The sequence below is a fragment of the Turicibacter sp. GALT-G1 genome (assembly GCF_025594995.1).
In the GTDB taxonomy this organism is placed as follows: domain Bacteria; phylum Bacillota_I; class Bacilli_A; order MOL361; family Turicibacteraceae; genus Turicibacter; species Turicibacter bilis.
In genome coordinates this window covers 1-57,671 of record NZ_JAMQUS010000030.1, presented here as the reverse complement: position 1 = coordinate 57,671, position 57,671 = coordinate 1, and the positions used below count along the sequence as shown (strand labels likewise).

The window sequence follows — 57,671 nt, the reverse complement described above, 5'->3', positions numbered from 1 at the left end:
CCGGTTGCATTTGACAAATTGGCTTAATTTGCAATAAGCTTCCTAAAGCAGCTTCCACATTTGATAAACGTCCACCTTTACGTAAATTCGTTAAATCATTGATGGCAGCATAGAATTGATTATTTTCACGCATCATTTCTAAATAATCAAGAATTTCTTGTACTGAAGCACCTTCTTGTGCTTTTTTAGCCGCATAGACAGCAAACATCCCTTGTGTATAAGTAACTGTGCGTGAATCAAACACATGAATATGTTCTGGATTAACCATTTCTGCGCATGTTTTAGCTGTTTGATGACTTCCACTTAATTGGCTTGAAATATTGATATGAATAATATCCTCATATCCTTGTGCAAATAATGATTCATATAATTCCATCGTTGACCCTGGTGACGGTTGTGATGTCGTTGGTAATCCACTATAGTTTTCACAACGCTCCATAAATTCTTCTGGTGTCATATCAATAAATTCACGGTAAGACTCTGTTCCAAATACAATTGAAATATAGTTTACATGAATATCTAACGCTTTTAATTCTTCAGCAGGAATACATCCTGTGCTATCAGATACGATCGCTATTTTTGCCATATCCTTTTACCTCCCAAATGATGACTATTAAATGTTATATTGATCCGGCATCCAGCAAGCTCCAACTCCACCACGTCCAAAGTGAATCGCCATAACTGGTCCGATTTCATTTCCTACATGTACCTCAACTTGATCTTTACATGCCTCTTCCATTAACGCTTTTAATTCATTTGCACCTTCAACGGCATTCACATGTGTAATACGAACAATTTGCTTTCCTGATTTTGAAACATCTTCACGTAAACGTTCAACAATCCATTTAAAGACACGCTTTTTTGTACGAACTTTATCAAAGACATCTAATTTACCATCTGATAATCCGATAATCGGCTTAATATTTAATAAATTTCCGATACTTGCTGCTGCTTTTGATAAACGCCCTGTACGTACTAATGTATTTAAATCGTCTACATATAAATACATTGGTCCATGAGTTTTATAGAATTCAACTACTTTAATAAGCTCTTCAACGTCTTTCCCTTCTTCTAAAAGTTGGCATACACGTAAAAGAACATTTTCTACTCCTATCGATGCTGTATTCGTATCAATCACTGTAATACGTCCTTCAGCACCTTCTACCATCGTACTAGCAATACGTGCTGAATTAACTGTACCACTCACATGATTTGTACAGAATAACCCTAAAATATAATCATAGTCTTGAAGTAATTTTGTATATAATTGAACAAATTCTTCTGGTGCAGGTTGCGATGTTGAATAGGTAGCTCCTTCATCAATCATACGAAATAATTCTTTATTATTAATTTCCTTTTGTTCAGCATATGCTTTATCATTTACGATAACATTTAGATACCCGTAATAAACATCTGGATAACGGTCTAAATCAGCTGCTGTTAAATTTGTAAGACTGTCTGTTACAATAGCGACTTTCATAATCCACCTCATTATTTTATCTATCAATATTATAGCACATCTTTAATTCACCAAAATGCATGACTTATAAATATCTATCAAAATTAGTTTCAATTTCAAACCTTCTTTATATTTTAATGGAAAAAAGAAAAATGTCAACTTGTTCACCTAGATTCTCTTGATTATAAGTGGTAGGATTCTTTTACATCAAACACCTTTACCTCTTCGTCAATCTGAATATCATTTTAAGAGTTAAATTCAATCATAATCATCTCTACCTCTTTAGACATGAAGTTTTAGAAAAGATGCTTAATTTTTATGTTATAATTAATTCAAACTAGTTGAGGTGATACATTTGGAACGTTATTTAATGGTTGCACAAGATGGTGAACATGAAATCGTTGTTGATAAGTCACGTTTTATTTGTCATGTCAAACGTGTTTATAACGATCAAGACGCTATGGAATTTATTAAAGAAATTAAAAAAATTCATTGGAATGCTACACATAACTGTTCAGCTTATCAAGTCGGAGATTTCAATGAAATTCAAAAAGCCAATGATGACGGTGAGCCAAGTGGAACAGCCGGTGTCCCGATGCTTGAAGTATTAAGAAAACAAGGCATTAAAAACTGTGTGGTAGTTGTAACGCGCTACTTTGGTGGCATTAAATTAGGTGCTGGTGGTTTAATCCGTACTTATGGAAAAGCCGTCTCTGAAGCGATTAAAGAACTTGGAGTCATTGAACGAAAAACAATGAAAACCATGTTTGTCAATGCAGACTACAACTTACTAGGAACAATACAAAGTCGTTTAGAAGGAACGGACTATTTAATCAGTCAAGTCCACTACACGGATAAAGTGTCAGTTGAAGTCTTAATCGATGTTGATTCAGAAGAGACATTTACCTCTTGGATTATTGATATGACAAATGGTAAAGTCGATGTTGTCCCTGGAGAAACATCATTTAAAGAAGTCCCTTATCATCGTGAAGCATAAGAAAAACCATTATCCACAAAAAAGATGGATAATGGTTTTTTATTGACTATTATTTTTAATGAAGTTTTGATACGCAACAAATCCTTGTTCAATTTTATTAGGAACAGGTTTATAATAAGTTTTATTTTTTAAACGATTCGGTAAATACTGTTGTTTAACATAATGATTAGGATAATCATGTGGAAACTTATATTCGATGCCATGACCTAATTTCTTTGCTCCTCCATAATGCGCATCCTTTAAGTGCTTTGGTATTTCACCAACGTTACCTACCTTTAAGTCGGCTAAGGCTTCATCAATGGCCGAAATTGCTGAATTTGATTTTGGACTATTCGCAAGTAAAATAACGGCTTGCGCAAGTGGAATACGAGCTTCAGGAAAACCGAGTTGCATCGCTGCATCTGTACAACTTTTAACGATAGAAATCGCTTGTGGATAGGCAAGTCCAATATCCTCAGCTGCAATCACTAACAGACGACGACAAATAGAGGTTAAGTCACCGGCTTGAATTAAACGTGCTAAATAATGAATGGCTGCATCTGGATCACTTCCGCGGATTGATTTTTGAAACGCACTTAAAGTGTCATAATGCTGGTCACCAAATCGATCATAAGAAAAGCCCGCTGTCACCGTACATTCACGGGCAACCTCCATGGTTAAAACGAATCCTTCTGTACGACAGTTTGGATAAAGTGCAATTTCTAATGCATTAAGCGCACGACGCAAATCTCCGTTAGCGACATTAGCAATATAATGTAATGCTTCTTCCTCATAAGTCAGTGGATAGAGATAAAACTCTGACTCTACAAGCTCGACTGCACGTTTGAGTCCCTCTACAATCTCTTCTGGTGTCAAAGGCTTAAATTCTAAAATAGTAGACCGACTTAAAATGGCGCTAAAGATAGTAAAATAAGGATTTTCTGTTGTACTCGTAATCAGGGTAATCTGCCCAGTTTCAATATATTTAAGCAACGTCTGCTGTTGCTTCTTATTAAAGTTCTGAATCTCATCTAAATACAAGAAAATACCATTCATTCCTTCTAGCGTATTTAAACTTTGAATAATCTGCTTAATATCTTCCGTCTTTGCATCGGTTGCATTCAACTTATAGATTTTCTTATTTGAAAGACTCGCAATAATATTCGCAATCGTTGTCTTCCCTGTCCCACTCGGTCCATAAAAAATAAGATTGGGGATATGATTAACTTCAATTAATTTTCTTAAAATTTGATTTTCACCAATTAAATGTTGTTGCCCAACAACCTCATCTAACGTTCTCGGACGAATTAAATCAGCTAATGGCTTCATGCATTCTCACCCCTTTATAAATAGCATCGGATATTTATTGTATCACTTAGTTTCATGAAATAAAACTAAACACTTGAATACACATTAGCTCATGTATTCATCACTTCTTGCTTACTCATCATTTCTTTGAAACTATTTTTTAATGTTGGTAAAATCTAATATTTTGTTGATAACCGACGCACTAACTTTCAAAGTTATTAAAAAAGCTTCAGACAAATGTCTGAAGCTTTTTATCTGTCTTAACGACGGCGGATTTTATCGATATGATCAAGCATGATTCCTGTTCCGATAACAACACAATGTAATGGATTGTCTGCTACAAAGACAGGAACATGTAATTCGTCTGCTAATAAACGGTCTAATCCGTGTAATAATGCTCCCCCACCAGTTAACACGATACCTTTGTTCATGATATCAGCTGATAATTCTGGAGGAGTTTGTTCAAGTACATTTTTAGCTGCATGAACAATGATGCGTACTGATTCACGTAATGACTCTTCAACTTCTGTTGATGAAATTGTAATTGTGCGTGGTAACCCTGATACTAAGTCACGTCCACGAACTTGTAATTCTTCTTCGCGACCTTCTGGATAAACAGTTGCAACACTAATTTTAATTTCTTCTGCTGTACGATCCCCAATTAATAATTTATAATTTGTTTTGATATAATCTACAATATCTTGGTCAAAACGGTTACCGGCAATTTTAATTGATGCTGATGTAACAATATCTCCTAATGATAAAACGGCGATATCTGCTGTTCCACCACCAACATCGATAACCATGTTTCCTGATGGTTTAGAAATATCCATTCCAGCCCCTAATGCTGCAATTTTTGGTTCTTCTTCAATGAAAACTTCACGCGCTCCACATTTTTCCGCTGCTTCACGAATTGCATTTTTTTCAACTAATGTAATATTAGTTGGACAGCAAATCATGATACGTGGCTGTGAAAGCATTCCTTTAATATTTAATGAGTTGATAAAATGTTTTAACATCATTTCAGTTGCTGCGATATCAGCAATAACCCCATCTTTCATTGGGCGTACAACTTCAATCTTTCCAGGTGTACGTCCAAGCATTTGACGAGCTTCTTCACCAGCAGCGATCATTCGTCCTGTTTGTGCATCCATTGAAACGACAGATGGTTCCTCTAGAACAATTCCTTTACCTTTTTCATATATTAATACGTTAGCAGTACCTAAGTCAATTCCAATATCTTTAGAAAATAGCATACTTTCCTTCCTCCAAACTAATTTTTCAGTATTAGTATGTCTAAATAATTCATCACTATTTTATATTTTATCACAATTATATAGGTACGACTATATCTTTTCAAAGCGAAAAAATATTTTTCAACAAAAAAAGGCACTAATTTACATTAGTGCTTTTTTATTATTATAAATCACCTAATTTTTTATCAATGACAGTTTCAGGATTTACTTTAACATTATCTTTTAACACTTCAAAGTGGACAACGTTTCCTGAATCCGGTTCAAGTTGTGAAAGTCCTGTTTTACCGATTACATCACCTTGTTCGATTTCAGCTCCCGCTTCAACAGCTACATCATAAACACCTGTATAGACTGTTTTAACACCATTTTGATGTTCGATTGTCACAACTGTTCCTTTTAGAACTTCATCTTTAACAGTAAGAACTTTTCCTGATAAAGCGGCTACAACGCTAACTTCTTCATTATTAGAGTTTTTTAAGCTCACACCTTTAGATTCACGAGTATATACTGTTTCTCCTACTTTGTAGTTGAATAAACTTTTTACTTGGATCGATGTGTCAGCTGTTTGGTCATAATACGATTTAGCTACTACAACATCCTCACCTTCAAGTGGCGATTTAATAACTTCTTGTAATAGAGCAACTGTTTTAGCATCTGTTGTTTTATTGACAGTTGTTGTTCCATCACCATTTGTATAAACAACATCATTATCACCATTTGCTGGATTAGATACTGTTTGATTTCCGTTCATTCCAGTTAACCATAATTGAACGCCTGCAAATGTAGCAGATGCTCCTAGAAGTACAACTAATGCGAAGCTAATTGGATCGATTTTTTTGAATAATTTTTTGTTTTTTAGATTTGACATTCTTTCTTTGAATTTCATATGATCATCACCTCACCGTTATGATGACCACATTTTTCCTATCTTATTCAAAATTAGTAATTTTTTTCAATTATATTAACATTTTGGTAATAATGATTGATGATATCTCGATAGTTTTTCCCCTGTTTCGCTAATTCATTAGCTCCATATTGGCTCATTCCGACTCCATGTCCATACCCATATGTCGTAATAATCACCTTATTGTCATTAAATGTTAGTGAAAAATCCGCTGATCTTAAACCGAGAATTTCTCGAAATTCACGTCCTGAGTAAACTTTATCACCGACTAAAATTTCATTCACATTCTTTCCTTCTGTTTTATTTAAGATCACAAAGCTATCTTTTGTTAAACTTTTATTATTAAATTTATTTCTTAACTCATCTAATGTAAATTCTGTTTGAACTTCATAGTTAGGTGCAGTTTTATCCCATTCACTATTGACGCTTTTTAAATAGGGATACGATGTTGACCAGTAATCTTCTGAATTTTCTGTATAGCCATTACTAATCGAGAAATAAAATGGCTTAATTAATTCATCTTGATATGTAATAATCTCTCCTGCTGTCTCCTGAACAGCTTGTGAAACTTTTCCATAATACTCATCAAATTTATCCTGCCACTTCTCTTTGAGTTGTTCATTGTCTAAGTAAACTTGATGCTTGACCGTATCATGAATAGCATCTTGTGATTCTAATAATTGAATCGTATAAGTTCTAGCCGCTACGGCCTGCGCCTTAAGTGCCTCAAGATCATATAAAGCTGGCATTTCACCTGAAACAACTCCAATTAAATATGTTTCTAAAGGAAGTTCAATGGATTCATTTTTTGCTTCCCTAAAAACAGTCACTATCTGTTCATTCGTCCCCTCTTCTTCTTGATTTTCTTCTTCGTTTTGTTCTTTTGTAATAGCCAAAGATTGAGGGGGATTAAAATCCGTTTCTGGACTTTGTGCTTGGTAAATGACTTGAAATGAAAGTGGAATACAAATCAAAGTTACGATAAAGATTACAAATCCTACTGCAATTTTTTTCACGATATCACCTATCTTTTCTAAAAATACATCCTATTCAAAGGTATGCACAAGATAAAGTGATATGACTATTAACTAAAAGATTTGTTTAATTAAAGAAAAGATATCGGTAAAATATCCTAAAAACAGCTTACTAATACTAACTGTTAAAATCATATATAAAAGAATGATTTCCTGACGACCTGTTCCTTTTTTAAAAAGTTGTTCTAATCTTAACGACATTAAAACTTTAAACACAATAGGTAACATTAAAATATACCAAATAATCATGAAATACGCTTGAATATTCATTGTCATCCCTCCTAAAAAATAAAACCTATAAATCATTCATAGGTTTTATTTTACACGGATTTATTTATTATTTGAATAAGTTAAGTAGATTTTCTGAAGCAACTTCTGGTTCTGATCTCCAAGAATATCATTTTCAACAGCTACTCCAATTTCCGTACGAACTTGACTCATAGAGTATTTATCTGTAAAGAAAGCTGGCGTATAGTAATAAGCACCTTCTTGTGCTGGTCATGAAATCTTTGTTGTATCTTTGTTAGATAAAAATAAGAAATAGGTAACATTATAAAATAAGAGGTATTTTTGTTTTTGATACAATAGGTGACAAGACACCTTTGATAACAAATAAGAAAATAATAAGAATTCCTATAAAAAAAGAGGCCATATCGGCCTCTTTTTATTCAGAGATTCTTTTTTCACCAACTCGTATTTGGTTGAGAAGTTTCGCAATTTCCATTTCAGATTTAATTAAATCTTCACGGGTTTTAGCGTTTTGTTTTTGACGTTCACTACGCTCAAGCTCCATTTTAGCACGTGCAACATCAATGTCTTCAGCCATCATTGCATCATTTGATAAAACGTTAATGTGGTTATTTGAAACCTCAAAAATTCCATTATCAACAGCAATGTATGAGCTTTCCCCATTCATATCGATACGTAACTCTCCAACACCTAATGGTGTCATCATTGGAATATGATTGTGTAAAACAGCAAAATCTCCGTCAATCCCACGAGCGAAGACGCGTTCTGCTTCTCCATCGAATACAAGTTTATCTGGTGTTACTACGCGAATAGTCATCACTGACACGGTACCACCTCACACTATTTCATCTTATTAGCTTTTTCGATAGCTTGTTCGATTGTTCCAACTAAGCGGAATGCTTCTTCTGGTAAATCATCATGTTTTCCATCAAGGATTTCTTTGAATGCACGAACTGTTTCAGCAACTGGTACGTAAGCACCTTTTAATCCTGTGAACTGTTCTGCAACGTGGAAACTTTGTGATAAGAATAATTGGATACGACGAGCACGGTGTACTACTTTTTTATCTTCGTCACTTAACTCATCCATACCTAAGATAGCGATGATATCTTGTAATTCACGGTAACGTTGTAACATCATTTGGACACGACGAGCTACATCGTAGTGTTCTTGTCCAACGATATCTGGTGATAACGCACGTGATGTTGATGCTAATGGGTCTACTGCTGGATAGATACCCATTGCCGCAATACGACGCTCTAAGTTTGTTGTTGCATCTAAGTGGGCGAATGTTGTAGCTGGTGCAGGGTCAGTATAGTCATCTGCAGGTACGTATACAGCTTGGATTGATGTGATTGATCCTTGCTTAGTCGAAGTAATACGTTCCTGTAACTGTCCCATCTCAGTTGCTAATGTTGGTTGGTACCCTACCGCTGATGGCATACGTCCTAATAAGGCAGAAACCTCAGAACCTGCTTGAGTGAAACGGAAAATATTATCAATAAATAATAATACGTCTTGTTTCATTTCATCACGGAAGTATTCAGCCATCGTTAAACCTGTTAAGGCAACACGTAAACGTGCACCAGGTGGCTCGTTCATTTGTCCGAATACCATGGCAGTTTTGTTAATTACTCCTGATTCAGTCATTTCATGGTATAAGTCGTTCCCTTCACGAGTACGTTCCCCTACACCGGCGAATACCGAAATCCCACCATGCTCTTGAGCGATGTTGTTGATTAACTCTTGGATTAATACAGTTTTACCTACTCCGGCACCACCGAATAAACCGATCTTACCACCTTTGATATAAGGTGCTAATAAGTCTACGACTTTGATTCCTGTTTCAAGAATTTCAACTGTGGTAGATAATTCATCGAACTTAGGAGCTTCTTTATGAATTCCTTCATGAGGAGCGTCAGCTGATACTGCTCCTTTGTTATCTACTGGTTGACCTAATACGTTAAAAATACGTCCTAAAGTTACCTCTCCTACTGGAACGCTAATTGCGCTTCCTGTATCGACAACTTCTAATCCGCGGACTAACCCATCTGTTGCATCCATTGCGACAGTACGTACAACACCATCACCAAGTTGCACTGCAACTTCAAGTGTTAATGATTTACGTTCCCCACCAACTTCATAATCAACAGTTAAGGCATTGTAAATAGCAGGAAGATGATCTAAGTCAAACTTCACGTCTACTACTGGTCCGATTACGGCTACAATATGACCTGTTGCCATTTATGATGACCTCCTTTTATTCTAAGGCTGAAGCTCCACCAACAATCTCTGTGATTTCTTGCGTAATTGCTGCTTGCCTTGCTCTATTGTAAACTAACTGTAAGTCTTGAATAATTTCTAATGCATTATCTGTTGCATTTTGCATCGCATTCATACGAGATGCATGTTCTGAAAGCTTAGCTGTAATTGCTACCCCATAAATTGTACCTTCTAAGTATTTAGGTAAAATAGCATTAATTACATCTTCCTCTTTAGGTTCAAATGAATACTGAGCCGTTGCCTTTTCAGCTTTCTTTGGTACTAAAGGTAAAATTTGTTTTGTAGTCGGTTCTTGAGCGATTTTAGAGATATAGTTATTATAAATAATAACTACTTCACTTAAAGCACCATCCATATAATCACCGATTACTTTATCAACAACAGGTTTAATGTCTTGATATATGATGTCATCTGGAACAAAAACAAATTCATTTTCAATCGTTAAATCAGCACGTTTTGCATAATCAAATCCTTTACTACCGATCATATAAATTTTATATTGATCTTTCGTTAGAGAGTTAACTTCATGCTGTAATAACTTTAAAACATTTCCGTTATAGCCACCTGCTAAACCACGATCAGATGTGATAACTAAGTATCCTGTACATTTTGATTCGCGTTTTGATTTGAAGAATGGATGGTGTCCCATACTAGATGTACTAGAAATGTTACGAACCATATCTTCAAGTGTTTGCATATAATGGTGATAGTTTTTAGTTTTAGCTTCAGATTTTGTTAATTTTGCAGCTGAAACCATTTGCATGGCTTTTGTAATTTGACTCGTACTTTGAGTCGAAGTAATTTTATCTTTAATGTCGCGCATTGACTGAGCCATACTTGTTCACCGCCCTTCTATTAGTTAAAAACGGCTTTAAAGCTCTCAAGTGCTTCGTTTAATAAGTCAGTGTCTGGTAAATCTTTTGTATCACGAATGTGAGATAAGATTTGTGGACGTTCATTTTCTAAGAATGTATATAATTCTTTTTCAAAACGACTAATATCAGATAATTCAATACTATCTAAGAATCCGTTAACTAAAGCATAAAGGATACATACTTGTTTCTCAACAGCGATTGGTTGATGAACACCTTGTTTTAATACTTCAATTGTACGTTCCCCACGAGCAAGTTTAGCACGAGTTGCTTCATCTAAATCAGATCCGAATTGAGCGAATGCTTGTAACTCGTAGTAAGAAGCTAAATCAAGACGTAATGTCCCCGCAACTTTTTTCATTGCTTTGATTTGAGCAGATCCCCCTACACGTGATACTGATAATCCGGCGTCAACTGCTGGACGGATACCAGAGTGGAAGTAATCTGATTTTAAGAAGATTTGTCCATCTGTGATTGAAATTACGTTTGTTGCAACGTATGCAGATAAGTCACCTGCTTGAGTTTCAATGAATGGTAACGCAGTAATTGATCCTGCTCCTAATTCATCGTTTAACTTCGCTGCACGCTCTAATAAGCGTGAATGTAAGTAGAATACATCCCCTGGATATGCTTCACGACCTGGTGGGCGGCGTAATAATAATGATAATTCACGGTAAGCAGCTGCTTGTTTTGATAAATCATCATAGACAATTAATACGTGTTTTCCTTGGTACATGAATTCCTCTGCCATTGTTACACCTGAATATGGGGCAATATATAACATTGGAGATGGAGAAGATGCTGCTGCAGATACAACGATTGTATAATCCATCGCATCATGTTTCTTTAACGTTTCAACTACTGAGTTAACAGTAGATTCTTTTTGTCCAATTGCAACGTAAATACAGATAACATCTTTACCTTTTTGGTTTAAGATTGTATCAACGGCGATTGCAGTTTTACCTGTTTGACGGTCACCGATAATTAACTCACGTTGACCACGTCCGATTGGTACTAAAGCATCAATCGCTTTGATACCTGTTTGTAATGGTTCATGTACAGATTTACGAGCCATTACGCCTGTTGCTTTTACTTCTGTTGGACGGAATTTATCTGTTTCGATTGGTCCTAAACCATCGATTGGATTTCCTAAGGCATCAACAACACGTCCAATTAAAGCGTCCCCAACTGGAACTGACATGATGCGTCCTGTACGTTTAACTTCGTCACCTTCACTGATTGAACGGTACTCACCTAAGATGATAACCCCAACGTTATCTTCTTCAAGGTTTTGTGCCATCCCTACAGCACCTGAGGCGAATTCAATAATTTCACCAGACATAACATTTTGAAGTCCGTGAACACGAGCGATTCCGTCCCCAACTGTTAAAACTGTCCCAGTTTCAGTTACATCTAATACTTGCTCATAGTTTTTAATTTGATCGCGCAAAATTGCACTAATTTCTTCTGGTCTGATGGCCACCAATGCTCACCTCTATTCTATTTTAACTCAACATTTAATAAGTTATTTTTTAAGTTCTTTAATTGTAATTTGATTGAGTTATCATATACAACATTACCTAAATTAACTTTATATCCACCTAATAATGATGGATCAATTTCAACATTAAGTTTAACTTTTTGATTTAACTTTTTCGTGAATGCATACGTTAACTCTGTTAACTGACCTTCACTTAAAGCAACTGCGCTATATACAGTTCCTTCAAGAATGCCAAAATGTTGATTCACTAATTCGTTATAAGCAATCATAATTTCAGTTAATAAATTAATACGATCTTTATCAATTAAAACCATTAAAAAATTAACTAAAATTTGTGATGCATCTTTAGAGAAAATTGTTTTAATTAACTCTTTTTTATCATTTTTATCTAATTTAGGAAGCGTTAAAATCTCCATAAATTGTGGCTGCTCTTTCATAACAGAGCGAATAACATTGAAATCATTTTTAATGTCTTCTAAAACATTTGACTCAAGCGCTGCATCAAATAATGCTTGAGCATAAGTAGAAGCGATTTTACTCATGGCTTCCACCTACTTTAGCAATGAATTGATCAAATAATTCGTTATGAACATTAGCATCGATTTCTTTTTCAATCATTTTCTCAGCTGAAGATACAGCTAATTCTACGATATCTGAACGAATTTGAGCATAAACTGCTTTGCGTTCTTGCTCAATATCTGCTGCTGCTTTAGATAATTTTTGTTGAGCTTCTTTACGAGCATTAGACACGATTTCATCATGCATATGTTGTGCTTGTTTTTTAGAGTTTTCAACAATCTCACGTGCTTCGTCGCGTGCAACTTGCACTTGTGCTTCAGCAGACTGTTTTAAAGCCATCGCATCAGCTTTTAACATTTCTGCATGGTTAATCTCTTGAGAAACTAATTCTTGACGCTTACGTAAGAATTCTTTCATAGGAGCCCATGCAAAACGTTTAATCACTAAGAATAAGACTAAAGTCGATAAAATTTGTAACGTAAAATTGACTAAGTCTGGCATGATATAGATTTGCAAGTAGGTTGCCCCCTTTCTTATCTGTCTTTAATATAACTACGTATAATAACTGCTTACAGTACTACGAATTATAATGAGCTAACAAGTGGGTTGATGAATAATAAGATGATGGCAACTACGAATCCGTAGATCGCTGATGTTTCGGCGATCGCTTGCCCTAAGATCATCATTTGCATTACGTCACCTTTTGCTTCTGGTTGACGACCTACTGCTGCTGCAGCTTGACCAGCCGCGTTACCTTGCCCGATCCCTGTACCGATACCTGAACATACCGCTAATCCAGCACCAACTGCTGACATACCTAATACGAATGCTTCACTTGAAATTGAAGATGCAACTGTTTGTAAAAACATAATTTAATTCCTCCTGATTTAACATTTATTTTCCTTAGTTTTTTGTTGTTAACTACTCCATTGCTCCTTGAGACCAAATCATAGTTAACATGATGAAGATTAATGTTTGGATAACACCAGAGAAGATATCGAAATATCCATGTAAAGCCGGTGCGATCAATGGCGAGAACCATCCAAGCGCTTGATAAATAAGCGACATAATGATACCACCACTTAAAATATTACCGAATAAACGGAAAGATAACGAGATTGGTTTCGCAAGCTCTCCGGTAATATTTAAAGGTAATAAGAATGGGAAGTCTCCAAGGTACGTATCGTATAAGTACCCTCCGATTCCTTTTGCTTTAATCCCTGATCCGATCATGACAACAATCGTAATAACCGCTAAGGCTAATGTAACGTTGTAATCAGATGTTGGTGCACTTAATCCTAGTAACCCTAATAAGTTAGCACAGATTAAATATGCTGTTAATGTCCCAATGAATGGTGCAAAATTTAAGTGCTTAACACCCATTGTTTGCTCAACTAATCCTTCAATACCTGTCACTAAAATCTCTAGGAACAAGACAATACCTTTTGATGGTTTAGATGGATCAGCCTTTTTAACGGCATTCCCACAAATAATAAAGAACACACATAGCACAAGAACTAAAACAACCGAGTTAAACACCGTTGGATTAACAATTGTGTTTCCCTCTTTATCTCCTATGAAGATATTCATCAGTAGTGGACTCATTCTTAACCTCCTTTCTTAGAGATTCCTTTGCTGAAGGTGACTCCATATTTTCTTGTTAATCCGATTATGATAATCGGTGGCTAAAATAGATCGAATCATACGTTCTAATTAGCTATATATATTCAACGACGATTACTTTTTGTTTTTTCCATAACCAAACGTAAAGAAACCATCAGTTTGAATCGCAAATCTTACCATCGAAATACCGATGAAGGCTGCAACGAATGCTGGTGTTCCTAATAAAAGAACTGTTGCAACAAGAGCTCCGGCATAAATCACTAAACGAAGCAATAAGTTTGTCTTCATCGTTGATTTAGCACCTTTTTCTTGTTGTTCAAGAGCATTCTTTGTTCCGATAACAATAAGTCGGAAGTTAATTAAATTTACTACAACTCCTAACCAATATCCAATTAAAACATTAACTATTGGTAATTTGAATACCATTGTAATCACGGCAATAAAAAACGTAAATACTAATGCTAACTGAATTACTCGTTTAGGAATGACACGAATTGGATCATTTTGTAATTGACTCAAGACTTATCCCTCTTATCTATTTTAATTATTAACAGATAGACACTTTTAATGCCACTAAAAACTCCGATAAATACAAATAACAGTAAAAATAACGGAGATGTGTTTAACCATTGATCGAGATACTTTCCAATAAATAATCCAACAAATATATTGGCAATCATGGTGATCCCTATTTGAGAAAGAAGTGACATCCACTTCATGGCTTTAACAACTTTATGTGGCTGACTCATTATTTTGTTCCAAAGATACGGTCACCAGCATCTCCTAAACCTGGAACGATATAACCTTTTTCATTTAATTTTTCATCTAATGATGCTAAGTAAACTGTTACATCGGGATGAGCTTCATTAATTGCTTTAACTCCTTCAGGAGCTCCTACTAAGCAAACTAGCTTAATATTTTTAGCGCCACGTTGTTTAATTGAATTGATAGCAGCAATAGCAGATCCCCCTGTTGCTAACATCGGGTCAACGATAAAAATATCACGTTGATCTAATTCTTCTGGGAACTTAGCAAAGTATTCAACAGGTTGTAATGTTTCCTCATCACGGAAGATTCCAATGTGTCCAATACGAGCTGAAGGAATCATTTGTAAGATACCATCAACCATTCCTAATCCTGCACGTAAAATTGGAACAACAACCATTTTCTTACCTGCAATTACATTTGCTTTTGTTTTAGCAACTGGTGTTTCAATTTCGATTTGTTCTAATGGTAAATCGCGTGTAATTTCATACACCATTAATCCACCAATCTCATTAATCATTTGACGAAATTGCGTCGTAGATGTATCTTTCTGACGAATTTGTGTCAACTTATGCTGAATTAATGGATGATCTAAAATATTAACTTTAACCACATCGGTCACCTCATACACCTTATATTTTTATATAATTCAATTAGTAATTCTACAACTTTTTTACTTTCATTTCAATGTATACTCCGCAGAAAAAATACCAAGAACTTCAAGAGTCTAAAAATAAAAACATCACTTTTATTTTCACACACTTTAATTATTTACTTTTTTCAAGTATCTATGAAATAAAAAAGAAATCCTAAGCACAGGATCCATTAAGCGTTTTCATACTTCGAGATTTTTTCGATACGAGCAGTGTGGTGTGCCCCCATAAACTCAGTCGTTAACCAAACTGATACAATCTCACGTGCTAATCCTGGACCAATGACACGTCCACCCATAGCTAAAACATTTGAATCATTATGCTCTCTTGTTGCTTTTGCAGAGAATAAGTCATGAACTAATGCACAACGAATCCCTTTTACTTTGTTGGCAGCAATACTAATTCCAATTCCAGTTCCGCAGATTAAAATACCGCGATCAAATTGCCCCGCGGCTACAGACTCTGATACTTTAAATGCATAATCTGGATAATCAACTGCACAACTATCATAACTTCCGAAATCTTCGAATTCAACATTCATGTCTTTGAGTAAACCTAAGATTTCTTGTTTTAATTCAAATCCACCATGGTCACATGCAATAGCTACTTTCATGAATAACGCTCCTTTTATTCTGTAAAATAATTCTATCTTTTTTATTATAACATATTTTTTTCTAAACTTTTGCATTAAAGGTGTAAAAAAATCCCATGTAATTTCTCATCTATTAACTTTACTCCAAATTTTAAATAAAAAAAGAACTAATTATCGGTAATTAAAACCAATTTTAGTTCTTCCTTATATAAAACAATCTATATTTTACCAAAATTTATTATCTACTATTAAAATTTGATACTCATCAGTTGAACATCCTCTAATTTTAATAACTCTGGAATATTTAGATTGGATGTTTTCTTCATTTCCACAAATCCTAGTAATCCAAATAATTGACGCGCATATGGATGAGAAGTGATAGCGACTAATTGATTAATCTCTTTTTCTTTAGCTGATCGATACAATTCAAAAAACATATTCACTAATAAATCTGGAACAATGTTTTGGTCATAAATAAAATAACGAATAATCCCAACTTGATCAAAAGCCTCAAATGAGACCATTCCTGATACTTTATCAAACTGTTTAATGAGGATGGATTGCTCAATAATCTGTGGATTAACTGTTTCAAGTGTCGTCACTTTCTTCATAAATTCTAGAACAAGGTCATAATCAATTGCTTCATAACGTTTTACTTCTTTATCAGTCATCATAAAAATCCCCCTTCAACGTCATGTATATGTTAAAGGGGAATAAAATATGATTATAAGATTTTAAAATAAAAGGACGGAAAGGAGGATGGTGATGACTAATTAATACTCATCCTCATATAAATACCAATTTGATTTTGCTAAATCATCTGATATTACATAAGCTTCTGTTTCTTTTGTACCAAACAAAGTATCTACAACTTCACCAATATACGATTTGAATTTTTTTTCTTGGAACGCTTCTTGTGTACTTTCCATTGCATTATATTGTGCGTTCCACTCACTTGAATCTTCTGATTCATTAGATGTTGCACTTGGTCCTAAACAAAGATCTGGATTCATAAAGCACCACCAGTTATTCCCCATTCCTTCACCAATTGTGATAACTAAGCTCTCATAATATCCCGCTTCATATGTTTCACCATTGTATTGTTTTTCTGGGAATAAATGCGCCCCATAGCTCACTTCAAAACCTGTCTCATAATTAATCGTATCTAAGACATGTGCGACTGTATCTTCAATTTCACCGATATTTTGCATAATAAATTCACGAGTTGAATTAATCGTTTCAAAAGCAGATTTATTAGCTGCTAAATATTCATCGATTGCATAACGAACCATTTTCTTAGCTTGTTGATCTTCATATTTATTTGAATTTGGAATAATACGAATACGAATGGCTGTATCATTCACAACGACTTGTGCCTGATCTGATTGAGGTTCTGCTTTCCCGATTTGATAAACTGTTACCATCATAATTAATGTTAATACTACGATAATTGTTGATTTCTGATTCATTCTAAACACCATCCCTTTCACCTGATACCTCATTATGGACAGTTTCCAAAAAATTATACGTAGTATTTCACAAAAATTATTTTTTATGTAAAACTTTTTGAATTTCTTCTAATGAAATAGCTCCTTCTCGTAAAATTTTAAATTCACTCGTCGTGCAATCTAAAATAGTTGAGGGAATTTGTGCTTTCGTTTCTCCATCATCAAAGACATAATCCACACGATGAATAACTGGATTATCCACATCTACCCTTGTTGGGCTTACTTCACCTGAAACATTGGCACTTGTTGTTGCCAATGGACCTAATTCACTTAATAACTTTAAAGCTAATGGATGATCAGGAATTCTAACTCCAATTGTCTGTTTTCCACGCGTAATCTCATTAGATAAAGGCATATAACAATTTAAGATTAACGTTAATCCTCCAGGTAAAAACGCATCAATCAACTTTTTAACTTCTACTGATAACGGACCTACAATTTTCTCTAACTGTTCTTCATTTGCGCATAAAACAATTAAAGACTTTTCTGTTGGGCGATTTTTAATTTCAAAAATTTTATCTAAAGCATTTGGTGAATGAATACTAGCTCCTATTCCATAGACTGTATCCGTTGGAAAAACAATCACATCTTCTTGGGTAATCATCGCTAATGCTTCACTTAATTGATGACTTTGATAAATCATGCATTTACAAATCCTTTCTATAAAAAGAAGGATGTCATAGGACATCCCCTTTCTCTTATCCTTCCCTAAAAGGAAATTAATTTTCTATATAGAAACCCAAATGTATTTCACATTTCTAGGCTAAATCTTAGTTATTAATGATAATAGTCATACGATCTTTTCCATTTAAGTCTTTTAATGTTTCAAACTTAGAGTTAGGGAAATGTTGCTTCACTAATTCCGCCATTGCTTCTTTATGGTTATATGCATGTTCAAATGCAATAATATTTTTCTCATTTACAACTTTATGAGCATCTTTTAAAATTTGACGATAGAATTTTAATCCATCTTCTCCACCAAATAACGCTAAGTGTGGTTCATTATCTTTAACAAGTGGATCGACATTTTCAGTTAATGGAATGTATGGAGGATTTGATACTAGGATATCAAACTTTAATCCGCGTTCAATTAATGGTTGTAACATATCTCCTTGATAGAATGTTACATTTGCTCCTAAATTAGAAGCATTTTGTTTCGCAACTTCTAAAGCGGCCTCTGATAATTCAGTCACCGTTACTTCCATATTCGATTCTTCAACTGCTAAAGTAACACCAATCGCTCCACTTCCTGTTCCTACATCGACGACCTTAACAGGGGCACCATCAAATACATCATCATAAGTTGATAAGACATTAGCCACTAATTCTTCTGTTTCAAAGCGTGGGATTAAGACATCATCATTGACAATAAATTTATGTCCAAAGAATGTTTCGTATCCCATAATGTGTTGAACAGGAATATTTTGTTCAACGTATGTTTTAACACAGCGCTCAAATTCTTCAACTTGTTCCGCTGGTACTTGCATATTCATATCGGCTAAAATTTCATAACTTTCTTTCCCAGTTACATGCATTAATAATAATTTAACAGCCGAATCTTCTTTTCCATTTTCAAGGGCGTAATCTTCAGCCCATTTTAACAATTCACGCATTGTTTTCATCTTTATCACCGTCTTCTTAAAATCAACCATCATTTTACTCTAAAATGCTAAAACATGCAAATAAAATTTTTTACAACTTATCTTGGATTATTAGATATGAAAGCATACACTCACTCTGAAGAATATGAATCCTAATGATATAACTCTCTCCTATAATAAAGATGCACCTTCATTCTATTATGGAAGATATCCAATCTTTCATGGAACCATTTAGGATATGATACATATATTAGAATTAGATGTAGCAAGGAAATCAGTAGTTAAGTGTAAAACTCACACCACAATTTAGTTCATACGACTTTTATAATAAATAATCTTAACTTTTTTACATAAATTACGTTTAAAATTCATAGTACTGGTTCATAATATAATTGTCCGTAAGACGAGAACTTACGGGCATACTCTTCCCCCCCATATAAAACTTTATTTCATTACTCATTTCTCTCCCCAATTTTTAAAGTTTTATTTTTCATACTCTCTCCTTATAATTCTCTCCCAAAGTATTTAATACTTTAATCCCTCGATTATGGCAAAGACTTTTTCTGAGCCTACTCTCATCCCCCCAAAAAGAGAGACTCGAGGGAAGATGACAGTTCAATCCCCCCATTGAATTGTCATCACAATTAAGGCTGTAAAGGTTCCCCCCCTTTACAGTTTCTCCTAATTTTTAAAAAAGCGCCCCTCCCCCCGGGCGCTTTTTTCTATTTCTAGACTTATATAAATGAATTTTAGGATAACCATAAAGTAGAGAATAAATAAAAAATCTAACTTCAAAATGAAGTTAGATTTTTTATTTAATGTCATTAATCTTGAGCAGCTAATTTACGTTTTTGTTCTTCTGTAATTAAAGCTTCAACAACTGGCTCTAATTTACCTTCCATAACGCGGTCTAACTGTTGGATAGTGAATCCAATACGGTGGTCAGTGACACGGTTTTGTGGATAGTTGTAAGTACGGATTTTTTCTGAACGTTCACCTGTTCCGATTTTAGAACGACGTTCTTCACCTTCAGCCTCTAAACGCTCTTGTAAGATTGAATCATAGATACGAGCTTTTAATACTTTTAAGGCATTGGCTTTATTTTCGTGTTGTGATTTTCCGTCCTGACATGATACAACGATTCCAGTTGGAACGTGAGTTAAACGTACCGCTGATTTAGTTGTATTTACTGACTGTCCTCCAGGTCCTGATGAACAGAAAGTATCAACACGGATATCATTCATACTTACTTCGATATCTACATCTTCAGCCTCTGGCATAACTAAAACAGTTGCTGTTGATGTGTGGATACGTCCTTGAGATTCAGTGGCAGGGACACGCTGTACACGGTGTGCTCCTGATTCATATTTCATGTGAGAGTATACACTTTCACCTGAGATCATGAACTCAACTTGTGACATCCCTCCAGATTCAGAGTAGTCAACGTTCATGACTTGGATTTTCCATCCTTTTAACTCAGCATATTTTGTATACATACGGTATAAGTCTGATGCGAAGATATTTGCTTCATCTCCACCCGCAGCTCCACGGATCTCAACGATTACGTTTTTCTCATCGTTTGGATCTTTAGGAATTAATAAGATTTCTAAACGCTCTTCTAATTCTGGAAGGCGTGGTTTTAACTCTTCTAATTCCATTTCAGCCATTTCACTAATTTCTGGATCAGAGTCTTTTGCCATTTCTTTTAAATCTTCAATTGAAGCTGCAATTTCTTTATATTCAGTATACACATTAACTGTCTCTTCAAGACCACGTTGTTCTTTTGATAATTCAGTTAATTTTTTAATATCAGTAACGATTGCAGGATCAGCCATCATTTCGTTAATTTTTTCATAACGCTCTAAGATTGCCTCTAAACGTTCAAACATAGTCGAATCCTCCTCTAATTGTTCATTCCTAATTATAATATAAGTCAAACGTATCGTCAAAATGTGTTTTATGTAAAACGCATCTTAAACTTAGATGTTTTTTACTAGACGTCTGGGATGTGAGCTGACTCTGGAACATTAACCAGATTTTCGAATCGGCTGATTTCTTTTCTAAAGGCTAACTTAACTGTCCCGACAGCCCCACTACGGTGCTTCGCGAAAATAACTTCAACGATATTATCGTTTAATTCCGGATCCTTTTTATAGTAATCTTCACGATATAAGAAAGTAACGATATCGGCATCCTGCTCGATACTTCCTGATTCACGTAAGTCTGACATCATTGGTCGCTTATCTTCACGATTTTCCACCTGACGTGATAACTGCGATAAAGCAATAACCGGGATTTTCAACTCACGTGCCATCTCTTTTAACATACGTGAAATTTCAGAGACTTCTTGTTGACGATTCCCACCGTTAGCCTTGCTACCAGAAAGTAACTGTAAGTAGTCGATCATTACTAATCCAAGACCTTTTTGTTGATGAAGTTGTCGACATTTTGCTCGCAATTCTCCAACACGAATACCAGGTGTATCATCGATATAAATGCCTAAATTACTTAATACATCGGTGGCAATTTTCAATGAACGCCAATCCGCCCCTTCTAAATTCCCAGTTTTTAAACGATGCGCTTCAATTCGTCCTTCGGCACTAACTAAACGGGATACGAGCTGATCGGCCCCCATCTCTAAGCTGAAAATGGCAACATTCACATGATTTAGCTTGGCCACGTTTTGCGCAATATTTAAGGCAAATGCGGTTTTCCCCATCGCAGGACGGGCAGCAACGATAATTAAGTCGTTATTTTGAAGACCCGAAGTCATATTATCAAGTGCGGTAAATCCAGTTGTTAATCCAGTTACTTCACCTGTTGATTGAGATAAACGCTCAACGTTTTTAATAAAGTCAATGATGACATTATCGATTTGTTTAAAATCAGACCCTTGATTTAATCGAGCTAAGCCTGAGAATTGTTGCTCAGCCGTATCAATTAAATCTTGAGTTGATGTCTCTGGATCATATCCTTGCTCAATTAGACTTTGAGCACGATTAATGATTAAACGTGAAATTGATTTTTCTAAAACAATCTCGACATAATGCTCTGTATGTGCTGTCGTTGCGACACTTTCGTAAATCGTTAAGATGTACTCCACACCACCAATTTCAGCAATACGTTTATGATCTTGAAGATACGCTGTAACTGTTGTCACATCGACCCCAATATTTTGGTCCAATAGGATCAGCATCGTTTCATAAATAATGCGATGACGATGATGATAAAAATCATCTGGCTGTAATTTGAGTTTGACATCCTCACACACCTTTTCATCGAGCAACATGGCCCCAAGAATAGCTTGTTCAGCATCGGTGCTATGAGGCATCTGACGATTTGGCGATTCTAACATGGGATACCCAACTTTCTAACGTTAATCTATCATAACCTCTTATTTTTCTTTGATTTGAACTGAAATAGTTGCGACTACTTCTGGATGTAAATGAATTGGAACACGTGCCATTCCTAATCCACGGATTGGTTCTTCTAAATCCATTTTACGTTTATCTAATTTGATTCCGAATTGTTTTTGGAACTCTTCAGCAATTGCTTTTGTGCTAACTGAACCAAACACACGCCCGTTATCTCCTGATTTTACTTTAACAATCACTGTTTTTTGTTCTAAATCAGCTTTTAACTTTTTGGCTTCTTCTAAGCGTAACTCGGCTTGTTTTTCTTCTTCCGCTTGTTGAGCTTTTAATTTATTCATATTTCCTGGCGTTGCATCCATCGCTTTATTTTGTTTAATTAAGAAGTTCGCAAAACCATTTGGAAAATCTTTAACTTCACCTTTTTTACCTTTACCTTTAACATCTTCTAACATAATTACTTTCATTTAGACTCACCACTTTCTTCTAACTCTTTAACAATAACTTCTTTTAATTGTAAAACAGCATCTTGTGTACTGCTACTACGCATTTGTGTTGCTGCATTATTTAAATGCCCACCACCACCCAGTTGTTCCATTAACACTTGAACATTCACATCACCTAGTGAACGAGCACTAATTCCAATGTACTGCTCATCAATACGTGAGATTACGAATGAAGCCTTAATATTTTGAACATTTAACAACTCGTCGGCTGTTTGAGCAATTTGAACTTTTTCAAGCACCATCTCATCATCTGCACAAGCAATAATAAACTCATCTTTAAAGATTTCTGCTCGTTCAATGAGATGTGCCTTACTATAATAATTCTCAAGCGGCGTTCGGAGCAATTGCTGAACTAACTTCTCTTCCGCTCCTTTTTGTTTTAAAATAGCGGCCGTTTCATACGTTCGTCGTCCCGTATGATACGAGAATCGACGCGTATCAACAATAATTCCCGCTAACATAATCGAAGCTTCTAATGGCGTCATTTTAATTTTCTGTGAATAGTAATCGAACATATCCACAACTAATTCGACCGTTGATGAGGCATAAGGCTCCGCAAACGAAAGCACCGAATCAATCACATCAACGCCTCGTCGATGATGATCAAAGACAGCGACTTTCTTAGCACGCGGTAAAAGTGCTGGCTCTATCACCATTTTTGGATCCTGCGTATCCGCAACTACTAGTAACGTATTTTTGGTCATTAATTCAATCGCTGTTTCACTTGAAATGAAATACTTTTTCAACTTTTCATCTTTTAAAATTTCATCAACAAAATTTTTAGCTGTTTTATCTAGCTCCTCCTGCTTTAAAACAATGTAAGCTTCTTTCTTTGAAGCAATTCCCATTCGTAATAATCCGATACTGGCTCCAATCGCATCCACATCCGGATAACGATGTCCCATAATAATGACACGTTCACTATCACGAACTAAACGCTCATAAGCTTGTGCATTCACACGCGCACGAACACGATTACGTTTCTCAACTGGATTTGTTTTTCCACCGTAGAATAAAAACTTATCATCACTTGCGATTTTAATCGCTACTTGATCCCCCCCACGGCTTAGTGCTAAATCTAACATATAATTCGCACGTTGTCCAAGTTCAGAAAAACTATCGTATCCAGTTGCTAACCCGATACTAATCGTTAACATAATATCTTTTTCTTTAGCTGCTTCGCGAACCTTATCAATAATCGTAAATTTCGTCTCGCGAAGTTGCTGTAACACCTCGTACGGCATCATTAAAACAAAACGGTCACTAGCTGTCGTCCGAATATAGATTTTATGCTGATCGGCCCACTGCATAATAATCGAAATGATTTTTCCATAGAATTCACTTTTTTCTTGTTCATTTAAATTATGAAAGACCTCGTCATAATTATCCATCACAAGAACTCCAACAACCGGCTGTTCATTGACATATTTTCGTGATAACTCTGTATACTCTGTATAATCTGTAAAATACATCAATCGTTCATCTTTCATATGTAACACTTGATACGTCTGTTGATTAACAGTTATCTTAAATGATTCCTCACCACCAAGCGATCGATTATAGAGTTGTTCACTTAAATCCTTTAACACTTTATCATGTAAATCTTGATTAAAAACCCGCTTTAAATACGCATTAAACCAAACAATTTCATAAGCTTCATCATAAAGTAAAATCCCCATCGGTAATTGATTAAACGCCGTTTCCCCTGCATGCTTGACACGATATGAAATGGATTCAATCTTCTTTAGCGTATCGGCTTTATAGTGAAAATAAGCATTCACACGATAGATAGCATCTCCTACAAAATATAAGAAGATGATTAGAGAGATCACATCAGATTGATAATAAGCATAAATTCCAGTCACTACTAAAGAAACAATAGAAATCACCAGATATCCAAGATGATCTTGATATTCTTCTAACCATTTCCTAATCTTTTTCACCATTACCACCTACCTTTCATTATGATTTTTTAACAGCAAATCGCTCACGGTAATCGAACAACGCATCCATCACCCCGAGCACTGAAATAAACATTGAGAAGCTAGACATTAACGCAAAAATAATAATAAAAGTTCCAAATCCTCTCTTATTACGAGATCTAAAATAAGACATTGCCACCACAATCCCCTGTAATAAGAATAACGTGTTTAAAAGCATAATGACATTCATTAATACAACATTTAATGCATGATTTGGAATAAATACAATCGCCACTTGACTAATTAACAAAGTCACTGCTAATTTCGCACCTAATTGGAAACGGTGAATACTTCCACGTCTAGTAACTTCATAATTCATACGTTTAAGAACGCTAGTTGCAACCGTATCACTTAAAAACGCTGAAGCTAATCCCATTAAAATAAGAATCGTTGGTAATAACGTCGTCATCATTGTACTAACCATATTTTGAACTGGCAACAGCATCTCAGCGCTATTCGCTGGTAAAAAAGCTGACATAGATTCAAGCATCCCATTCATTTCATCCGCCATTTGTGCCATGGATTCTTGGAGATTTAATCCTGTAACCACATAAGTTAAAATCGGAAACGAAATGACTGATACAATTGCTGCATTTAAAAGACGTTGCCAATACGGCCATTTCTTTATAATCCCAATACCAATCAGAGCACCCATCAACCCATAATTCAAGGTTGTAACTAGTCCATAAACTGAGCCAAATAAAAATGTTCCAATAAAGCACCCAATCAATAACCATAACACATCTCGAACTCGATTTGTCGTGACTGAATAAACAATGAGTGGAATAGGTAATAAAATCGACATGATTGTCGGCAAAACTCCAATATTATATAAAACAAAAAAGACCATATAAATGGCTAGCATAATTGCCGCGTTAACAAGCGACTTCGTCTTCATCTAAAAGACCCCCTTCATAAATGCCAATTAACGTCTCTATTATACCACAATTTGAGCTGAATATATATTCACTTATATAGGGGCACAGCCACATTTTCATTTTAAATGGACGTCTATAAAAATTTTTATCTTTTTCTAGCAACTATTCCTTTTGCTCATTCAAAAAAGATTCATCTGAATAAACTATTATTGAAATGAGGGTTCAATAAACAAATCTTCATTTCACCTGTTAGATTCTAAACTAAAAATCAAATCCTTCATCACCATATAAATCCAAACTAAAATACACAATCAAATCTAACAGTTTCTTGATCAGACCATTAACTAATCCCACAATAATATAACAAATCCTCCATCTTATTGTTTTCTGTCATCATTCCTTTATCACATAACTTATTTCATAAAACATCATCAAATTAACATTCCTCCATTCATAACTTCATCATCACTCATTTATCTCATCTATCACCTTTAACATTCATACGTTTGATCAAGACATCTGAATATTTGAAACTTAATACACTCTTCTTATTATAGCCCATTCACTGCTACACTAAACAACACACCTTCCGAGCAAAATGAACTTCACTCATCATTATAACACCACACTACTTGTTTACGTCAGCTTTTAACCACTACTCATTCACACAATCCAGCCACACCTATACTAATACATCAACCTTTAAACTAATACCACCATCCACTATCACAATACATTTATACTCATCCTTCCCCCACACTCCATACATTCAAACGACAATCCCTACTAACTAGCCAATTTTATATCCACCACATCTTATACTAAAAAATAAACTTATCTCTAATAGTACATTTAGCTACATCCTTACTTCAAACTTGTAAATTCAAACCATATTTCATGCCAATTAACTAGTTTTACATCCACCACAATTATCCCAAAACAAAATCCCTTTCTAACCATATACTCATACACATACCTACTACATCATCCGTATATTCAAACCACATTTTGTACTAACCCACCAGTTTTACATACAGCACACTTACACTAAAAAACATATTCATTTTTACCTCAAAATTCACACATTCAAACTAAATATCCTCCTAATCACTCAGTTTTAAACGCATCACATCTAAAACAAAATCCCCAAAAGCATTCAGTACATTTAAAGCATAGGATTTCTAATATAATCATGACTCACTCCAACCAAAAACACAGTCCTTATCATAACAGTATAAAACCACACTTGTACTCACTCTTACCATTCACTATGAAACATGATAAAACTATAGCCTAGTATATAAAGCAAAAACACATTAAGGATCGAACTAATAATTGTACATTTAATCTATTAAAAACTCTTCTAACATTTATCATACACTCACTCTCCTCATCCAACTAATCCGCAGAATCTTCATTCCTTAAACTCATCTATCTGTTGAAACACTGTATCCTCATTATCATTACAATCACTCTATTAACATTGCAAATCTCTATCATCATCTTAGCAACCATTACATCTACACACTTACTTATCACTCATCCTCACCATTTAATTACTAGCATTCAAATTAATTAATATAGCTCTGTATTCGGTACAATCTCATCACAATCTAACTTCAAATATTCAGATTTATTAAATTATTTATCTCTGAATTCTTCATTTAACCTCAACCTCCAATACCATTTAAAAAGATAAAATTCTCCTATTTATCTTCTAACCTCAACTAGTGATCATCATCTCATCCTTAATACCGAGATAAATAACGATTCATTTAAATTATACGATCCACTTTTATAACAAAAGAGGACCTCTTTCAGGTCCTCTTTCCTATTTTAACGTTAAAATTAACTTCACTTCTTGTTCTTCCTCACCTGTCGATAAATATTTAAATCCTATACTCTCATATAAATACTCCGCTACCGTAAGTCGTCACTAAAGAAGTTACATTCTACTGCTTTTTTTACCCATAAAATAAAACTTCCTTACCCTATCTATTTCCTTGATAGGCCTCATTGATGATAATTTCCCCAAATTTTAAATTTCCTTATAAAAAACACTTAATTTTTTTAGGTATAGGTATATAATTAGAAGTGTAGTTATTTCATTATAATGTTTTATGAGGAGTGAAGAAGATGGAAAAAAACAATTCTTATAACCCATTTCGTTTATTAAGTGATGCCCACTTAACAGAAGACATGAGTTGCTGTACAGATACTTACTTATTAGATCGCTCAACAATGAAAGTTGAACCATGTGAAGTAATTGCTAATGCTGAGCAAGCAAAAGAAGAAGAAAAATAATTAACAAGAACAGGACACTCATCCTGTTCTTTTTTATCCACCTTATAGAATTGTAGAAAGAATCATAAACACCTAGCGTAAGCTTTATAGCAAGCTTTCTCAGCATTGAAATGTACACCCCAATGAATAGCTGACTGTCAAAATCAAGACATTTATATCGTATGTACATCCTAATTTACAGCTGACTGTCTTTTCGCTCCTAACAAAAAGGAATATTTTCGAGCTCTCTCAATTACTAAGCATATAACATCTTTTTTCATCATAAATTACAATATGAATCATTATCATAAGAGTAGTAATAGTTAAATCCTAACTACCAAACTATAAATAGTGTCACTTTTATCATCACCTACAGTATCCACATTAACTTATTGGGCCAAAGGAGTAAAAGAACTATTACGCATATCTTTAAATTTAGTTTATTCCTAAAATATCGCTTCGACTCTCACCTCAGATAAAAAAGATAGCTCATCAAAGCCATTAAAGATGGCTAGATGAGCGACAAAAAAACCACCTTCTATTGAAGGTGGCGTTAAAACTTGAATATTTTTAATAATTGGGCCCTGATGCAAATATCTCTGTTGCGAGATTCGCCAGAAGAAACGAATGTTTCTTTTACATCGTCTGACGAATAATAAAGGTTAGCTTATGTTTTATAAAAAAATGGCGCGAAAGTCCGCGCCACTCTGTAAACAATGTGTTATTACTATTCAGCAGAGAATGGTAATAATGCCATGTGACGAGCACGTTTAATAGCAACTGTTAATTCACGTTGGTATTTAGCGCTTGTTCCTGTTACACGACGAGGTAAGATTTTTCCACGATCAGATACGAAACGTTTTAATAAATCTACATCTTTGTAGTCGATTTTCGTAATTTTGTTTGTAGTGAAATAGCAAACTTTACGACGACGACGTCCTCCACGACGGAATTGAGCCATGATAGTTCCTCCTAACATCTTTTAAAATTATTTTTTATATGTTATTTAAAAATTAAAATGGTAAATCATCATCAGAAATATTAATAGTTGAGCTGAAATCTGGCTCATTATTAAATGATTGCGATGGATTTCCGAAGCCTTGATCCATACTTGGTGCTCCCCCGAAAGGATTTCCACCAAAGCCATTTGATGCTGGCGCTTGTTGTTGGAATGATGGCGTACCACCGTATCCACCTCCAAAGCCTCCACCAAAGTCTTGTGATGGTTGAGCTCCAAAGTTTCCTCGATCAGCAGATGCAGAGCGTGGTTCTAAGAACTGTACGCTATCGCACACAACATCTGTTGTATAACGCATTGATCCATCCTGAGCCTGATAGCTACCTGTTTCAATACGTCCTTCCACTCCAATAAGAGATCCTTTACGTAAAAACTTCGCCATATTCTCAGCTTGGCCGCGCCATGCAACACAGTTAATGAAATCTGCTTGGCGTTCTCCATTTTGACTAGTGAAAGTGCGATTAACCGCAATACTGAATCGCAAGTTTGCGATCCCATTAGTTGTATACTTTAGTTCTGGATCACGAGTTAATCGCCCTACTAAAACAACGCGATTAATCATTTATACCACCCTCACTTAGTACATTAAAATCTTATTCTTCTTCTTTGATAGCGATGTAACGGATAACATCTTCGCTGATTCCAGCTAAACGATCGAATTCGTTTTTAGCTTCGATTGAAGAGTTAACTGTCATTACTACGTAGTAACCTTTTGTGAAATCTTCGATAGCATATGCTAAATCACGCATACCCCACTCTTTAGTTTCAACGATTTCCGCACCCATGTTAGTGAACATGTTTTGGAAGTTAGCGATTACTGCTTTGCGTCCTTCTTCTTCTAAGTTAGGACGAACGATGTACATAATTTCGTATTTTCTCATTATATTGCACCTCCTCTTGGTCTAGACGGCCCATATGCGGGCAAGGAGTAATAGTCTTATTACTCACAGTCATATATTATAGCACAGGTATATCTACTATAGCAAGTTAAAAAAAGATGTTATAATTTAATAATACATCCACTTTTTAAAATTAAATCGGCACGCCAAGTAGCGTGCCGATTTTTTGATTCACCACTAGAATCTAGTTGTAGGTATCATGACAAGTTTTAGTAGCTACCTAATGACGAATCATGTATAGTATGATTCAATTAATCAAAATTTATTCAATTTAAATGAATTTTTTTATACATTGAAACGGAATAACATAACATCTCCATCTTGAACGATGTATTGTTTTCCTTCTAAACGATAACGTCCCGCTTCACGAGCTGCTTGCTCTGAACCGTATTTAACTAAATCATCGTAAGAAACAGTTTCCGCGCGGATAAATCCACGTTCGAAATCACTATGAATGATTCCTGCACATTGAGGAGCTGTCATTCCTTTAATGAATGTCCATGCGCGAACTTCTTGCACACCAGCTGTGAAGTAAGTTGCTAATCCTAATAAATCATAAGCTTCGCGAATTAATTGATCTAATCCACTTTCTTTGATTCCTAATTCTTCTAAGAATGCCGCTTTTTCTTCATCTTCTAATTGAGAGATTTCTTCTTCGATACGTGCACATACTTTAATGACTTTTGCACCTTCACGATCAGCATACTCTTGTAATGCTTTCACGTATTCATTATCTTCTCCAGCCATTAAGTCATCTTCACCAACGTTAGCCACATATAAAATTGGTTTTAACGTTAATAATTGTAAATGTTTAATGGCTTGGATATCATCTTCATCTAATTCTAAAGCACGAGCAGGTAATTCTTGATCGAATCCAGCTTTTACTTTTTCTAAAACAGCTTGCTCAGCTTTAGCAGCTTTATCTCCTGATTTTGCTTGTTTTGCTAAACGTCCTAAACGACGATCGACTTGCTCCATATCCGCTAAAATTAACTCTAAGTTAATAACTTCAACGTCACGAATTGGATCAACTGAACCTTCAACGTGAATGATGTTTCCATCTTCGAAACAACGAACCACTTGAGTGATCGCATCTACTTCACGAATGTTAGCTAAGAATTTGTTTCCTAACCCTTCTCCATTACTTGCCCCACGCACTAATCCAGCGATATCTGTAAATTCAAAAGTTGTTGGAACAGTCTTTTTAGGACTAACTAATTCTGTTAATTTATTTAAACGCTCATCCGGAACTTCAACCACACCTACGTTTGGGTCGATTGTCGCGAATGGATAATTAGCTGCTTCAATTCCAGCTTGAGTAATTGCATTGAATAAAGTTGATTTCCCGACGTTTGGTAAACCAACGATTCCAGCTGTTAATGCCAATGTCTTCACGTCCTTTTTATCGTATAATATCGTTACTATTTTACACTATTTTTATCACTTTAGCAAAACGAACTCACATTCTGACATCTTTTTCTCTTAAACTTCATATAATGATTATAAATCAAGTGAAAGGATGTGGACACATGACACAAATTAATTTCTCAGTCAAAGGCTTAATTGTACGGAATCATGAATTTTTAGCCCTCCATAAAGTCAGTTCGCGCTGTGAATACTTTGATCTTCCAGGAGGAAAAATGAAACAAAATGAAAGTGCCGAAGAAACGTTGCGTCGAGAAATATTAGAAGAAACCTCCCTCTTAGTCAGACCCATCCGATTACTACATCAATGGGACTTTATAAACGATGATTACCTTATTATGGGCGTCATTTACTTATGTGAAATTCTCGAAGGTGAGATTAAGCTATCTAACGAGCACGACTACTATGAATGGTTACCCTTAAATGAAGATTCTATTCCATTATTAACGCCATCATTAGCACAGTCCATCTCTCATTTAAATTTTGAAAAAATCTAAAAACTCCCAAACGATGTCGGGAGTTTTTTTAGATAGCGCCTTTAATTAAAATAAATTAAAATACCAATTTAACAACGATGAACCATAAAATAAACAAAGATAAGACGCAATCGCAATAAAAGGTCCGAAGCCCAGTGGCTTCGTCTTATCTTCCATAAACATTAACATATAAATTAAAGCAAAAACTGCTGCTAAAAATAATGATAGGAATGTGCTAGAAATCCCTAAGACAAATCCAATAACAGCGTATAACTTAATATCTCCACCACCAAGCGCCTCTTTCCTAAACAGAAATTGTCCCAATAAACCAACAGCATATAACGTCAGAAAACCAACGCCCCCTCCTATTAAACCTGATACTAAATCATACTGTGGATAAATAATATAAAGGATAAGAAGCACCGCACTGAAAAATAGAAGCACTTTGTCTAAAATCAACTGATAATAAATGTCCGATACGGTGATGATGATGAGCATCGATAAAAACGCCCACGCCACATAACTTTCACCCGTAGTGAATCCTTCAAAACCATAGAACCAAACAGGAAACACAAATAAAAGTCCAGCAAAAATCTCCGATAATAAATAAATCGGCTTAATCTTCATGCCACAGGAACGACATTTCCCACCTTGTAACACATAAGAAAGCACTGGCATTAATTCATAAAATGTGAGTTCATGACAACACCCTGGGCAGCGGGAGCGATCACTCACCCAATTCTCTCCAATCGGCATCCGATATCCAACCACGTGATAAAAAGAACCTAAAGTAGATCCGAGAAAAAAAATTAATATATATATTATTAACATTTGACACTCTCCTCTCTGTATATCTTCATATACGCTATCTAACATTAATTTCATTTTTAATTGATTCCTATATTTAATTTTTTTACCTCTTTTTGTAAATATTATTTAAATTTGTGGATAAACTAAATCTCGAGGTGAAGTTATGAGATTATGTGAGATGTTATCCACTTTTTTTAGATCTAAATATACGCGTGTGACCACGATTATTTGTGTTGAACTGGTCGCAATTCTTTGTTTAACAGTTTATCAATATTTCAAGTATTTGCCTGCTCCAGACATTAATGTAAATACAGCGATTACGTTTTATGATGCGGATGGTGAAGTCTTTTTAGAGAAGACGTATCCGAAAGATCAACACTGGGTTAGCCTAAATGAGATTTCTCCGTATGTGATTAATGGTTTCATTGCAACTGAGGATCGGAACTTTTATGACCATTTCGGATTCGACCCGCTTCGAATAGCCAAAGCTTTGGTAACCAATATCACGTCAGGAACCCGTTCACAAGGTGCATCAACGATTACTCAACAATACGCTCGTAACCTTTATTTAAGCTTTGAAAAAACATGGTCTCGTAAAATTAAGGAAGCTTTTTATACGCTTCGGCTTGAGTTAAGTTACGATAAAGACACGATTTTAGAAGGTTATTTAAACACCATTAACTTTGGCCACGGGAATTATGGCATTGAAGATGCTTCACTTTATTACTTTGGAAAGCATGCCAGTGAGCTCACATTGGCTGAAGCCTCCGTTTTAGTTGGAATTCCAAAAGGACCTAGCTACTACTCCCCAATTAGTCATCCTGAAAATTCAGCCAAACGTCAAAAAATCGTCTTAAATTCGATGCTGGCCGAAAATTATATTAATCAAGAAGAATATGATGAGGCCATGAATACTGAAACAGTCGTCATCGGTGAATACCCAGAAGACATTGATTACGATGCGCCATACTACGTAGATGCGGTGTTAACCGAAGTGGACAAACTCTTAGTTGGTCAAACAAGCTCTTACCGTAACTTAAATATTTACACCACATTAGACCGTGATATTCAAACCTATGTGAACGAAGCCATTCAAGAGAATGTGACAGATCAAGAGGTTCAAACTGCCGTTATTGTCATCGAACCTTCCACCGGGTACGTTAAAGCTCTGAGTGGAGGTAATGATTATGAGACCTCTCAGTATAATCGAGCCCTTTATAGTGAACGTCAGATTGGTTCCTTAATGAAACCTTTCCTTTACTATGAGGCTTTAGAATATGGATTCAATCCATCCACCACCTTTATGAATGAGCCGACTACCTTCCCTTATAATGATGGAAAAGATACTTATACCCCAAATAATTATTCCAATGCTTATGCGTATTCTAACATTCCGATGGCCAATGCACTTGCCGTTTCAGATAATATTTATGCGGTTAAAACTCATACCTTTTTAGGGCTCAATGTTCTTCCCGAAACAACGAAACGTTTTGGAATTACAGCTGATATTCCTGAACTTCCATCGGCTGCACTTGGAGTCGAGCCGGTCAACATTATGGAAATGGCAGAGGCTTACAGTGTTTTTGCTAATAATGGGAAGTCTGTTGAACGAAAATTTATTACACAAATTACAGATGATCGTGGATTTTTAGTTTATTCCGATAAACCAACGGAAGGTGAGCAAATCTTAGATCCAACCAAGACCTATGTGATGAATGAAATGATGACAGGAATGTTTAATATGCAACAAAATAATCACCTTTCAGTCACAGGACTCTCCATTATTCCAAATTTAACCCATCAATACGCTGGAAAAAGTGGATCAACTAACACTGATTCATGGATGATTGGTTATACCCCAGAAATTGTAACAACGGTTTGGACCGGTTACGATCAAGGCCGGACACTAGATGGTGTTGAGGTCAATCGTTATGCTAAAAATATATGGTCACAAGTCATGGAAAACTCACTCAAAGAATCAGGGTCACAGTGGTTTGAAACTCCTAAAGATGTCGTTGCGGTTAAAGTTGATCCAACGACCGGTTATTTAGCTTCAGAGAACTGTCAGAAAAAGGTCACACTCTATTATGAAACAACTAATGTTCCAAGCACCGCTTGTATCGGACACCACCATGAAAGTGCCCTTGTGGATCATGAAGAATTGAGTAATGACTAATAGATATAAATCTTCAAGATAGACAAAAAGAAGCACCTTGAACAAGGATGCCTCTAACCTTCTAGATATCTTTCACATTTTAGAATCAAGCTTAGTTATTAAAAGAATTCAATACGACGACATCCTATAGTCCAGATAAAATTTTTTACAATGTAAAAAATTTATCTGGACTTATATATTTTGAAGATTTTTTATTCTTCTGAACTACTTTTATTAGTAGTTCCCTCTTAAATAAACACCTTTTTCTAATTGCTTTAATGCGTCTTCGATTCCCCCTTTATCTGATTTTGAAACCTCACTTAAGTGAAATAACTTCTCCGTTACGTTCTAAGATTAATGGGTTCACCATTCGTGATTTCAGTTTTCTTTTAATCGTGTAGTTAGTTTCATCTTCGATTAGCTTGGCATTAGGGTGAAGCTTTTCTAATTGTTTGATAATACCTTCTTCTAATGCTCGTTTTAATAATTACAATAAATTGGAATTCTAATTACTGTGATTAATACCAACAATAATCCCTCTACGTTGACAATTCCGTATAATAACTTTTGATTTTTATCATTTTAATGTCATTCACTAACAATCTATGAATGATACTTCATATTAAATGAATCCTAACTATAGTTTAAATACCAACTGAAATCAGAAAAGCCAGAGGAGTTGTCCTCTGGCTTTTAAATGTTATTCAATACATTCCTTATTCATTAAAGGCTATTTCCGTCTGCGGGTTGAATAGTTTCTGATAGTGTTTTGGTTTGACCATCTTGAATAACTGTTAATTCAAGCTTATCTCCCTCGCGCATTAAATATAATTTCTTTCTAAATGCCATTGTATCTTCAACTTCTTCGCCATTAATAGCTGTGATAATATCTCCAGCTTTAAGCCCCATTTTTTCAGCAAGTCCACCTTCAAAGACTTCATAGATAAACACACCTGTTTTTTGGTCAGTTGGAATCTTTAACATTTCTTTTAAACGATCTGGAATCATACTCATTTCTTGAATATAAACCCCTAATTGTGGACGACGAACTTCACCGTATGTTTCTAAATCTGTAATAATCGGAATTGCTACATAGGTTGGAATTGAGAATGACATTCCTTCAACTGAGCTTGTCGCAATTTTCATTGAGTTAATTCCAACGACTTTTCCATCTAAGTTAATTAAAGCTCCACCACTATTCCCTGGGTTAATCGCTGTATCAGTTTGTAAAACTGTCATTTCCCAATCGTCACGGTTATCCCCATTTAAATCAACGGCAATGACACGATCTTGCCCTGAAACAATTCCTGATGTGGCAGATCCAGCGAAATCTAATCCTAACGGGTTCCCGATAGCAATAACAGTTTGTCCAACTTTTAAATCTTCAGTGTTTCCGAATTCAGCTACTGCCTCAACCTCAACACCACTTACTTTTAAAACAGCTAAATCTGTATAAATATCGCTACCAACTAAAGTGGCCTCAGCACGTTCTCCATTTGAGAAAACAACTTCAAAATAATCACCACTGTCAATAACATGTTGATTAGTTACGATATAAGCATCATTACCATCTGTTTTATAAATAATTCCTGATCCTTCACCTTGAGTCGTATTACGAGCAAAGTTAACAACCCCAACAATCGCTGGTGATACTTTATTAATTGCATCGATTCGTGCCTCTTCTTGTGTTACGACTTCACGCTCAACGACATTTTGCACAATTTGAGTATTCCCCTGTGAATCAGTAGTTTGAGTAAATCCAGAGTTTACATTTTGATTATCACTCTTATCATGATAATAATTAGCAATAAAGAAGACACTCCAAGCTGTGACTAATACAACTAGTAATGTATAAATCACTTTACCCATATTAAAGTTTTTCATTTCATCATCAACCTTTCAAAATTTTATGTCATCTTAAATAAGGTACAAGCATTTGCTGTCGTCTGTTCACAGACCCTTTCATATGGTAAATCCTTTAGTTCTGCAATTTTCTTTGCCACTAATGAGACATAAAACGGCTCATTACGTGTTCCACGATGCGGATGCGGTGTTAAATATGGAGCATCGGTTTCCACTAATAAATGTTCTAATGGAATTTCAGTTGCAACTGCCTGTGGACGACGACCATTCGTAAATGTGACAGGCCCCCCAAGTGAAATCTTGAAATTTAAGTCAATAAATTGACGTGCCATTTCTACACTTCCACTATAACAGTGCATCACCCCACCTACCGTGTGAGCATCATGAGCTTTTAAAATTTCTAACGTATCTGCAATAGATTCACGCGTATGAATAACCAATGGCTTATTCACTTCTTGAGCTAATTTAATTTGTCGAATGAATACTTCTTTTTGTAAATCAACCGGCGACGTATCCCAATGATAATCAAGTCCGCATTCACCAACAGCCACGACTTTCGGATGTTTGACCTGTTCAACTAACTCCGCAAACAATTCTTCCGTTAAATAGATGGAATCGACTGGATGCCATCCAACGGCGGCGTAAATGAAGTCATATTGTTCCGCTAATTCAATAGCGCGTCGATTAGAACGCTGATCATATCCAACAACGAGCATGCATGTCACGCCCTCATTCTTCGCGCGTTCCATGACTTCTAGCAAGTCATCCGCATATTTCTTATCATTTAAATGTACATGAGTATCAAAAAGCACGTTATCACCTATCTTTAAAAGTAATCACTCATTATATTTTCCGCCGTTTCCAATTTTATCATACATCAAAATATCGGACATTTTATGATATTGATTTAGAAATCTTGTGGAAAAATAAGTGTTATTTTCATTATAGCAAAATCAACCTAAAATCAGGATAGATTAGCAAGAAAAGTATTTAAATCTCCAAAAATAGACATGTCCTCCTATCTACTAGTTAAACACCTCTTACTTAAATTAACCTTAAATCAAATAACCTGAACAACTAAAATAAAAAAGCTCGGATTGAGGTTTTCATTTTAATTGTTTTCCACAATACGGACAAACCTTAACCCCTAACGACCCTTGTAAAGGTAAAAATTTTCGACAACTCGGGCAGCGACAAAAAATAAATAAAATAACCATCGCGGTAAAAAAGACCGCCATGCCTATCCATGAACAAACTTGAATATATTTCTGCACTGACAATCTCAATAAAAATAACACAATAGCAATAATAAGGAACACATAACCAACTACTCTCGCTTTCAACGGTGACACTAAAATCCCCCTCTTCTTATTTCCATTATATGAATGAAAAAAAGACATTATCCACAAGGATAATATCTTTTCTCTGTTTCAAATATGTTACCTTTCTTATCTCAAGATTAACATATTTAATCTTCAATCCAACATGCTAATTCTTCAGGTGTCGCTAAAACTGAGTGGGTCTCACTGAGTTGATGGCGCACCCCTTTTGAATAATCCACATCCGATGAATCATAGATTAAAATTTCTCGAGATTTTTCATAAATCGGATCAGGATTTGGAATCGCTGATAATAAAGATTTTGTATACGGATGGACTGGGTTATTGAAAATTTCATCACGTGTTCCCACTTCAACTAAGTACCCTAAATGCATGACTCCAATACGATTGGAGATATATTTAACCATCGATAAATCATGCGCAATAAATAAATAGGCAATCCCTGTTTCCTTTTGAATTCGTTTCATTAAATTCACAACTTGTGCTTGAATCGAAACATCAAGTGCACTAATGGCTTCATCCGCGATGATTAGTTTGGGATTCATAATTAACGCACGGGCAATTCCAATCCGTTGACGTTGTCCTCCAGAAAATTGGTGCGGATAACGGTACGCATGGTCACGAGATAACCCAACACGTTCTAACATTTTAAACACCATTTCATCACGTTCTTCTTTAGATTGATACAGCTTGTGGACATCTAATCCTTGTGCAATTAAATCTAATACTTTTTTACGCGGATTGAGTGATGCCATCGGATCTTGAAAAATCATTTGCATATTTGTTCGTAAGTGACGCTCTGTTTCTTTATTTAATTTTCCTGAGATATCCACATCATCAAATAAAATAGTTCCATCTGTTGGTTCATATAAACGAATAATCGAACGTCCTGTTGTGGATTTTCCAGACCCACTTTCCCCAACTAACCCAAACGTTTCCCCAGGATAAATCTCAAAATCTAAACCATTGACAGCTTTTACGGTGTAATTTTTATTTATTTTAAAATGTTGTGTTAAATTCTTAACCTTTAATAATGGCTCCATTAGAAACAACCTCCTTTCTTCATCTTCTCAATTCGACGTTTCAAGGCTTCCGGCATTTCCACCTTTGGCGCTCTCGCATCAGCCAACCAAGTGGATACCCGATGTTTTCCCCCAACATTATACATGGGTGGGTCTAAGCGATAATCAATATTTAAAGCAAACTCATTACGGGGTGCAAAAGCATCCCCTTCGACTTGATACAATAAATTCGGTGGTGTTCCCGGAATGGTGTATAAATATTCATCATCAGATTCTAAATCTGGAATTGAGGATAACAATCCCCACGTATATGGGTGCCTAGGATCATAAAAAATCTCTTCTACCGATCCTTTTTCGATAATTTTACCTGCATACATCACGGCTACATAATCCGCAATATTAGCAACGACACCTAAGTCATGCGTAATAAAGATAATTGCTACATTTGTTTTTTGTTGAATCTCTTTTAATAAACGTAAAATTTTTGCTTGAATCGTCACATCAAGTGCCGTCGTTGGTTCATCACAGATTAAAACTTCGGGTTCACACGCTAACGCAATCGCAATCACGACACGTTGACGCATCCCCCCTGAAAGTTGGTGTGGATATTGTTTAAATCGTTTCTCAGGATCGGTAATTTCAACAAGCTCTAACAATTCAATCGCCTTTTCCTTCGCTTCATGAAATGACGTATGATAATGCTCCTGCATCCCTTCAATAATTTGACGCCCAATCGTCATTGTTGGATCAAGTGACGTCATTGGGTCTTGAAATACCATCGCAATCCGTTTTCCACGAATATGACGTTGCATCTCTTGGTCACTTAACTTCGTTAAATCACGCGTCACTTCTTCTCCATCACGTTCATAAGTAAACTGAATACTGCCTTTTTCAATCTTCCCATTCTCACTTAAAATCCCTAAAATAGCTTTCGTCGTCACAGACTTACCAGAACCACTTTCCCCAACAATCGCAAGTGTCTCTCCTTCATATAAATCTAGTCGAACTCCACGAATGGCACTAACACTACCTGAGGATGTCGCAAATGAAATCTCTAAATCACGAACTGATAAAACTTTTCTTCGTCCCATATCCATCACCTCCTACATCTCTTTCATCTTCGGATCAAACGCATCGCGAAGTCCATCGGCTAACAAGTTAAAACTCAACATCAAAATCGCTAAAACCACAACTGGGAATAATAACATATGTGGATAAGCAAGTAACGACTTAAACCCATCACTAATCAAGACTCCTAAAGATGCCATCGGTGGTTGTAATCCAAGTCCAATAAATGCTAAAAATGACTCATAAAAAATTGCATTTGGAATTGAAAACATCGACATAATAATCACTTGTCCAAAAATATTCGGTAAAATATCCTGCTTAATAATTCCTACAGTTTTTACCCCTAACGTTCTTGAAGCTAAAATGTAATCAAGTTCCTTTAACTTCAAGACTTGTGACCTTACGACGCGACTCATCCCAATCCAACCTGTAATTAATAAGGCGATTGTGATGGATAAAATTCCGGGCTTCATCACAATAACCAGTAGCGTGACAATGACTAAACTAGGAATTCCACTTAGGATTTCAATAAATCGTTGCATATAAATATCAACCTGACCTCCAAGATAACCAGAAATCATTCCATAGGTCATTCCAAATACCATATCGATCAACACTGCTAACGCTGCAATATATAATGACACACGTGTTCCAATCCAAACACGAGTCCAAATATCTCTTCCTAGCGTATCTGTCCCGAAAAAGTAATACACATCCTCAAGTCCACGTTGTTCATATACATTGACTCCATTATGAGTTCCATCAAAAATTCCTAACTTTTCAAGTCCCGGAATTCGAGGTGGTAAATTAACATGATCCATCATAACTGAATCATATCCATGAGAACTTAACATTGGAGCAAAAATTGCTATTAACACTAGAAAAGCTATCATAATAAATCCAAATAAAGCCCCTTTATTTTGAATGAATCGATGCCAAACATCTTTCCAAAAGGATTGCCCTTGATAAATAACATCAGTTTTTAACCTTTCATCTTGAAATACACGCTCAAAATCATTTTGTAAAAAATCTTGATTAAGACTCATGATTTCCACCCTCTTTCGCTAAACGGATTCGAGGATCAATCACTCCATATAAAATATCCACAAGTAACATAACCCCGATAAATAACACACTATAGATAAAGGAAAGCGCAATAATCACATTATAATCATTAACTTGAATCGCTGTAACCAGTAAACTACCCATACCAGGAATTGCGAAGATTTTCTCTACCACTAAACTTCCCGTCATTAAACTTACCATTAGTGGAGCAACAACTGTAATAACTGGAATCAATGCATTTCGCATCGCATGTTTTAAAATTAAATTTTTCTTCCTAACCCCTTTTGCTTTTACTAGTAACATAAAATCAGACTGTAACACTTCTATCATTTCTGACCTTAAAAAACGTGCGACATTTGCAATAACAAACATCGAAAGTGCAACGGTTGGTAAGATTGTGGATAAAATTGGTTTATCTAAACTGTACGTAATGGGAAACCATTTAAACTTATACCCAAGGAAGAAGCATAACCCCAAAGCGAATACATAAGAAGGGACACTTACCCCAATAACTGAAATCACAGTTGCCCCTGTATCTAACCATGTATTTCGACGAAGAGCAGCGACTAATCCTAGTAATAATCCAATGATTGTTCCTAGTACAACGGCCTGTAATCCAATCCGAATTGTTATCCACACCCGTCCACTAATTAATGTACTAACTGGCATATCCTTTTGGATGGCATATGATACCCCAAAGTCACCATCAAAAATAGCTAATTTTAAATAATTAAAAAATCGAGTAAGCGGCGATGCATCTAATCCATACTTGGCATCTAATAATGCACGTTGTGCCTCAGTTAATTTTTCATCATTAAACGGTGTCCCTGGCATTAATTCAAGCATTAAAAATAAGAAAAATAAAATTAAAAAGATGGTAACGACTGAAATCATAACCCGCTTCATAACATATTTCCACATACCCCCACCTCCAAATATAAAAATATTACAGGGGGATTCCCCTGTAATAGCCTACTCTTCGATTGTTACATTTTTATAAATAAATGGAACACCAACTGAGTGAGTTTCAATTCCTTTAACTTGTTGATCAATTAAGTACGTATTTCCTTGTTGATACATTGGTAAAGCAGCAGCATCCCGAGCAATTAATAATTCTTCAGCTTCTTTCATCGCTTCCCAACGGGCTTCAATATCGTAAACTAAATCCCCTTTACCAATGCTATTCATTAATGTGTCATACTCTTCACTTGAATAATTTGGATAGTTATTTGAACCACCTGTAATAAACATATCTAAATAAGTCGTTGGATCCGCATAGTCTGGTCCCCAACGTGTAATTCCTAATTGATAGTCCCCAGCACGCATTAACTCTAAACGATTTTTCTTAGGTTGCGATTTTAGCTCAATTGTTAATCCAGGTAAATTTGTTTGAAGTTCAGATTGAATAAATTCAGCGCATTTTTTCATTGAATCTGTATCTTCAAATAATAGTTCTAATGTTAATGTTTCAATTCCTAATTCTTCTTTTGCCTTTTCCCAGTATTCCTGTGCTACTGCTACATCATATGTCATATAATCATTCGGTGATGTTTCACGGAAGTCTTTTCCGTCAGGTCCTGTTGCTAAAGTAACTGGCACAATAAAGTTAGCCACTGTTGAACCATCATTTAATACCGTTTCTGTTAATTGCTCTTTATTTACAGCACGTCCTAATGCTTGGCGTAAATTCACATTTTGCAATTCTTCTAATTGTTCATTAGGTGCAATATACCATAAGTACCCTTCATGAATTAACGTAAACGCCTCATTTTCTTTATATAAATCAACGATTTCTCCTGCTAAACGAACAACATCTAAGTTTCCTGACTCAAATTCAAGTGCAGCTGTTTGAGAATCTTTCATAATTTTGTACTCGATTCCATCAATGTTCACATTACCTTTATCATAATATGAATCATTTTTCTCTACTTTGAAGCTATGCCCTTGTGTCCACTCTGTCATTTTGAATGGCCCATTTGCAAGTAGTCCATCAGGACTTTGTGCATAATCCGCTCCTTTTTCAGTAACGAATGCTTCATTCATTGGGAAAAATGAAGGAAAGGTCATTAACTGTAAGAAATATGGAACTGGTAATGCCAATGTTACCTCTAACGTAGAGTCATCCACAGCTTTAACTCCTAATTCTTCAAGTGAAGCTTCCCCTGCATTTACAGAAGCAGCATTTTTAACCCCCGCTACATCCATAATGAATGCATATTCACTCGCCGTATTCGGATCAACTAAGCGTCGCCAGGCATAAACAAAATCATTTGCCGTTACAGGATCTCCATTACTCCATTTTGCATCTTCACGTAAATGGAACGTATAAACTAATCCATCTTCAGATACATCATAACTTTTTGCAATGGCTGGAATCGCATTTCCATCTGCATCTGATGTGTATAACCCCTCAATTGTGGCAGCAATCACTTCAAATGATAACCCATCTGTTGCAATATGCTGATCCATAGATGCTAATTCAGTATCTTTTGCCACTTTAAGGATTTTCTCACTACTAGATTCAGAATCCCCTGAACAAGCCGTTAAGGTCACGATAGAAAACACAAAAATCATCAAAAATTTTGCATATTTCATCATGATAATTCCCCCTTTTCATAGAATCACTTCATGATTGTGACAATCATCAACTACCCGAAGCTTAATAAATACTATGAAAGAATAAATAACCTCATACTATGAAAACGCACACAAAAATGAAAAACCGCCTAAAAGGCGGCAAAAATCTATTTAAAACAATACTTATATCTTAATACTGAATCCTATAAACTTTTAAATTATTTAAAAGAAATTTATCTAAAGAAAATATCAATCATTAAATCATTTTATAACATATCATATATATGTGAATTTAGTAATTTTAAATTAAAATATTTATCTCTATCTTTTTCATTTGAAATATTTAATAGCTCTTTACAATGCAAGCAAGTATCTAAGCTAAATGTACTTAAACACTTTATTTCCATGATATCCATCCCCGATTGAATCAAATTCATTATTACATACTTACATAATGATTCTCCTTCAAAAGTACCAATTACTTTATTCATTACTTTATATACAACTGGACTAATGTGTCTAGGGTTTATTTGTTGTCCGACTTTATTAATAAAAAAATTCTTTCTATTATCGTCTAATATTTCATTTACTTTTAAAATTTTATCTCTTAAAGAATTATATTTTTTAAAATCGCGAGCTAAATTATCCGGAAGTTTAATCCATATACCATTAATTCTAAGTTTATTAACATCTTCTAGATAATCTTCTTTATTTATTGTTAAAAAAACTGCATTTTTTATTCCCGTTAACATTACTAATTTCATCATTATAGCTGATATAAATAATCCAGCTTCAGTTTTATAAGAGTTTTCTAAATCATAGTTATCTACACTGTATGACTCAATTATCCTATTACATTCTTTTAATAATTGAAAAAATTCATCATCACTAATGGGATCCTTCATTTGTGTCATATTTAATTTCAATTGCTCTATCTTATTTTTTATTGCTTCATCCAATGAATATATTTCTTTGGTACTATCGAATGTTTGATTATTAATATCATGATTGTATGCTAAATAAGAAAAAAAACCTTTTAACACTGTTATATAACTATCAACAGTTGATTTATAATTTATTCCATAATTATGCACATAATATTCAACACTATCTAATATCTTATTAATTCCTATACTATTTAAAATCTCTCTGTAATTCTTACTATTTGCTCCACACTCTTCTTCTAAGTAATTTATAAAAGCATCAACTTTACTATTATATATATCCTTAGATTTCTCTTTCGTCTGTTGTATAAATGAATTTTTCAAACTATTTAACATGATACACTCCATTCTCACTAGTTAATAACTTTTAATATATCTCATTCAATTTTTCATATCTTTTTCATCATGTGGAGTTTATGTTTGAACATATCTTCTACTATTAGTTTTAAAATAATTACATGATAACTATAATTGTAACATATCATCTGATTTTATTAAGTAAAAATACTTATTTTAAAAATAAAATTCCTTCTATATGCATCTTAATTTTTTATCAATCCCCATTTATTTCATTCTATAAAAATAAAAAATAGATTTTCTAAAATACTCTCTTTGAAAATCTATTTTTAAATTAGAAATGAATCAATCCACTTACCATAAAGAAATTAATTCATTTTATAATTAATTCCAATGCAAGAGCTTATCTATGTAAACCTTATCCCCTACTTTGTTTCGTAATAAAAAGACTACCTTTCGGTAGTTTCAATACCTATTCATTTAAACTTGATTTATTCTACAATCTACAAATCACCCTACCAGCGGAGGAAAGCCATGACTTTGCTCTGCGAGCAAAACACATGGCGCAGGGGACCCACCTTGTAAAATAAAAAAGTTGCGAAAGGCAACCTAATTTATACTCATTTAAGAAGTGTTAAGACTACAACTTAGGAATCACCCCAGCTATTGAGGATTGTTCACTTCGTTCACTGCTGGGGGCCCCACTCCGTTTCGTAATAAAAAAACTACCTTGCGGTAGTTTTTTTATTACTTCACTTTCGATCCGTTTGGTAATTCGTCGATGATTGTTGGTAATGTTAATGTTCCGTCATTAGAAGCTGCTAAGACCATACCTTCTGATAATTCTCCGCGAAGTTTTACTGGTTTTAAGTTTGTTACAACTAAAACTTTACGTCCAACTAATTGTTCTGGTTGGTAGTGTTCAGCGATTCCAGATACGATTTGACGAACTTCTGATCCTAAGTCGATTTGAGAGACTAATAAGCGGTCTGCTTTTGGATGTTGTTTACATTCTTTGATTTGACCAACTTTGATTTCTACTTTCATGAAGTCATCGATTCCAATTAATGGAGTCGTTTCTACTTCTTCGATTTTTTCTTCTTTTTTAGGTTCTTCAGTTGTTGGTTTAACTGATTGTGACATTTGATCTTTAATGTATTCCACTTCTACTTCTACCTCCAGACGTGGGAAAATAGGTGTTCCTTTTTCAACCACTTTTGTGTTTGTTGCTAATGTATCAAATTTAGTTAAGCTATCCCATGCTTTAGATGCTTCACCTTCAATTCCTAATTGAGCAAAGATTTGTGGCGTTGTGCGAGGCATAAATGGTTCAATCATGATAGCAATTTGACGTAAAGATTCAGCTAAGTGATTCATCACTGATGCTAATTTTTCTTTATTAGCTTCGTCTTTAGCTAATACCCAAGGAGCAGTTTCATCAATATATTTATTTGTACGAGCGACTAATGCCCAAATATCAGATAAAACGATGCTAAATTGCATGTCTTCAAAGTTTTTCTCAACTTTTTCAACTGTCATTTTGATGAAGTCTTCTAATGTTTGATCAAATTCAGTGACTTGTCCAGCATAAGTAGGAATCACTCCATCAAAATATTTATTAATCATAGAAACTGTACGGTTTAATAAGTTTCCTAAGTCGTTAGCTAAATCGAAGTTAACACGCTCAACGAATGATTCTGGTGAGAATACTCCGTCTTGACCAAATGGTAATTCACGTAATAAGAAGTAGCGAACAGCGTCTAATCCATAACGTTCAATTAACATTTCAGGGTAAACGACGTTTCCTTTTGACTTAGACATTTTACCGTCTTTCATCATGATAAATCCATGAGCGAAAATTTTCTTTGGTAATGGTAAATCTAATGCCATTAAGAAAATTGGCCAATAGATTGTATGGAAACGAACGATATCTTTACCTACCACATGAACATCAGCAGGCCAGTATTTATTGAATAATTCTTCGTTATCTGATCCGTATCCTAAAGATGTGATGTAGTTAGATAATGCATCTACCCATACATAAATAACGTGTTTAGGGTCACCTGGAACTTTAACTCCCCAATCAAACGTTGTACGAGAAACTGATAAATCTTCTAAACCTGGTTTGATGAAGTTGTTTACCATTTCATTTTTACGTGATTCAGGTAAAATGAATTCAGGATTTGCATTATAGTATTCCATTAAACGATCCGCATATTTTTTCATGTTGAAGAAGTATGACTCTTCTTGAACAACTTTTACGTCACGTCCGCAATCTGGACATTTTCCGTCTACTAATTGCGTTTCTGTATAATATGACTCACAAGGTGTACAATATAATCCCTCGTAATGTCCTTTATAAATATCTCCATTTTCCATGAATTTAGCGAAGATTTTTTCTACGATTTCTTCATGACGTTTTTCAGTCGTACGGATGAAGTCATCATTTGTGATGTCCATCATTTCCCATAACTTTTTAGCTGCATCTGCAATTTCATCCACATAAGTTTGTGGATCTTTTCCTGCTTCTTGCGCTTTCTCTTGGATTTTTTGTCCATGCTCATCCATCCCAGTTAAGAAACGAACATCGAAACCACGAGAGCGTTTATAACGAGCCATAGCATCAGAAGCGACAGTCGTATAAGCTGTTCCGATATGGAATTTCCCACTTGGATAGTAAATTGGAGTTGTAATATAAAATGTTGGCTTAGTCACTCAAATTCACCTCTTCAAATTCATAATGCCTATATTATAGCACATTTAAGACATCTTTAGACATGAAAAAAGCGCCTCTACGGAAATGAAGTATAATTATCACTAAAATTACAGTTTCTTGCTTATAACAAGGTGCCCAAATATTCGTCAAACCATCAAAACTTCTTTTCAATTAGACAAAAATCACATGTATAAATTTGACTATCAATCAAGGTGTACATACGAAAATCTTATTTCTATATCCTTCGACATTCTTAGTTTGATAAACTAGTTGCCAAGGGGGAGATACTACTATGAAAAATGTAAAAGGTCAACTCACACAACGGGATATTAACTTAATTGAATATTGTCTCTCTCACTTACCCATTAACAGCGATATCGCTGCAACACTTTTTTATCCAAATAAATATATTGCTCAACGAAGACTAACAACGATTCATAATCTTAAACAACTGAAACGAACGGAACGGTTAGTTGTGAATCAACCTTATATTTATTATCATGAGAAAAAAGATTTAAAAAACTATCCATTTAGCGAGTTGCTTTATCATATTAAGTGTGATGGATTTGAAATCGAGAACTATCAATTTGAAAACAATTGTCTCACTGCCACTATCCACAAGGTAGATGTCTCTTATAAAATCAATGCCACGCTTAACAACATTCCACAAATCTATAAACGACTCTCACTCAATCAATAAAAGCCATCCAAATGCGGATGGCTTTTATTCTTTTAAGTAGATGTCAACAACATCTCCCCGACAAAACGAAGTAATCATTTCACTTAATTGCTGTGAATAAAAGGCATACTCCGTTAATTTTTTAATCGGAATCCATTCTACTTCTACTTGACTATAATCTGTACTAATATCAAATAGTTTATCTTTTTTCTCAATGACATGACATAAAAAGATATGTTCTATCTCACGAACCTGATTTGATTGATAGCCATCAAAACGATGTGCCTCATAATCCCGAACAAATAATAAATCATGGACTCTTACATTTAAATTTACTTTATCTAAACAATGCCTCACCGTTGCATCAAATATATTTTCTACTTTTAAAGCTTCACCACCAGGTAACATATAATAGAACGTGTCCTTATCTACATCATCTGAAAATCTTAAACAAAGCAGTTTCCCATCTTCAACGATCACTGCCCGCACTAAACTTCTCATCAAATGCAGCCCTCCCTTAAAAATCGTTCCTTAAAATATACGAAATATCTTAGAAAAATAAACCAAAAATATAAAATTTTATAATATTGCTTTTCTCCTATTATCTATATGTTAAACACCCATCGATGTGATAAAAAAGTCGTCTAAATGAGAAAAATCCTAGCAGATATTTACTAGGATTTTAAAACTTTATTTTTTAACAACTTTACGTTTTAAAAGTAACCACATTCCCGCTACAACAGCTAATGCTCCACTTATAATAAGTGGCAACTGTGCTTCAAGCCCTGTTTCAGGTTGATTGTCTGAGTCTGTTGTACCTGTTCCATTATTATCAGTTGACGGTTTATTCTCAGGCGTTGTTGTTCCTGACTGATTATCATCTGTTGATGGTTTGTCATCTGTTGATGGCTTGTCATCTGTTGATGGCTTGTCATCTGTTGATGGCTTGTCATCTGTCGATGGTTTGTCATCTGTCGATGGTTTGTCATCTGTCGATGGTTTGTCATCTGTTGATGGCTTATCTTCAGGTGTTGTTGTGTCTTTAACAAGTGAATCTAAATAATTTACAACATCTGTTTGAGTTGTTAATGCTGTCATTACTAAGTAATATGTATCAGTTCCATTTGTTAATGTCACATCATATGTTACTTTTCCATCTTGTTCTTGACGTTCAACAACCATTTCATAAGCATTAAATGATTCCATCATTGCTTGTAACTTAGCTACCTCTGCTGAATCAACGACTGTTAATGCTAATGGATTAGCTTGAGTTGCATCTCCTTCAATAATAGAAACAACTGTCTCATCAATTAATGGTTTTAAGGCATCTGGAATGATATAACTTGGTTTTTCAGCAACAATTAATGTTGTTGTCTGACTTGCAGCTGGATTCCCCCAACGATCTTGTGCATCATATTGAATCGTATAAATACCTGCTTTAGTTACAATACCATCTACAAGTGTCGTTGTATAATCACCTGTTGCTTTAACTGTGATGTTATATCCTGTATGGTCAACCGCTGTAATTCCTTCTAATACATCGAATGAATCTCCAACAGTTAATTCAACTTGTTGCTTCACACCCTCAATAACAGGATTTGAAGCATTTTCTACCTTATTCTCTACGATAACTGGAACAGTTAAAGTCGTTGTTTCATTTAATGAATCTGTTACCTTATAAGTTAACGTATATGAACCGATGATACTTGTATCAACATTCCCTTCAACTGTTACTGTTACATTGTCATCTTCCTCATCAGTTGCAATGACATAGGCTAACTGTTCTTCATTAGTAAATGAATCACCTACTGTTAACATGATTTTTCCTTCTACAATCTTAGAAGAATCGATTAACTCTAATTGAGGTAATGTGTTATATGTTAAGGCACCTCCATTATCAACAGTTAATGCTGGTCCAGTCACCTGTTTATTTGTTGCATTTACGACATATTTATAACCTGTTCCATCTTCATGAACATCTGATGTTAATGTATATTTAGTTGCCTCTTTAGAAGAAATAACATTAATTTCCCCAATCTCAATTGTTCCACCTGATTTTGTTAATGGCTGATTAGATACAATATAGAAATCTAATGCTTTTTTATCATCACTTAGTTTAACTTGTTTTTGTACTTCACTATTAGCCGTATTAGTGACTAACCAATTTAAACTATCTTCATTAAAAGAAATGTCTCCATCAAGTTTAACACTAAATTGTAAGGCTTTCGGCATTTCAACAACATTCGATAATGAAATTTTTAATGTATCTTTATCTAGTTTATCAATGGCTAATCCAATGTTATCTTCCGTAACTGGAGTTGCTGCTCCACCTGATTGAGAAAAGAAAATAGCACCTGCTGCCGTAACCGTAATTGCAGATAAACTAAACATAAATTTTTTCGTGTTTAATTTCTTCATACTTCTCTCCTTAAGTAATGAAGATGAGTATTTCTCATCTTCATCCAATTCGTTACTAACGTGTGATGTTAGTAATTTGTTCTTTTGTAATTTTTTTAACTACTTGATGATTTACTGTTTTCGTTTTATTAAAAGAAATTGATGGTAAGTTTTCAGGAACATCAATCATAAATGTATTACTTACTAAACGTTGTCCATCTGTTGTAAGATTTGCTGTATCTGTACGATATAATTCGGCAAAAATTGATTGATTTTGTTTGAATTGCTCGACGAATTTTGGTTCTACCCAATAAATCCATGTTCCTTCTGAAATCTCTTCTAAGTCTCCATCACTTGGGATATTTGCTAATAAAATCCCATTATATTCATCAGCAATATGTTGATCATTTTCATTTAATACTAATGGAATATTGAAGGCTGGATTACCAGAGTATTCTCCTGTAATCACAACTGATCCTTGTGGAATTTTTTGTTCTTCATTCACATCTGCTGTTTCAGGATTATCTGCTTGATAAATGTAATCTTCTGATAAAATACCGATTCCATTTTCATAGGTTTGATTATCACTCGATACTCCAATTTCGATGTTATCTCCTGGAGGTCCAACTAATTCTAATTCAGCAACTGAAATATTGTTAGCAGCTAATGCATATAAACGTACATAACGAATTTGATATGTATTTAATTGATTTTCTGCTTCAACACCATCTTTTCCGAAGTAAATCATTTCAGTTGGGTTATTAGCATCTAACTTGAATGTTCCTTTATTAACTGTTGTCCAGTTTGTTCCATCAACACTTACATCAATTTGATAATTCTTAATTGCATAATCACCAATTGTTGATTTGAATAATCCATTTGTTACTGGAGCTGTGTATTTTAATCCGATAACTGATTTTACTGATTGTAAATCAAGTTGAATATATGATGTAATGTTTGGTTTTAATTGATCATTATGAGGATCCATTGTGTTATATTCTGAGCTTGTTAATTTACGTCCCTCATAAATTGTTGATGTATCCCCATCTAAGATATTAGCTAATCCCGGATTCGGAACTGCCGCATGGAAATCATTATTTTCATCAATCACATCAACTGTACTTGATGTAATTTCTAATGATTGACTAGGAATTCCACCGTCATGACGAACTTTAACTGTTCCAAGAGATACTTTATTCGTTGCATTTAAATTGTAATCATATGCAACAACTTCGTATGAATAAGTCATATTATTTCCACCTGAAATAACATCTTCATATGTTGTCACAGCATTGTTTTTATCACGTAATACGAAACCTGCTGGTTGTCCATTACGGATAATTTCATATCCTAAGATGTTATCATTTCCAGTTGTCACCGAGAATTCAAATGGAATAGTTTTTGCATTAACATATGAACGATCTGTAATACCATTTCCAAATGAAGCCTGTAATTGTGTAGCCTCTGGCATCTCAGCTGTTCCTTCTAAGCGACGGCGACGTGCCTCATCATTAATATATTGAATTGGACGTGTCTCTTTTTCAAATTGACTAACGTAAGCTAACGTCGTTGCATTTGCAATAATTCCGTGAGCTTCATAGAAATCTGTTAAATCTTTACCTACAGCTTTTGAAGATAAGCGAATTAACCATTGATCACGATCACCATTAGCTTTTTCTTCAGCTGTCATTTCACGGTAAGCACGATTTAATTTAGCGAAATATGTATCATCTAATAAATCACCATCAAAGTTTGTTAATAACATTTTATATGTTGATTCATTATCATAAGCTAAATGTGGTTGCCAAAGCATTCCAAGAACAACATTACGATTTGTTGATAGTCCTGCTGTATTTGACGTTACTTTTTGATAAAGTTCAGTTAATGCTCCACTTACTTTTGGTGCATCTTCATCTAACATTGTATCTGTTAATTCAGCTAATAAATTGTTACTTGTCTCAGGGAATACACGGTTTGTTGTATCAACAACGTGACCAATTTCATGTCCCATTAATGCCCCATAGAACTTAGCTGTATCTTTATTTGTAACCTCTCCATTTTCACCTATCTTGTAAGGAACACCTTGAATTAATCCTGCTACTGTCCCATATCCAATTCCAACGTGATGTGATGACGCATAAGCAGCAGCTCCCATGATCATACGTTGATATTTAACATTTAAACGTGTTGTTGGAGCTTTATGCTTATTGTAATATTGTGTATCTGTTGAAGTGATTTCTCCATCTTGATCAAAGTCTTGTACTGATTCAAATACACCTTTTTTAGCATAAGTTACTAACATTTCTTGTTCCCATGCTAATAAAGCTTCATATACTCTATCAACTTGTTGTTCAAGTGTTAAGTTTCCTGATTGAATTCCTTTTAAAATTTCTGTTGCTGGAACTGATAATGTGAATCGATCTCCTTCAATATCTGTCCAGTTTAAAACAGAAGTTTGCTGATCATAAGAATAAACATTATTTAATTTTTCCTCATCTGTTACTGATGATGGATATTTAGAAGGCAATTCATTAACATAAGTTGTTAATTCAGTAATATAATCCTTAATTAAGGATTTAACTTCAGTCTCATTTGCTTCATCGTTAATTAAATTATTAACATTTAAATGTGGAATTTCTTCAATATTACTTAAGCGAATTTGTACTGTTGCATCTGTTGCACCAGATTTCACTTTCGCCATAATAGCTCCACCTTTTTCAACATCGGCAGTGAAAATTTCTGGAATCGTAATTTCTGTGCGTCCAGGTTTAATGACAGTTGTTTTACTGATGTATTGTCCTGGCTGTCCATATGCTTGTAAGAATGCAATTTCTACTTGTGTATTTGCATCACTTGATCCCATATAAACAGAGATTGTTTTTTGTTGACTATTTTCATCTACTGATGGACGAGCTACTGCTCCTAATGATTGCCATGCATTCGCCATTCCAAGTGCAGCACCATTATCTCGAAGTGAAGCATCTAATTGAACAATTTCTTGAGATATATTTTGATCATCTAATAAATCTTGTGCTAATTGTAATTCTTTTAAGATTGTTTCACGGTTTGGATGATACTCTTGACTAATTGGGTCAACAGTATTCGCACGATCAACTAATACTTGAATCATTTCTTCTGTCACTGTTTCTTTTAATTCAACACGTAATTCATCTTTAAATAAATCTTTTACGTCATTTTCTAATGAATCATAATGATAGAAACGTAACTCTGAAATACTTTGTTTTGAACCACCATATCCTGCGATATCAACTTTAATTTTCTTCGCATCAATTGGTTCATCTAAAGTTAATGTAAATACGTTATGAGTATTTGATACTTTCCTTGAAGGATATTCGAATGTTTTCACTGTCTGTTGATTATCTTCTGTCCAATAAGTAATTTTGACAGTTTTAACATCTACCTTGTAACCCTGTTCCATAGACTGAGCAAATGAGATTGAACCGATTGTGTACGTGTCATCGAATTCAATAATTGATCCACGATTTGAACCATAAACTGCTCCTGTATCCCAATCATTTACTTTCCATGATGTTCCAAAATCACCGTCAACTAAGGCATATTTTGAATCATACGTTAAAGCACTGTCTGATCCCCATCCACCTTCATCGTTTGAATCATTTTTATTCGTAACATTAACAATATGTTCTGTTCCGACTAAGCTATCTTGATTTGGAAGGTTAATTAATTTATAACCTAGCATAACTGGTGGCGTAATATTCTCAGTACTTGCTAAATAACTATCTGACATTTTACTTGTTCCTAAATGGTTAGTTGCCGTCACACGTACTTCATATGTCGCATTATCCTCTAATCCATTGATTGTATAGCTTCCAGCACGTACTAAATAATCTTTACTTGGATTGGTTACAGCTGCATCTGTTTCACTAACTTCAATTCTATTTTCATTAGCTTTAATCCATTTTTTATTTTCATCTCCAACTTTACGATAGTAAATATCAAAGTCACGAGCTTGGATATGTTTCTCCCATGTTACAGAGAATGATTTATATCCAGGTTTTGTTACTAAGTTAATTGGGACATCTGGTGATTGAATTGGAATAACTTGTACTTCTGTCACACTTCCAATGTTTCCATTATAGTAATCTTGAATTGGATTATAATTTTCATCTACGTTATCAGGTTTCTTATCAAATCCTACTGGACTAGCATCTTCTGTTGCATATCCACTTGACCATTCCCCGCTTAATGACTGAACTTTCACACGATATAAACTATATGGTGTAATATCTTTATCTAAGATATTAATTTTAGGTTCATTCGTTTGAAGTTTTTTCGTTTTTAAAACAGCACCTGTATTCTCATCTAATTGTTCATAAGTAACTTCATAGCTTGTTACATTTGGCTCGGCATCCCAAGTTAATGTAATTCGCTCATCATGAAGATTAGTTGAAGTTTCAACAGTTTTAATGACTGGAATATTCATATCAGGAGCTGGTAACTCTTTATAAACATTATTTAAGAATTCCACTTTTGCAATTTGAGAAATCGATTTATTTCCACGGTTTCCAGTTACATTAATTGAAATTTTCTTAACTGCTACTTGTGACCCTAAATCAATTGTAATATCTCCCGCAGCGCGAGCTGTTGTAGTATCGAATGAAACAGTATGTTCCTTACCTGCGTCATCAACATAAGTAACGAATCCTTTTTCTGGAATTCCAACTTCATCATTACTTGTTTGTGTTGTTGGAACTTTAATCACGATTTTATCCATTAAAACTGCTTCATTTTCTGCACCAAAATCTACATCAATTGTTAATGGTGATTCTTCTGATGGAGCTTGATTATCATTTTTTGAAAGATTTACTGTTGTTTGATCATCAATGAATAAATTTGAAATATCTTGGTTATCACTGATATTTGTATTCAGTGAGCTAACTGTCATCTCATTCATATCAACAATTAAGTTTGTATCTTCTATGTTAACCGTTTTAGCTACTGCTCCAATATTTCCATAAATATATGATAAATCCGTAATATCTACATTCCCGTCACGATTTAAGTCATAGCTTTCATTTTCTGTTCCTAAAGCATTAAAGACTAAATCATAATCTTGATTAGAAACTTTTCCGTCTTGATTCACATCCCCTACTAAAAACGTAGTTGGATACTCTTCATCAATCTTTACATATTGATTCATTTCTGAGCTAGAAGCAGAAAATTTTACACGTTTAGAATATTTATCTAAATTAATGTTTGGAATGACTGTTGTTTGATAACCATCAGCAGTTAATACTGCTTCATAGTTCCCAGTTTCTAAGCCATTAATCGTCACATGAACAAAATAAATATCTTCATCTTGTGATAACTGACGTGTAGAATTTAATGTTTCGATTGTATAGGTAAAGTTTCTGAATTCCCCACTTAATTGATCTAAACTAAAATTTCCAAGCTCTTTTCCATCACGTTTAAGTAATAAATTCATTCCTTTCACTTCTGAAAGTGGAGTTTGGAAGTAAATATCAAATTCTAAAGTTCCTTTAGCAACATGATCATTTTTTGTTTCAAAATCTACTGATTGAGTAGAAGATTCATTTTCTAATACTTGAATTGCTTCCTGTTCATCTGTATTCGATTCTTCTTCTGTAGATAACTCAGGTTGAGCATCAGTGACATTTTCAATTACTTCGTCTGTTGGCTGAACCACTTCTTGGCTTGGTTGTTCATCGGTAACATCCTCAGTCACTTCGTCTTCTGGTTTAACTACTTCTTGACTTGGTTGTTCATCAACAACATCCTCAGTCACTTCGTCTTCTGGTTTAACTACTTCTTGACTTGGTTGTTCATCAGTAACATCCTCAGTCACTTCATCTGTTGGTTTTACTGTTTCTTGATTCAATGGTTCATCTGAATTTACATCAGTAGAACTTGTACTCTCATTTTGCGTTTCTGATAATAAATTCGTATTTGCATTTTGAGAACTCAATTCGGCATCTTTTAGCGATTGTGCCTTAGCTACAGTCGCACCTAGTTCCACAACAGGAGATGAGCTTAAAGCTACAGCAAGACCTAGAGATATTATCGTTTTCATGTAGATAACTCCTCCTATAACTCTAATAAATCTTTATTTATCAAAAAACAAATAAAGTTTTTAAGGGGTTGAATAGTGAATTTTGTAAATTATATATTTGTTATAATTGTCATCTTTCCAACTACTACTAAACTACTATCCCAATTTTTATATAAATAACTAAAACTATCCAAAGAGAAAGTTACTTTCTTTATGAGCCCCCTCGGTCATATAAAAACTATTCTCATTATAATTTTTTTATCTTCATTCATTACTCAATTAGCTAGTCAGTCATTATAAAAGTAAATTCAAAATAATAATGATTAGCTCTCATATAGAAAAAAATTGTTTATTAAAAAATGAACCAATCTTTCACTAGTAGCATACTTATTTGTTTATCATTAAAACCCTTTAACTTTAGATATCACAATAAAAATTAATAAAGTAATTAGAAGTTCATTTTATTTCTCAATCTTGTAACTCACAAGAAATTATGTCACCATACTTTGATGGCTAACTGATATATCGAACTGTCTATTATGGCATTATCCTAATCTAAAAGTCTTTAAATGATTAAACATGACTTTTAAAAAACAAAATATAATTTAATTTCTATACAGAACTTTCAAGAAAAATAAGTTATTCTATATTTTCTATACAAGACCCCATTATAATTTTACACTATTCCACTTATGAATGCCAATAATAAAGGTAGGCCAAATAAGGGTTCTTCCGTTATTTTGGT

51 protein-coding genes (1 of these 51 running past the window's edge) are annotated in these 57,671 nt (G+C 34.6%); 5 read left to right on the top strand and 46 right to left on the bottom strand.

The genetic code is table 11. From position 1 onward, the window contains the following. Nucleotides 1–586: the 5' portion of a DegV family protein gene (locus tag NEH74_RS06125; RefSeq protein ID WP_055242824.1), read on the bottom strand. It extends 266 nt beyond the left edge of the window; the window shows 586 of its 852 coding nt (coding positions 1–586); it begins with the start codon at nucleotides 584–586; its stop codon lies off the left edge, out of view. Nucleotides 587–613: 27 nt separating this feature from the next. Further along, a complete protein-coding gene (locus NEH74_RS06120; RefSeq protein ID WP_055275168.1) occupies nucleotides 614–1,480 on the bottom strand; it encodes a DegV family protein in 867 nt (288 codons plus the stop codon). 334 nt (nucleotides 1,481–1,814) lie between these two features. Here NEH74_RS06120 and NEH74_RS06115 point away from each other — a divergent pair, with 334 nt between their 5' ends. After that, complete coding sequence (locus NEH74_RS06115) at nucleotides 1,815–2,456, top strand: YigZ family protein (RefSeq protein ID WP_082411186.1); 642 nt, start codon at nucleotides 1,815–1,817, stop codon at nucleotides 2,454–2,456. A gap of 39 nt (nucleotides 2,457–2,495) precedes the next feature. Here NEH74_RS06115 and NEH74_RS06110 read toward each other — a convergent pair whose 3' ends face one another. The 26 genes from NEH74_RS06110 to NEH74_RS05985 all read right to left on the bottom strand — a co-directional run bounded on the left by NEH74_RS06110 (nucleotide 2,496) and on the right by NEH74_RS05985 (nucleotide 25,860). Further along, on the bottom strand, nucleotides 2,496–3,764 hold the full coding sequence (locus tag NEH74_RS06110; protein ID WP_055242820.1) for a replication-associated recombination protein A: 1,269 nt from the start codon (nucleotides 3,762–3,764) through the stop codon (nucleotides 2,496–2,498). Between the two features lie 239 nt (nucleotides 3,765–4,003). Next, entirely contained in the window at nucleotides 4,004–4,999 is a 996-nt protein-coding gene (mreB, locus tag NEH74_RS06105; RefSeq protein ID WP_055242818.1) for a rod shape-determining protein MreB, read from the bottom strand. 163 nt (nucleotides 5,000–5,162) lie between these two features. Next, a complete protein-coding gene (locus NEH74_RS06100) occupies nucleotides 5,163–5,885 on the bottom strand; it encodes a M23 family metallopeptidase (RefSeq protein WP_055242815.1) in 723 nt (240 codons plus the stop codon). A gap of 53 nt (nucleotides 5,886–5,938) precedes the next feature. Further along, nucleotides 5,939–6,919: a stage II sporulation protein D gene (spoIID, locus tag NEH74_RS06095; RefSeq protein ID WP_055242812.1), complete on the bottom strand. Its 981-nt coding sequence runs from the start codon at nucleotides 6,917–6,919 to the stop codon at nucleotides 5,939–5,941. A gap of 72 nt (nucleotides 6,920–6,991) precedes the next feature. Beyond that, the gene (locus NEH74_RS06090) at nucleotides 6,992–7,207 is read right to left on the bottom strand and encodes a hypothetical protein (RefSeq protein WP_055242809.1); all 216 of its coding nucleotides are present in this window, start codon (nucleotides 7,205–7,207) and stop codon (nucleotides 6,992–6,994) included. A 394-nt stretch (nucleotides 7,208–7,601) separates the two neighbouring features. After that, nucleotides 7,602–8,003, bottom strand: coding sequence for an ATP synthase F1 subunit epsilon (atpC, locus tag NEH74_RS06085; protein WP_237252482.1), 402 nt, complete (start codon nucleotides 8,001–8,003; stop codon nucleotides 7,602–7,604). 23 nt (nucleotides 8,004–8,026) lie between these two features. Continuing rightward, on the bottom strand, nucleotides 8,027–9,430 hold the full coding sequence (atpD, locus tag NEH74_RS06080; protein WP_055242805.1) for a F0F1 ATP synthase subunit beta: 1,404 nt from the start codon (nucleotides 9,428–9,430) through the stop codon (nucleotides 8,027–8,029). Nucleotides 9,431–9,446: 16 nt separating this feature from the next. Beyond that, nucleotides 9,447–10,304: an ATP synthase F1 subunit gamma gene (gene atpG, locus NEH74_RS06075; protein WP_055242803.1), complete on the bottom strand. Its 858-nt coding sequence runs from the start codon at nucleotides 10,302–10,304 to the stop codon at nucleotides 9,447–9,449. Between the two features lie 20 nt (nucleotides 10,305–10,324). After that, the gene (gene atpA, locus NEH74_RS06070; RefSeq protein ID WP_055242801.1) at nucleotides 10,325–11,824 is read right to left on the bottom strand and encodes a F0F1 ATP synthase subunit alpha; all 1,500 of its coding nucleotides are present in this window, start codon (nucleotides 11,822–11,824) and stop codon (nucleotides 10,325–10,327) included. Between the two features lie 17 nt (nucleotides 11,825–11,841). Further along, the gene (locus NEH74_RS06065) at nucleotides 11,842–12,384 is read right to left on the bottom strand and encodes a F0F1 ATP synthase subunit delta (protein WP_055242799.1); all 543 of its coding nucleotides are present in this window, start codon (nucleotides 12,382–12,384) and stop codon (nucleotides 11,842–11,844) included. Continuing rightward, nucleotides 12,377–12,877 (bottom strand): F0F1 ATP synthase subunit B, encoded by a 501-nt coding sequence (gene atpF / locus NEH74_RS06060; RefSeq protein ID WP_055242797.1) that lies wholly within the window; start codon nucleotides 12,875–12,877, stop codon nucleotides 12,377–12,379. The genes NEH74_RS06065 and atpF overlap by 8 nt, the downstream gene beginning before the upstream one ends. A 68-nt stretch (nucleotides 12,878–12,945) precedes the next feature. Then, nucleotides 12,946–13,230, bottom strand: coding sequence for an ATP synthase F0 subunit C (atpE, locus tag NEH74_RS06055; RefSeq protein ID WP_055242795.1), 285 nt, complete (start codon nucleotides 13,228–13,230; stop codon nucleotides 12,946–12,948). Nucleotides 13,231–13,282: 52 nt separating this feature from the next. Continuing rightward, nucleotides 13,283–13,966, bottom strand: a complete 684-nt coding sequence (atpB, locus tag NEH74_RS06050) for a F0F1 ATP synthase subunit A (protein WP_055242792.1) — start codon at nucleotides 13,964–13,966, stop codon at nucleotides 13,283–13,285. A 132-nt stretch (nucleotides 13,967–14,098) separates the two neighbouring features. Then, nucleotides 14,099–14,503 carry a hypothetical protein gene (locus tag NEH74_RS06045; protein WP_055242790.1) on the bottom strand — a complete coding sequence of 135 codons (405 nt, stop codon included), beginning with the start codon at nucleotides 14,501–14,503 and terminating at the stop codon, nucleotides 14,099–14,101. After that, the gene (locus NEH74_RS06040; RefSeq protein WP_262941193.1) at nucleotides 14,500–14,694 is read right to left on the bottom strand and encodes an AtpZ/AtpI family protein; all 195 of its coding nucleotides are present in this window, start codon (nucleotides 14,692–14,694) and stop codon (nucleotides 14,500–14,502) included. Before NEH74_RS06040 ends, NEH74_RS06045 begins: the two co-directional genes overlap by 4 nt. A gap of 38 nt (nucleotides 14,695–14,732) precedes the next feature. Beyond that, the gene (gene upp / locus NEH74_RS06035) at nucleotides 14,733–15,362 is read right to left on the bottom strand and encodes a uracil phosphoribosyltransferase (protein ID WP_055242786.1); all 630 of its coding nucleotides are present in this window, start codon (nucleotides 15,360–15,362) and stop codon (nucleotides 14,733–14,735) included. A gap of 212 nt (nucleotides 15,363–15,574) precedes the next feature. Continuing rightward, on the bottom strand, nucleotides 15,575–16,015 hold the full coding sequence (rpiB, locus tag NEH74_RS06030; protein WP_055242784.1) for a ribose 5-phosphate isomerase B: 441 nt from the start codon (nucleotides 16,013–16,015) through the stop codon (nucleotides 15,575–15,577). 227 nt (nucleotides 16,016–16,242) lie between these two features. Further along, a complete protein-coding gene (locus NEH74_RS06025; RefSeq protein ID WP_238581151.1) occupies nucleotides 16,243–16,668 on the bottom strand; it encodes a hypothetical protein in 426 nt (141 codons plus the stop codon). 99 nt (nucleotides 16,669–16,767) lie between these two features. Continuing rightward, nucleotides 16,768–17,463 carry a stage II sporulation protein R gene (locus tag NEH74_RS06020; RefSeq protein ID WP_055242877.1) on the bottom strand — a complete coding sequence of 232 codons (696 nt, stop codon included), beginning with the start codon at nucleotides 17,461–17,463 and terminating at the stop codon, nucleotides 16,768–16,770. 76 nt (nucleotides 17,464–17,539) lie between these two features. After that, nucleotides 17,540–18,145 carry an L-threonylcarbamoyladenylate synthase gene (locus tag NEH74_RS06015; protein ID WP_055242782.1) on the bottom strand — a complete coding sequence of 202 codons (606 nt, stop codon included), beginning with the start codon at nucleotides 18,143–18,145 and terminating at the stop codon, nucleotides 17,540–17,542. A 127-nt stretch (nucleotides 18,146–18,272) separates the two neighbouring features. After that, the gene (gene prmC, locus NEH74_RS06010) at nucleotides 18,273–19,124 is read right to left on the bottom strand and encodes a peptide chain release factor N(5)-glutamine methyltransferase (RefSeq protein ID WP_055242780.1); all 852 of its coding nucleotides are present in this window, start codon (nucleotides 19,122–19,124) and stop codon (nucleotides 18,273–18,275) included. 803 nt (nucleotides 19,125–19,927) lie between these two features. Further along, entirely contained in the window at nucleotides 19,928–20,992 is a 1,065-nt protein-coding gene (prfA, locus tag NEH74_RS06005; RefSeq protein WP_055242775.1) for a peptide chain release factor 1, read from the bottom strand. Nucleotides 20,993–21,096: 104 nt separating this feature from the next. Further along, nucleotides 21,097–22,458, bottom strand: a complete 1,362-nt coding sequence (dnaB, locus tag NEH74_RS06000; protein ID WP_055242773.1) for a replicative DNA helicase — start codon at nucleotides 22,456–22,458, stop codon at nucleotides 21,097–21,099. A 39-nt stretch (nucleotides 22,459–22,497) separates the two neighbouring features. Beyond that, the gene (gene rplI / locus NEH74_RS05995; protein WP_055242771.1) at nucleotides 22,498–22,941 is read right to left on the bottom strand and encodes a 50S ribosomal protein L9; all 444 of its coding nucleotides are present in this window, start codon (nucleotides 22,939–22,941) and stop codon (nucleotides 22,498–22,500) included. Then, complete coding sequence (locus NEH74_RS05990) at nucleotides 22,938–24,923, bottom strand: DHH family phosphoesterase (RefSeq protein WP_262941190.1); 1,986 nt, start codon at nucleotides 24,921–24,923, stop codon at nucleotides 22,938–22,940. The genes rplI and NEH74_RS05990 overlap by 4 nt, the downstream gene beginning before the upstream one ends. Nucleotides 24,924–24,942: 19 nt before the next feature. Beyond that, nucleotides 24,943–25,860 carry a YybS family protein gene (locus tag NEH74_RS05985; RefSeq protein WP_262941189.1) on the bottom strand — a complete coding sequence of 306 codons (918 nt, stop codon included), beginning with the start codon at nucleotides 25,858–25,860 and terminating at the stop codon, nucleotides 24,943–24,945. 2,116 nt (nucleotides 25,861–27,976) lie between these two features. Here NEH74_RS05985 and NEH74_RS05980 point away from each other — a divergent pair. Then, nucleotides 27,977–28,144 (top strand): hypothetical protein, encoded by a 168-nt coding sequence (locus NEH74_RS05980; protein WP_172676274.1) that lies wholly within the window; start codon nucleotides 27,977–27,979, stop codon nucleotides 28,142–28,144. 706 nt (nucleotides 28,145–28,850) lie between these two features. On the opposite strand, the gene rpsR is transcribed toward NEH74_RS05980, so the two are convergent. The 4 genes from rpsR to ychF form a co-directional block, all read right to left on the bottom strand. Continuing rightward, the gene (rpsR, locus tag NEH74_RS05975; RefSeq protein WP_006784586.1) at nucleotides 28,851–29,084 is read right to left on the bottom strand and encodes a 30S ribosomal protein S18; all 234 of its coding nucleotides are present in this window, start codon (nucleotides 29,082–29,084) and stop codon (nucleotides 28,851–28,853) included. A gap of 52 nt (nucleotides 29,085–29,136) precedes the next feature. Then, on the bottom strand, nucleotides 29,137–29,703 hold the full coding sequence (locus tag NEH74_RS05970; RefSeq protein WP_055243504.1) for a single-stranded DNA-binding protein: 567 nt from the start codon (nucleotides 29,701–29,703) through the stop codon (nucleotides 29,137–29,139). A gap of 31 nt (nucleotides 29,704–29,734) precedes the next feature. After that, nucleotides 29,735–30,022: a 30S ribosomal protein S6 gene (gene rpsF / locus NEH74_RS05965; protein ID WP_055243505.1), complete on the bottom strand. Its 288-nt coding sequence runs from the start codon at nucleotides 30,020–30,022 to the stop codon at nucleotides 29,735–29,737. Nucleotides 30,023–30,325: 303 nt separating this feature from the next. Beyond that, nucleotides 30,326–31,426, bottom strand: coding sequence for a redox-regulated ATPase YchF (ychF, locus tag NEH74_RS05960; RefSeq protein WP_055243506.1), 1,101 nt, complete (start codon nucleotides 31,424–31,426; stop codon nucleotides 30,326–30,328). 143 nt (nucleotides 31,427–31,569) lie between these two features. On the opposite strand from ychF, the gene NEH74_RS05955 reads away from it, so the two are divergent. Then, nucleotides 31,570–31,962, top strand: a complete 393-nt coding sequence (locus NEH74_RS05955; RefSeq protein ID WP_055305537.1) for an NUDIX hydrolase — start codon at nucleotides 31,570–31,572, stop codon at nucleotides 31,960–31,962. A gap of 45 nt (nucleotides 31,963–32,007) precedes the next feature. Here NEH74_RS05955 and NEH74_RS05950 read toward each other — a convergent pair whose 3' ends face one another. Beyond that, a complete protein-coding gene (locus NEH74_RS05950; RefSeq protein WP_070099795.1) occupies nucleotides 32,008–32,772 on the bottom strand; it encodes a prepilin peptidase in 765 nt (254 codons plus the stop codon). 142 nt (nucleotides 32,773–32,914) lie between these two features. Here NEH74_RS05950 and NEH74_RS05945 point away from each other — a divergent pair, with 142 nt between their 5' ends. After that, entirely contained in the window at nucleotides 32,915–34,927 is a 2,013-nt protein-coding gene (locus NEH74_RS05945; protein ID WP_055305536.1) for a transglycosylase domain-containing protein, read from the top strand. 702 nt (nucleotides 34,928–35,629) lie between these two features. Here the strand turns inward: NEH74_RS05945 and NEH74_RS05940 are convergent. From NEH74_RS05940 to metG, 10 genes are all read right to left on the bottom strand, one after another. Further along, a complete protein-coding gene (locus tag NEH74_RS05940) occupies nucleotides 35,630–36,790 on the bottom strand; it encodes a S1C family serine protease (RefSeq protein WP_238581291.1) in 1,161 nt (386 codons plus the stop codon). 23 nt (nucleotides 36,791–36,813) lie between these two features. Beyond that, nucleotides 36,814–37,581, bottom strand: coding sequence for a TatD family hydrolase (locus NEH74_RS05935; RefSeq protein WP_262941188.1), 768 nt, complete (start codon nucleotides 37,579–37,581; stop codon nucleotides 36,814–36,816). Between the two features lie 294 nt (nucleotides 37,582–37,875). Continuing rightward, nucleotides 37,876–38,121 (bottom strand): hypothetical protein, encoded by a 246-nt coding sequence (locus NEH74_RS05930; RefSeq protein WP_262941187.1) that lies wholly within the window; start codon nucleotides 38,119–38,121, stop codon nucleotides 37,876–37,878. Nucleotides 38,122–38,237: 116 nt separating this feature from the next. Next, entirely contained in the window at nucleotides 38,238–39,152 is a 915-nt protein-coding gene (locus NEH74_RS05925; protein ID WP_262941185.1) for an ABC transporter ATP-binding protein, read from the bottom strand. Further along, nucleotides 39,152–40,228 carry an ABC transporter ATP-binding protein gene (locus tag NEH74_RS05920; RefSeq protein WP_411040442.1) on the bottom strand — a complete coding sequence of 359 codons (1,077 nt, stop codon included), beginning with the start codon at nucleotides 40,226–40,228 and terminating at the stop codon, nucleotides 39,152–39,154. The genes NEH74_RS05925 and NEH74_RS05920 overlap by 1 nt, the downstream gene beginning before the upstream one ends. Before the next feature lie 6 nt (nucleotides 40,229–40,234). After that, nucleotides 40,235–41,245 (bottom strand): oligopeptide ABC transporter permease, encoded by a 1,011-nt coding sequence (opp3C, locus tag NEH74_RS05915; protein ID WP_262941184.1) that lies wholly within the window; start codon nucleotides 41,243–41,245, stop codon nucleotides 40,235–40,237. Beyond that, nucleotides 41,235–42,185, bottom strand: a complete 951-nt coding sequence (locus NEH74_RS05910) for an ABC transporter permease (RefSeq protein ID WP_262941183.1) — start codon at nucleotides 42,183–42,185, stop codon at nucleotides 41,235–41,237. The genes opp3C and NEH74_RS05910 overlap by 11 nt, the downstream gene beginning before the upstream one ends. Before the next feature lie 51 nt (nucleotides 42,186–42,236). Next, nucleotides 42,237–43,862, bottom strand: coding sequence for a peptide ABC transporter substrate-binding protein (locus NEH74_RS05905; RefSeq protein WP_262941182.1), 1,626 nt, complete (start codon nucleotides 43,860–43,862; stop codon nucleotides 42,237–42,239). A 245-nt stretch (nucleotides 43,863–44,107) separates the two neighbouring features. Then, nucleotides 44,108–45,121 (bottom strand): hypothetical protein, encoded by a 1,014-nt coding sequence (locus tag NEH74_RS05900; RefSeq protein WP_262941181.1) that lies wholly within the window; start codon nucleotides 45,119–45,121, stop codon nucleotides 44,108–44,110. Between the two features lie 708 nt (nucleotides 45,122–45,829). Continuing rightward, nucleotides 45,830–47,797, bottom strand: a complete 1,968-nt coding sequence (metG, locus tag NEH74_RS05895; protein ID WP_262941180.1) for a methionine--tRNA ligase — start codon at nucleotides 47,795–47,797, stop codon at nucleotides 45,830–45,832. A gap of 293 nt (nucleotides 47,798–48,090) precedes the next feature. Here metG and NEH74_RS05890 point away from each other — a divergent pair, with 293 nt between their 5' ends. Further along, nucleotides 48,091–48,498 carry a hypothetical protein gene (locus NEH74_RS05890; RefSeq protein WP_055305803.1) on the top strand — a complete coding sequence of 136 codons (408 nt, stop codon included), beginning with the start codon at nucleotides 48,091–48,093 and terminating at the stop codon, nucleotides 48,496–48,498. A 24-nt stretch (nucleotides 48,499–48,522) separates the two neighbouring features. On the opposite strand, the gene NEH74_RS05885 is transcribed toward NEH74_RS05890, so the two are convergent. The 3 genes from NEH74_RS05885 to NEH74_RS05875 form a co-directional block, all read right to left on the bottom strand. Continuing rightward, nucleotides 48,523–48,978 (bottom strand): NUDIX domain-containing protein, encoded by a 456-nt coding sequence (locus NEH74_RS05885; RefSeq protein ID WP_262941179.1) that lies wholly within the window; start codon nucleotides 48,976–48,978, stop codon nucleotides 48,523–48,525. A 189-nt stretch (nucleotides 48,979–49,167) separates the two neighbouring features. Continuing rightward, on the bottom strand, nucleotides 49,168–50,895 hold the full coding sequence (locus tag NEH74_RS05880; protein WP_262941178.1) for an immunoglobulin-like domain-containing protein: 1,728 nt from the start codon (nucleotides 50,893–50,895) through the stop codon (nucleotides 49,168–49,170). 55 nt (nucleotides 50,896–50,950) lie between these two features. Then, a complete protein-coding gene (locus tag NEH74_RS05875) occupies nucleotides 50,951–56,947 on the bottom strand; it encodes a discoidin domain-containing protein (protein ID WP_262941177.1) in 5,997 nt (1,998 codons plus the stop codon). Nucleotides 56,948–57,671: the final 724 nt, after the last annotated feature.

Coding starts and splice junctions, on each gene's coding strand:
- NEH74_RS06120 (WP_055275168.1), bottom strand. CDS start 1,480: ATGAAAGTCGCTATTGTAACAGACAGTCTTACAAATTTAACAGCAGCT.
- NEH74_RS06110 (WP_055242820.1), bottom strand. CDS start 3,764: ATGAAGCCATTAGCTGATTTAATTCGTCCGAGAACGTTAGATGAGGTT.
- mreB (WP_055242818.1), bottom strand. CDS start 4,999: ATGCTATTTTCTAAAGATATTGGAATTGACTTAGGTACTGCTAACGTA.
- NEH74_RS06100 (WP_055242815.1), bottom strand. CDS start 5,885: ATGAAATTCAAAGAAAGAATGTCAAATCTAAAAAACAAAAAATTATTC.
- NEH74_RS06090 (WP_055242809.1), bottom strand. CDS start 7,207: ATGAATATTCAAGCGTATTTCATGATTATTTGGTATATTTTAATGTTA.
- atpC (WP_237252482.1), bottom strand. CDS start 8,003: ATGACTATTCGCGTAGTAACACCAGATAAACTTGTATTCGATGGAGAA.
- atpD (WP_055242805.1), bottom strand. CDS start 9,430: ATGGCAACAGGTCATATTGTAGCCGTAATCGGACCAGTAGTAGACGTG.
- atpG (WP_055242803.1), bottom strand. CDS start 10,304: ATGGCTCAGTCAATGCGCGACATTAAAGATAAAATTACTTCGACTCAA.
- NEH74_RS06065 (WP_055242799.1), bottom strand. CDS start 12,384: ATGAGTAAAATCGCTTCTACTTATGCTCAAGCATTATTTGATGCAGCG.
- atpE (WP_055242795.1), bottom strand. CDS start 13,230: ATGTTTTTACAAACAGTTGCATCTTCAATTTCAAGTGAAGCATTCGTA.
- atpB (WP_055242792.1), bottom strand. CDS start 13,966: ATGAGTCCACTACTGATGAATATCTTCATAGGAGATAAAGAGGGAAAC.
- NEH74_RS06040 (WP_262941193.1), bottom strand. CDS start 14,694: ATGTCACTTCTTTCTCAAATAGGGATCACCATGATTGCCAATATATTT.
- rpiB (WP_055242784.1), bottom strand. CDS start 16,015: ATGAAAGTAGCTATTGCATGTGACCATGGTGGATTTGAATTAAAACAA.
- NEH74_RS06025 (WP_238581151.1), bottom strand. CDS start 16,668: ATGATGACTGATAAAGAAGTAAAACGTTATGAAGCAATTGATTATGAC.
- NEH74_RS06020 (WP_055242877.1), bottom strand. CDS start 17,463: ATGAATCAGAAATCAACAATTATCGTAGTATTAACATTAATTATGATG.
- NEH74_RS06015 (WP_055242782.1), bottom strand. CDS start 18,145: ATGATTTATCAAAGTCATCAATTAAGTGAAGCATTAGCGATGATTACC.
- prmC (WP_055242780.1), bottom strand. CDS start 19,124: ATGAAAACAATGCGTGAATTGTTAAAATGGGCTGAAGATTACGCCCTT.
- prfA (WP_055242775.1), bottom strand. CDS start 20,992: ATGTTTGAACGTTTAGAGGCAATCTTAGAGCGTTATGAAAAAATTAAC.
- dnaB (WP_055242773.1), bottom strand. CDS start 22,458: ATGTTAGAATCGCCAAATCGTCAGATGCCTCATAGCACCGATGCTGAA.
- rplI (WP_055242771.1), bottom strand. CDS start 22,941: ATGAAAGTAATTATGTTAGAAGATGTTAAAGGTAAAGGTAAAAAAGGT.
- NEH74_RS05985 (WP_262941189.1), bottom strand. CDS start 25,860: ATGAAGACGAAGTCGCTTGTTAACGCGGCAATTATGCTAGCCATTTAT.
- NEH74_RS05980 (WP_172676274.1), top strand. CDS start 27,977: ATGGAAAAAAACAATTCTTATAACCCATTTCGTTTATTAAGTGATGCC.
- rpsR (WP_006784586.1), bottom strand. CDS start 29,084: ATGGCTCAATTCCGTCGTGGAGGACGTCGTCGTCGTAAAGTTTGCTAT.
- NEH74_RS05970 (WP_055243504.1), bottom strand. CDS start 29,703: ATGATTAATCGCGTTGTTTTAGTAGGGCGATTAACTCGTGATCCAGAA.
- rpsF (WP_055243505.1), bottom strand. CDS start 30,022: ATGAGAAAATACGAAATTATGTACATCGTTCGTCCTAACTTAGAAGAA.
- NEH74_RS05955 (WP_055305537.1), top strand. CDS start 31,570: ATGACACAAATTAATTTCTCAGTCAAAGGCTTAATTGTACGGAATCAT.
- NEH74_RS05950 (WP_070099795.1), bottom strand. CDS start 32,772: ATGTTAATAATATATATATTAATTTTTTTTCTCGGATCTACTTTAGGT.
- NEH74_RS05945 (WP_055305536.1), top strand. CDS start 32,915: ATGAGATTATGTGAGATGTTATCCACTTTTTTTAGATCTAAATATACG.
- NEH74_RS05940 (WP_238581291.1), bottom strand. CDS start 36,790: ATGAAAAACTTTAATATGGGTAAAGTGATTTATACATTACTAGTTGTA.
- NEH74_RS05925 (WP_262941185.1), bottom strand. CDS start 39,152: ATGGAGCCATTATTAAAGGTTAAGAATTTAACACAACATTTTAAAATA.
- NEH74_RS05920 (WP_411040442.1), bottom strand. CDS start 40,228: ATGGATATGGGACGAAGAAAAGTTTTATCAGTTCGTGATTTAGAGATT.
- opp3C (WP_262941184.1), bottom strand. CDS start 41,245: ATGAGTCTTAATCAAGATTTTTTACAAAATGATTTTGAGCGTGTATTT.
- NEH74_RS05910 (WP_262941183.1), bottom strand. CDS start 42,185: ATGTGGAAATATGTTATGAAGCGGGTTATGATTTCAGTCGTTACCATC.
- NEH74_RS05905 (WP_262941182.1), bottom strand. CDS start 43,862: ATGATGAAATATGCAAAATTTTTGATGATTTTTGTGTTTTCTATCGTG.
- NEH74_RS05900 (WP_262941181.1), bottom strand. CDS start 45,121: ATGTTAAATAGTTTGAAAAATTCATTTATACAACAGACGAAAGAGAAA.
- NEH74_RS05890 (WP_055305803.1), top strand. CDS start 48,091: ATGAAAAATGTAAAAGGTCAACTCACACAACGGGATATTAACTTAATT.
- NEH74_RS05885 (WP_262941179.1), bottom strand. CDS start 48,978: ATGAGAAGTTTAGTGCGGGCAGTGATCGTTGAAGATGGGAAACTGCTT.
- NEH74_RS05880 (WP_262941178.1), bottom strand. CDS start 50,895: ATGAAGAAATTAAACACGAAAAAATTTATGTTTAGTTTATCTGCAATT.
- NEH74_RS05875 (WP_262941177.1), bottom strand. CDS start 56,947: ATGAAAACGATAATATCTCTAGGTCTTGCTGTAGCTTTAAGCTCATCT.